Raw genomic sequence first — 56,912 nt, 5'->3', positions numbered from 1 at the left:
GATGGATGCGCTGTTCCAGGTAGGCCACAGCGACGACCCGCTGAAATCCTTCCTTGACGAATTGCACCATTATCGCCCGCTTCCGCACCGACGCTTCATCGAGGATCTGGCCGCGCAATCGACATTGCGGGATTTCGTGAGCACCTCTGGCTCATCATCGCTCAAGGACGCCTTCAACGCCTGCCTCGAGCAGTCGGCGCGCTTCCGCACGCGCCACCTTGAATATGCGGCGAGCTACATCAACAAGCAGATGGGCTCGAACGCCGGAAACGACCCCGATGTCGGCACCGGCGGCACGCCGTTCATGAAATATCTCAAGAAACACCGCGACGAGAATGCGGCGCAATTGATCTGACCGTGACCGGGCTGCGCCGTAATGGTGCAGCCCGTTTCGCATGCCGATTAAAGTGATCTTGAACCAGGTGAAATCGTCTGGCGCTACAGTGTTGCAAGATCGGGCAAGGCGTCCTTGTCGAGCAAGGTCGACTTATCCTCGATTGGATATTTGAGGCCGGTGGCGCAATTGAACAGAACCACCTCGTCGCCGGTTTCAACCCATCCCTCGCTCAGTGCCTTGCGATAGGCCGCAAGTGTGGCTCCGCCTTCCGGGCACAGCAGCAAGCCATCGCGCGCCGCGCTGTCAGCCGTGGCCGCGATGATGGCATCCTCGTCCACCGCAACGGCCTTGCCGCCACTTTCGTGCACCGCGCGCAGGATCAGAAAGTCGCCTACCGCCTTGGGCACACGAATGCCCGCCGCCACAGTATGCGCATTTTCCCACCGTTCGGCATGTTCCTCACCCGCTTCAAACGCCTTTACGATAGGCGCGCATCCACTCGCCTGCACGGCAAACATCTTGGGGCGGTCAGGCCCGATCCAGCCCAATTGTTCGAGTTCATCGAACGCTTTCCACATGCCGATCAGGCCGGTTCCGCCACCGGTGGGATAGAAAATCGCCTTGGGCAGGCGCCAGCCCAGCTGCGCCGCCAGCTCCAGCCCCATCGTTTTCTTGCCTTCTATCCGATAGGGTTCTTTCAGGGTCGAGAAATCGAACCACAGCCCTTCGCTTGCGCCTTTGCCTACAATCGCGCCGCACTCATCGATAAGTCCGTTGACGCGATATACCCGCGCGCCTTGCGCGGCGATCTCGCACACATTCACATCCGGCGTGTCCGAAGGGCAGAACACCACCGTTTCAATGCCCGCGCGCGTGGCATAGGCCGCCAGCGCCGCGCCGGCATTGCCGTTGGTGGGCATGGCAATACGGGTCACGCCCAGTTCCTTTGCCATTGCCACTGCCATCACCAGCCCGCGCGCCTTGAAGCTCCCGGTGGGGAGGCGCCCCTCATCCTTGACCAGCACGTTGGCACCGCCCGATTGCGGGATCGCGATCAGTGGCGTTTCGATTTCGCCCAGGCTGACGATACTGGCGGTATGGCGGACTGGCAGCAACTCGCGCCAGCGCCACAGATCGATGGGCCTTGCGCAAAGCCGGTCACGCGGCAAAGCCTTGCCCGCAGCTTCAAGGTCATAGCGCACCAGCAGCGGACGCCCGGCTGCGGAAAGCCCGTGCAGCCGGTCCGCATCATATCGCTGGCCAGTGTAGGAACATTCCAGATGGGTCACGAACGTCTGGCGTTCGCCCAACAGATTGCCGTTCAGCGGCATGGCACCCTTCAGGGCTTTTTCGCCACGCCCACCATGGCGGGGCGCAGCAGCCTGTCCTTGATCATAAATCCCGATTGCATTTCCTGCACGATAGTTCCGGCTTCGTGCTCATCAGTGGGGATCTCCATCATCGCCTGATGCTGGTTGGGATCAAGCGGCAGCCCGACCGAAGCAATCCGGGTGATGCCGTGCTGGCCGAACACCTTGGCCAGTTCGCGCTGGGTTGCCTCGATCCCGGTGACCAGCGCCTTCATCTTGTCATCTTCGCGCAGGGATTGCGGGATCGCTGCTATCGCTCGCTCGAGATTGTCTGAAACGCTCAGCACGTCGCGGGCAAAACCGGTCGCCGCATAGGCGCGTGCGTCCTGGATATCCTTTTCCATCCGGCGCCGGACATTCTGCGTCTCTGCCTTCGCGTAGAGCACTTCCTGCTTGGCCACCTCCAGATCCTCGCGCAGGCGATCGAGCGCCTTGTCGAGGCTGCTGGTTTCTTCCTGGGCGGTTTCAGCATCCGACTTGTCGAGGAACTCCTCGGGTACGCCTGCCAATTCTTTCTCTACCGCATCGTCCTGCGATTTATCGTTATCGATCATGTCGTAATGTTCCAAAGCTATCCGATAAGCTTGCCCAATGAGCGGGCGGTCAAATCCACCATGGGGATCACGCGCGCGTAATTCAACCGCGTCGGCCCGATCACCCCCAGCACACCCACCACTCTGCCCTCGCGATCGCGATAGGGTGAGGCGATCACTGACGATCCCGAAAGTGCGAACAAGCGATTCTCGCTGCCGATGAAAATCCGTGTTGCCTCGGCCTCACGCGCGGTTTCCAGCAATTCGGCGACCGATTGTTTGCTTTCAAGATCCTCGATCAGGCTGCGGACGCGCTCGATATCACCGAGCGCAGCCTCGTCCAGAAGGTTGGCCTGGCCGCGCACGATAAGCACCGGGCGTTGCGAGGCATCCTTGCTCCAGATCGCCAATCCGCGTTCAACCAGCTCGCGGCTGGCGTCATCGAGTTGCGTTCTGCCTGCGGCAATCTCGCGCGAAATCGCCCGCGCAGCTTCTGCCAGCGTGCGCCCCGCAAGCCGCGCGGTAATGTAATTGCTTGCCTGCTCTAGCGTTCCGGGGGTTAGCGCCCCACCCAATTCAAGCACGCGATTTTCGATCGAGCCATCTTCGCTCACCAATACTGCAAGCGCCCTTCCTTGCCCCAGATTGACCAGGCTGAACTGCGCCAGGCGCTGTTCGCGCGTGGGCACCATCACCATGCCTGCGGCACCGGAAAGATCGCTCAGCATTGCGCTGGTCTGCTCAAGCGCCTGTTCGATCGGGCCGCCCTCTGACAATCGCCCTTCGATAGCCGCGCGCTCTTCAGGGGTCGGCTCGGCCACGCGCATAATGCCATCGACGAAAAGCCTGAGGCCGCTTTCGGTCGGCATCCGCCCGGCGCTGGTATGCGGAGCCGCAAGCAGGCCCGCAGTCTCGAGATCTGCCAGCACCGCGCGGATCGAGGCCGGTGACAGGTTCAGCATGCCCTCGCTTGCCAGGGTTTTCGAACCAACCGGCTGCCCGCTTTCAAGATAGCCTTCCACCACCACGCGAAAAATCTCGCGCGCCCGTTCGGTCAGTTCGGAAATGGATGGTGAAGACATTCTACCCTTCTAGCGGTTCGATCCACAGCCTCAAGCCTTGCAGCCCGCTGCCCACACCGCGTAACGCGGTGCGAACGACTCACCAAAGGAATTACCATGAGACCATCCGGCCGCGCACCCGACGAGATGCGCGCTATCACCATCGAAACCGGCTTCACCAAGCATGCTGAAGGCTCGTGCCTGATCAGCTTTGGCGATACGCGGGTGCTGTGCACCGCCAGTGTCGAACGCAACGTTCCGCCATGGCTGCGCGGCAAGGGCGAAGGCTGGGTAACAGGTGAATATTCCATGCTACCGCGCGCCACCCATACCCGCGGCCAGCGCGAGGCGGCCAAGGGCAAGCAATCAGGCCGCACGCAGGAAATTCAGCGCCTGATCGGGCGCAGCTTGCGCGCCGTGGTTGACCTCAAGAAGCTCGGCGAGCGTCAGATCACGCTCGATTGCGATGTTATCCAGGCTGACGGCGGTACGCGCACCGCCTCCATTTCGGGCGCATGGATCGCGCTGCGCATGGCAGTGAATGGGCTGATGGCATCGGGTGATCTAAAGCAGGATCCGATCACCGGCCAGGTCGCGGCAATCAGCTGCGGTATCTATAACGGCACGCCCGTGCTTGACCTTGACTATATCGAGGATTCTTCCGCCGACGCGGACGCCAATTTCGTGCTGATTACCGGCGGGCAGATTGCCGAAGTGCAGGCAACGGCAGAAGGTGCGACCTATGACGAGGAAGGCCTGCTGCGCTTGCTGCGCCTCGCGCGGATGGGCTGCGACCGGATATTCACTGAACAGATGGGCGCGGTGAAATGACCCGCAGGCTGGGCGGCGGCTCGCTGGTGATCGCCACCCATAATGAGGGCAAGCTGCGCGAGATTTCCGCCCTGCTGGCGCCCTATGGGCTCAAATGCATTTCGGCGGGCTCGCTCGGTCTGGCCGAACCCGCGGAGACGGGGGCGAGTTTCGCACAGAACGCGCTGATCAAGGCGCGTGCGGCGGCCGAGGCATCGGGGCTAGCAGCCTTGGCGGATGACAGCGGACTGTCGGTCGATGCGCTGGGCGGGCGCCCCGGCGTCTACACCGCCGACTGGGCGGAGCGGCAATGGTTCGAAGGCGATCCCGGCCGCGACTGGTACATGGCCATGGGCAAGGTCGAGGGCATGCTGCAGCAGCTTGGCCCCGATGTTGATCGTAGCGCCGCGTTCCACTGTGTGCTGGCAATCGCCTGGCCCGATGGCGAGCAAGCGGTTTACGAAGGGCAGTGTGCGGGTACGCTGACCTGGCCGCCGCGCGGCACTCTGGGATTCGGCTATGATCCGGTGTTCGTGCCGCAGGGCCGCGAAGATTCCTTCGCCGAGATCGACCCGGATGAGAAACATCGTATCAGCCACCGCGCCGATGCCTTCGCAAAGCTGGTGGCGGACCAGTTTGGCGCCTGATCAGCGCGCGGCGAGGCGCCTGATTTCAACCCCGTGGGTATTGCCTGCGGGCCAATACCGGCAGACCAGGAAATCGTCGCGCTCATTGCGGGCCACTGCGCAGCCGACTTCGCGCGTGCCGGGCCACACAACCTGCGTGTAATGCCCGACATCGCGCCAGTTCCCGGTGGTGGCGATGTTGGGGAATGTGCCGGGACGGAATGCACGCTTTTCCTCGATGAATGCCTCAACCATGAAGCGCGCGGGATAGGCGCCCGCGCTGCCCATCCACAAGTTCTCGCCCGCTCCGCCGCGCTCGTCATTGGGGGCATGGCGCATGCGGCCTTCGCTGGCGAGAACTTGCGCCCATTGTTGCGCCTCGCGCGCCAGCTTCGGGTTCCAGGCGAGCGGCGGCACGCCAAACTGCACGCGCTCTGAATTATGGCTGTCGAGCAGCTCTGCAGCAAAGCGGTTGGCGGGCCGTTCCCCCCCGCCATTTGCCGCGGCGGCCCCCGCAATGGCCAGTGCTGCAAGTGTCGCAATCGTCTTGTGCATAGGCACAGCTTGACTTGCAGCGCTTAACAGAGCGTGAAATAGGCGCATCGTGGCACGCGCTCTCTATATCCATTGGCCCTTCTGCCTGAAGAAATGTCCATATTGCGACTTCAACAGCCATGTCCGCGACGGAGTTGACATGGATCTGTGGCAACGAGCCCTGCTCGCAGATATGCGACACGAAGCGGAAATTGCGGGCGGTGAGAAGCTGCAATCGATCTTTTTCGGGGGCGGAACACCCTCGCTGATGCCGCCGGCACTGGTCGTTGCATTGCTAGAAGAAGCCGAGCGTTTATGGGGCTTTGATCCCGCAATCGAAATCACGTTGGAGGCCAATCCCAGCTCGGTGGAGGCGGATAATTTCGCTGCGCTTGCTGCTGCGGGAGTAAATCGTGTTTCGCTTGGTATTCAGTCACTTGAGGATGATACCTTACAGTTTTTGGGACGTTTGCATGGCGTCAGGGAAGCACTGGAAGCCGTCGCGACGGCACAGCGCCATTTCGCCCGCGTCAACATCGATCTGATCTATGCCCGGCCTGGCCAGACCGGCGAACAATGGTCCGCCGAATTGCAGCGCGCGCTGGCGCTCGGCACTGATCACATGTCGCTCTACCAGCTCACGATCGAGCCCAACACGCGCTTCGCTACCGATGTAAGACTCAATAAATTCAATCCCTTGGGAGACGATCCAGCAGCCGATCTCTATGCATTGACGCAGGAACTGACCACGGCGGCAGGCCTGCCCGCCTATGAGATCAGCAACCACGCAAGGCCGGGTCAGCAAAGCCGCCACAACCTCGCCTATTGGCGTTATCAGGACTATTGCGGCATCGGCCCCGGTGCTCACGGACGGCGACAGAACGCGGCCACAGAGCGACACAAGAAGCCAGAGAACTTCCTCGCCGCGATCGAACGGCACGGCCATGGCATCAGTCACGAGCGCGCACTGGGCAAGGCCGAACAGGCCTCCGAAGCACTGCTGGTTGGCCTGCGGCTTACCGAAGGAATCGATCTGGCCGAACTGGCGGCACGTTTCGGAATCGACCGTGCCTTGCTGGTCGATGAGAAGCGCTTGGCGCTACACCGGGATCTAGGGCTGGTGCAACAAACCGGTGAGCGGATCGCGCTGACCCCGGCAGGAATGCCGCTGCTCGATGCGCTGCTGGGCGAGATCGTGGCTGACGGGCTGGTCAGCGCATGAGCGGCGCAGCAGAAATGCTGGAGATGTGGCGCGCCGAACTCACCAACAGCCGCCGCCGCAGCCCGCATACGGTGCGCGCCTATCTCGGTTGTGCCGATCGCCTGCTCAAGGCACGCGAGCTTGGCGATTGGCATTCTGTCGCCCGGCTCGAAGCGCATGATCTGCGCCGCCATCTTGCCTCACGCCGAGCCGAGGGGATCGGCAATGCCAGCGCCGCGCGCGAGCTGTCCGCGCTCAAGGCCTTCATCGCCTATGCGCGCCAGCAGGCCGGCGATCCCGATCCCGCTGCACCGCGGCTGCGCGGGCCGCGCATCAAGAAGGGCCTGCCCCGCCCCGTCACCCCCGATGAGGCGAGCAATCTGGCGGACCTTGTTGGGGAGAGCGCAGCGGCCGATTGGATCGGCGCGCGCGACCGCGCGGTGCTGCTGCTGCTCTATGGTTCGGGCCTGCGGATCGCCGAGGCGCTGTCGCTGAAAGGGCGGGATGTGCCGCTGGGCGAAGTGCTGCAAGTCACCGGCAAGGGCGGCAAGCAGCGGATGGTGCCGGTGCTGCCGATCACCCGAGCGGCGGTTGCGGATTATTGCGCCCAATGCCCCTGGCCGCTTGGCGCCGGAGAGCCCCTGTTTCGCGGTGCCAAGGGCGGCGCGCTCAGCCCCGGCATGGTTCAAAAGGCGACCGCGCAGGCGCGCCGTGCACTGGGATTGCCGGATACCGCGACCCCTCACGCGCTGCGGCACAGTTTCGCGACGCATCTGCTGGGCGCGGGTGCGGATTTGCGGTCCTTGCAGGAGCTGCTTGGCCATGCCTCGCTTGGATCAACGCAGATCTACACCAAGGTCGATGCGGCAGTGATGCTGGAAAACTACCGCGACGCTCATCCGAGAGCGAAGAAGAGATGATGTCTGTTTATGGGTGGAAAGCAGATATAGGGTGAACACGCTAAGGACCATTGATCCCAATCGCTCTTTCAGAGTGATTCAGATTAATTGGATGGGTGCGGATTTCAGCGCGCAAATTCCAAGGCCTAGCGCCGCGCGATTGCATCCAAGATCTCGGCTAAGGGATCTGTTTGCGGCATGGCTGTGCCCATGGCTGTGAAATCCATGATCACATCGCTTGATTTCTCATATCGCGGCCAACTCGGTAGGCCCGTGCCATTTGGGTTCCCGGACTTGGCAAAGTTCACAAGATAGGCGCTGATGGTCCGACCCATGGCATTGTCACGCGGGGTGGTTGCGGGGCCGTACTTGATCGCTTGGGTATCGAAGAAGAAGGGAATATCGGTGGCGTGCCAGGCACCCTGCCCCGGCAGCGATTCCGGCACATAGGAGAAGCGATAGGCATAGACCGGCACGCCCTGCGCGGCGAGCATGGCACTGAACGAGCGCGCGCCAGCCACCATCTCGCCGGTCTTGCCGCCGATATCGTCTGCGGTGGCGCCGACCATCACTGGCACATGCGCGAAAGCGCCTTCGGCAAAGGCCTGGCCGGTATCAACCAATATCCGGCCATCGGGAAACCCCGGAGCCAGCCTGCCTGCTTCGTACTGGTGAAACATCGTATCGATGTTGAGCCCATCGGTGATCGCATCAGCGTCCAGCGCGCGCAGCTTGGCCAGCGCCTCGGGATCGTCGGCGGCGATACCCCGATAAGCAGCGAAGGCCAGGCCGGCCCGCTCTGTATCGCGCCGGGTAACGGGAGGCGCGCTTCCGTCTCCACCCGACATGATCACCGCACGGGCGAACAGATCGCGGGCCATTGGCGAGGTCATCAGCACCTGAACCGCGAAGCCGCCAGCGGATTCGCCAACGATAGTCACGTTGCCGGGATCGCCCCCGAAGGCGGCGACATTGCCCTGCACCCATTTGAGTGCAGCGATCTGGTCGAGCAGCGCGTAATTGCCCAGTAGGCCACTGTCTGCATCGATCTCAGTCAGTTGTGGGTGGGCGAATGTGCCGAAACGCCCGAGCCGGTAATTGGCGCTGACGACCAACACGCCCTTCTTCGCCAGTTCGGCACCGCTGTAGGTCGGCGGCGAGGTGCCGCCGTTGACGAAACCCCCGCCGTAAATCCAGAAAATCACGGGCAAAGGGCCATCGGCCGGTGCAGGCTTCCAGACATTGAGGTAGAGGCAGTCTTCGGCAGGCGTGTTGCCGAGAGGGGCAGCATCGCTGGGAAATGGCAGTTGCATGCAGTCATGACCGTATTCGGTTGTTTGACGAACCCCCTCCCATTGGACTGCTGGCTGTGGCGCGCGCCACCGCAAATCGCCCACAGGCGGTGCGGCGAATGGGATGCCCTTCCAACTGATGACCTCTCCTTCGACCATGCCGTCGATGGCGCCGGATTGAATCGACACCTCTGTTTGCGCTGTTGCTTCTCCGCAAGCAAAGAGTGCCAGCGCGACAGTTGCGATGGTGGTGAGGATGGATCGCTTCACAATTACCTCCGAGTTCTGTGGCAAGACGAAACCGCGCAAATGGAGATGTACATTGCCCGATGGGGTCAGGCAAAAACAGAGGAGCGACTGCAATTCCAAGGAAGTGACCGCCACGTGACTGGTTTAGCCGATCTGTCGTTGCTCTGACGGCATACGCGATCGTCCGCAATGTGGTCGTTAGCCGACCCAAACCTTTTCCCCCAACCGCGCCTCGATCGCGTCCCAGATCATCCCCGGCGTGTCGGTGCCGTTAAAGCGGTCGATCGCCATGATCCCGGTGGGCGAAGTGACGTTGATTTCAGTGAGGTATTTCCCGCCGATCACATCGATCCCCACGAACACCAGGCCAAGCCGTTTCAGTTCAGGCCCCATGGCATCGCAAATTTCCTGCTCGGTGGCGGTTAGATCGGTCGCCTCAGCACTGCCGCCCATCGCCAAATTGGAGCGGAATTCGCCCTTGCCCGGCCTGCGATTAATCGCGCCCGCGACCACGCCATCAACCAGCACGATGCGCTTGTCGCCCTGCGCCACTTCGGGCAGGAAGGGCTGGAGCATGTGCGGCTCGGGCCAGGTCTGGTTGAAAACCTCGAACAGGGCAGAGAGGTTTTCGCCATTCTCCGGAATGCGGAAGATCGCCTTGCCGCCATTGCCATGGATCGGCTTCATCACCACCGCGCCATGCTGCTCCATGAAGGCGCGCGCTTCGTCCACATTGCGCGTCACCAGAGTGGGCGGCATGAAGCGGCGGTAATTCAGCACCATCACCTTTTCAGGTGCGTTGCGCACGCTGACCGGATCATTGACCACCAGCGTTTCGTGCTTGATGCGCTCGAGCAGGTGGGTGGCGGTGATATAACCCATGTGGAATGGCGGATCCTGCCGCATCAACACCACGTCAATATCGCGCCCCAGATCAAGCCGAACCGGATCGCCCTTGGTGACATGGTCCCCCTGTACCCGCTGCACCTTCACCGGAAAGCAGTTCGCGTGCAGCCGGTCATCGGCGTCGAGGGTGAGCGAATCGACATGATATTCGAACACCGTGTGCCCACGCTTTTGGGCTGCCTCGATCAATGCGAAGGAGGAATCGCCAGCAATATTGACGGTCTCGATGGGGTCCATCTGGACGGCTATTCTCAGGGACAAGCTTTGATTCTCCGTTCGTCATTGCGACCCCGGACTTGATCCGGGGGAAGCAATCCAGGGCCTCGTGCTCAATGTTTCTGGATTGCCGCGTCGCTACGCTCCTCGCAATGACGAGGCAAGTAAGTGATCAGGGCATCCAGGCGTTGACGATGTGGCGTGGCAGGGCGCCCGGCGCAAGCAGGATGACATCGATTCTGATGTCTTCCCCATCGGGCGCATAGTCGCAGGCGACGCATTCGACCGCGGCGGCAACCCGGCGCAGGCGATATTCATCGATTGCGTAATCGAGATCGGTGGCGCGCTGGCGCCATTTCACTTCAACGAAAGCAACTACGCCGCCGCGCTTTACCACCAGGTCAATCTCGCCGCGCGGAGTCTTGACCCGCTGCGCCAGAACCTGCCAGCCCTTGAGCTTGAGCCAGGCGGCGGCGCGCCATTCTCCCTTTCGGCCGGCATGTTCGGCAAGCTGGCGCTTCATCCGGCCTTGAGCTCCATTGCCCGGGTATAGAGCGCTTTGCGATCCAGCCCTGTGGCCCTGGCTACCTGTGCCGCAGCCTGCGAGGGTTTGAGCGTCGCCAATGCTTCGCGCAGCAGGTCGTCCGGGTCGATTTCTTCTGTTGCCTCGTCCGGCGGGCCAACCAGCAACACAATCTCACCTTTGGGCGGATTAGTGGAATAATGTTCGGCGAGGTCGGCGGCGCTGCCAGTCCGGCATTCTTCGTAGAGCTTGGTCAGCTCGCGCGCGACCGCGACTCCGCGTGTGGGCCAAATCCCGGCAATCGCGTGAAGCGTCTTTACCAGGCGCGGACCGCTTTCATAGAATATCAACGTCGCATGTATCTGGGCCAATCCCTCCAACGCTTCGGCGCGTGCCTTTTCCTTTGCAGGCAGGAAACCGGCAAACAGGAAGCGGTCATTGGGCAGGCCTGACAGGGTCAAACCGGCAATTGCAGCGCAAGCACCCGGCAAGGTCGTGACCGGCACCCCCGCCTCTCGCGCGGCCCTGACCAGGCGATAGCCCGGATCGGAGATCAGCGGTGTTCCGGCATCGCTGACCAGCGCAACTGCTTCGATACGGGCACGTTCGACCAGCGCGGCACAGTTTGCTTCGCTCGCGTGATCGTCATAACGGATCAATGGCTTTGAAAATCCCAGATGCTTCAGCAGTTTGCCCGTGACTCTGGTGTCTTCACAGGCGACAACGTCGCAACGGCGCAATATATCGACCGCACGGAGCGTTATATCGCCTAAATTGCCAATCGGCGTGGCAACGATATAGAGGCCATGAGCAAGCGGTGCAGACAGGTCTGATTCAGGACGATTGTTGTTCACGCATTGCTCTTTGGAACAGCGGATATGGGGTCGGCAAGCATGAAGCGGAATTTGTTCAATCGGCGCAACCTTGTGGTGGGCGGCACAGCGCTGTTGTTGGCCGGCTGCCAGGTGATCCCGAAATCCGGCCCCGCGCCCACCGCGCCCACGCCAACGCCTACGCCGGAACCCAGCGCCACCGCCCTGCCGACAGACGAGACCCGGCACCGCATCGCCATCCTCGTCCCGCTTACGGGCCAGAACGGCGCAGTGGGCCAGTCTATCGCCAATGCCGCGAACATGGCTGTGCTCGACACCAGCGCGGACAATCTGCGCATCACCACTTACGACACATCGAGCGATCCGCGTGGTGCCGCAGCGAAGGCGGTGGCGGATGGCAACCGGCTGATTCTGGGGCCGATGCTGGCCGACAATGTGCCCGCGGTGCTGGCAGAGGCGCGCCGGGCGGGCATTCCGCTGATTTCCTTCAGCAACAACACCAGCGTGGCTTTGGGCGACGTGTTCGTGATGGGGCATATCCCCGAACAGTCGATTGCGCGCTCGGTCGCCTATGCCCGTTCGAAGGGCGCAAGCAATTTTGCGGCGCTGCTGCCCAGCGGCGATTATGGTGATCGCGCGGCCAGCGCGCTTGGCAATGCACTTCGCGAATATGGCGGGCTTTTGACGCAGACTGAACGCTATGGTCGCACCAGCAGCGCAGTGATCGGCGCGGCCGGCAAACTGCGTGAGAAGGGCGGCTATGACACCGTGCTGATTGCCGATGGCGTGCAGCTCGCCGCGCAAGGGGCCAATGCGCTGCGCGAAGACGGCGCGGGGCGCTCGCCGCGCATCCTTGGCACGGAGCTGTGGAGCGGCGAAAACGCGGTCACCCGCACCAATGCGCTGCACGGGGCGCTGTTTTCGGCAGTTTCGAGCCAGCGCTTTGCCCGTTTCCGCGACAGTTACCAGAACCGCTTCGGTGGTGCGCCATACCGCATTTCGACGCTCGGATACGATGCGGTGCTGCTGACCTTGCGGATCGCGCGTGACTGGCGCGTGGGCCGCCCCTTCCCCACCCGCAGCCTAACCGCAAGGGATGGTTTCCTCGGCCTTGACGGGGCATTCCGCTTTGGCACCAACGGGGTGGTCGAGCGGGCAATGGAAGTTCGCCAGGTCGCGGCCGACGATGTAAAGGTGGTCGATCCGGCACCTGCGCGCTTCAGCGACTGAGCCCGACCACAGATTCGTCATTGCGAGCCGCCGTGAGGCGGCGCGGCAATCCATGGTCAGACGCTGGATTGCTTCGTCGGCCTTGGCCCCCTCGCAATGACGAGGATAAGATTCTTCCCGAGCTTGTAAGCCCGGCTCAACCAGAGATACTGGCAAGTCATGTCCAACGATCTGTTCGAAAACACACCCGCGTCGAGCGGCGATTATGACTCATCCTCGATCGAGGTGCTGGAAGGGCTTGAGCCTGTCCGCCGCCGCCCTGGCATGTATATCGGCGGGACCGACGACCGCGCGCTGCACCACCTCGCCGCCGAGGTGCTCGACAATTCGATGGACGAAGCCGTGGCCGGCCATGCGAGCCGCATCGAGGTGCGGCTCGAGGAAGGCAATCGCCTCTCGATCAGCGACAATGGCCGCGGTATCCCGGTAGACGAGCACCCCAAGTTTCCCGGCAAGTCCACGCTCGAGGTGATCCTCTCGACGCTCCATTCGGGCGGCAAATTTTCCGGCAAGGCCTATGCCACCAGCGGGGGCCTGCACGGCGTGGGCGTGAGTGTCGTCAATGCGCTCTCAAGCCACACCCGTGTTGAAGTTGCGCGCGACCGGCAACTTTACGCGCAGGAATTCGCGCGCGGGCAGACGCTCGGCCCGCTGCAGCAGCTCGGCCCCACGCCCAACCGGCGCGGCACCACCGTCTCATTCACCCCTGACACCGAGATCTTCGGCGATCGCCAGTTCAAGCCCGCGCGGCTGTTCAAGCTGGCACGCTCGAAGGCTTACCTGTTCGCCGGGGTCGAAATCCGCTGGAAATGCGCGCCTTCGCTCGCCAGTGACGACGTGCCCGAAGAGGCCACGTTCAAGTTCCCTGGCGGGCTCGCGGATCACCTTGCCGAACAGATCGGGACGCGCGAATGCGTTACTGCCCAGCCCTTCACCGGCAGCCAGGACTTTCCGGAGGACAGGGGCCGCGTCGAATGGGCGGTGGGCTGGCCGCTGTGGTCGGATGGATCGACCAGCTGGTATTGCAACACCGTGCCCACCCCCGATGGCGGCACGCACGAGCAGGGATTGCGCGCGGCGCTGACCAAATCCTTGCGTGCATTCGGCGAGCTCACTGGCCAGAAGAAGGCCAAGGACATTTCGGCTGACGACGTGATGACCGGGGCCGAGGTGATGCTCTCCGTCTTCATCCGCGACCCGCAATTCCAGAGCCAGACCAAGGACCGGCTGACCTCGCCCGAGGCCACGCGCCTGGTCGAGAATGCGATGCGCGACCATTTCGACCATTTCCTCACCGCCAATATGGAGCGCGGACGCGCGCTGCTTGGCAGCGTGATGGAGCGCATGGACGAGCGGCTCAAGCGCAAGCAGGAGCGCGAGATCAAGCGCAAGACCGCGACCAACGCCAAGAAGCTGCGCTTGCCGGGCAAGCTCACCGATTGCAGCGGCGAAGGCGATCGCGAGACGGAACTGTTCATCGTCGAAGGCGATTCGGCCGGTGGCAGCGCCAAGCAGGCGCGCGACCGCAAGAGCCAGGCGATCCTGCCGATCCGCGGCAAGATTCTCAACGTCGCCAGCGCCACGGCGGACAAGATCCGCGCCAATCAGGAAATCGCCGATCTCTCGCTCGCGCTCGGCTGCGGCACGCGCAAGGATTGCGACCCTGAAAACCTGCGTTATGACCGCATCATCATCATGACCGATGCCGATGTTGACGGGGCGCATATCGCCACGCTGCTGATGACCTTCTTCTTCCAGGAAATGGCCGAAGTGGTGCGCGGCGGTTATCTCTACCTGGCCCAACCGCCGCTCTACAAGCTGACCAGCGGCAAAGAGACCCGCTACGCCCGCGACGATGCGCACCGCGCGGAACTGGAAGAAAGCGTGTTCAAGGGCAAGAAGGTGGAGGTCAGCCGGTTCAAGGGCCTCGGCGAAATGAACCCGCAGCAATTGCGCGAAACCACCATGAGCCCGGAAACCCGCGGCCTGATCCGCATCACCCTGCCGCAGGAATTCGAGCAGCGGGCAACGGTCGCAAGGCTGGTGGACGAGTTGATGGGTCGCAACCCGGAACACCGCTTCAACTTCATCCAGAACCACGCGGGCGACGTGGATCGTGATCTAATCGATGCCTAGAAAGACTTTGCATCGATAGCAGAGGCTTCGAACAGGTTCATCGCCGGCGGAGAAATTGCCAGCTCCGATATTTGCCTGACGAACTGGCCCGATGCGGGCACAGCGAAATGCGCCCTGAGGGCGTTCATGTCAGCCCATTCTTCATGGAAGACGAGCCGATTGACATCCTCTGCATCGACCATGCAATTATGGGCGAGACACCCGCTTTCTTGCCGTGATCGCCGTGAATGTGCGCAGCCAAGCTCGATCGCTTGTTCGCGTGTTGCAGGAACCATCTGCACGCTTCCGGTTACCATGATCATTCAACCGCCTCCGTATGAATATGCAAATGCCCTTCCAACGTCCGGTGCACCGGGCATTTGTCGGCAATTTCCATCAGCTTCTCGCGCTGTTCGCCGGATAGCTCGTCACCCAGCAGCTCGATCTTGCGATAGAGCGCCTGAATCTGCACGCCCTCACCCTCTTTCTGGCAATGGTCACAATCCACGGCGTGGTCGCGCTGATGCGTGAGATGCACGCGCGCCCCTGCGAAGGGCCATTGTTTGCGATCGGCATACATCTTCATCGTCATCGCGGTGCAGGTGCCGAGCGCGGCCAGCAATAAGTCATATGGCGTTGGCCCGCTGTCATCGCCGCCATAGCTGGCCGGCTCGTCCGCCACGAAACGATGGCTCACCGTATGCACTTCGGTGCCGAATTTGCCGTTCCCGGTCTGCACCACCACGCCTTCATCCGGCATGGCGGGCGCGCCCTTGTTCGGCAGGTATCGCGCCGCCCAGGCCGCGATCATCCGCGCGGCAAAGCGCGCATCTTCCTCGTCCAGCAGCAGGTGATCCGCCCCTGCCAGGCTGACAAAGCTCTTGGGATGTTTGGCCGCATCGAACAACTTGCCGGCATGTTCGATACCCACGATCTCGTCTGTCGGCGAATGCATGATCATCAGCGGCACGCGCAATTTTTTCATCTCTCCGGCAAGATCGACCTCGCGGGTTCTTTCAAGGAATTCGCGCCCGAGCAGAAACTTGCGCCCGCCGATCGAAACTTCGCCTTCGCCATCCTTTTCAATCTGCTCCAGGTCACCCTTGATGTTGTGCAGCACATGCGGAACGTCGGAAGGCGCGCCAATGGTGGCAACGGCGGCCACATTCTCGCGCCCCAGCTCGGCCGCAGCCGCCAGCACCGCGGCGCCGCCCAGGCTGTGGCCCACCAACAGGATCTGACATTCAAACCGCTCGATCAGATACTGCGCGGATGCAACCAGATCCTCCACATCACTGGCGAATCCGGCGCGGCCAAACTCGCCCTGGCTCGCGCCCAGGCCGGTAAAATCGAACCGCAGCGATGCGATCCCTTCACGCGCCAGTGCGCGAGTTACCGCGGTGGCCGCCTTCGATTGCTTGGTGCAGGTGAAGCAATGCGCGAACAGTGCCGCCCCGCGCACCAGCCCGGTGGGCAGTTCCAGCGCGCCGGATAGCTCGTGCCCCTGGGAAGTGACGATCTTCAGGCTTTCGGTCGGCATTGGCAATCTCCTTTGGCGCGGGTGTAGTGGCTAATTCGGGTTGTTGCGGCAAAAGTTTCAATCAAACCGGCAATAGCACCGCAGCTCGCCTCGCCAATTCGATAGCTTGCATAGCGACACCCTTGCACCAAACCGCTGGGTAACTTAACGCGCACGGAAAGTTTCAAGGGAAAACCGATGACCGAACAGACCACCACCCAGTCCGATGTAGGGCGCTTTGAAGGCACCAGCTCCTATATTGCGACCAACGATCTCAAGGTCGCCGTGAACGCCGCAGTAACCCTGCGGCGCCCGCTGCTGGTGAAAGGGGAGCCGGGCACCGGCAAGACCGTGCTGGCGCATGAAATCGCCAAGGCCACGGGCGCGCCGCTGATCGAATGGAACGTGAAATCAACCACCAAGGCGCAGCAGGGCCTGTATGAATATGACGCCGTGGCGCGCCTGCGCGATGGCCAGCTGGGCGATGAGCGCGTCCATGACATCTCGAACTACATCAGGAAGGGCAAGCTTTGGGAAGCCTTCACCTCGCCCGAGCTGCCGGTGCTCCTGATCGACGAGATCGACAAGGCCGATATCGAGTTTCCCAACGATCTACTCCAGGAACTCGACCGGATGAGCTTCGACGTTTACGAAACGCATGAGCGGATCGAAGCGAAAGAACGCCCGATCGTGGTGATCACCTCGAACAATGAAAAGGAACTGCCCGACGCTTTCCTGCGCCGCTGTTTCTTCCATTACATCAAGTTCCCAGATCGCGAGACGATGGCCGAGATCATCGATGTGCATTACCCCGGGATCCAGAAAAAGCTGGTCAGCAAGGCGATGGATATTTTCTACGAGCTGCGCGAGGTGCCCGGCCTGAAGAAGAAGCCCTCCACCAGCGAGCTGCTTGACTGGCTCAAGCTGCTGCTCAACGAAGACATGCCGATGGAAGTTCTGCAGGACAGCAACCCCAATTCGGCGATCCCGCCGCTGCACGGTGCGCTGCTCAAGAACGAGCAGGATGTGATGATGTTCGAACGGCTTGCCTTCATGGCGCGCCGCAACCCGGGCTAAGTCCGGGAATCAGTTAAAAGGAATAGGCGAGCTCGAAATCGCCCCAGCGCTTCCCGTTGATAATCAGCGGAATGTAGACATTGCGCACGACCTTATAGCGCTCGCCATCACCTTCCTGCCGGTAAACCGCCATCATATAGGGGGCGGAAGAATTCTTCGCCTTCTGGTCGATCGGATCGAAGATGATGCGCCCGTTACGGCAGAATGCCGTATCGTGCGCCAGATTGCCGGTTGGCGCTTGCGACCATTCGGAAAGGTGCGTGGGCAGGAAGCCCTTCTTGTCGGTGCAGGCTGCGGCCATCACGCGGGCGTTGGTCTGCTTGGCGCGGTCGAGGAAGGGGCGCCAGTGCGCGTCTGCCCAATCGCACAACCTGGTGCGATAGCGCTTGGGATTGCTACCTTCGATCAGCTGATAATTGCTATCGAACAGCACGGCTTCGCTAAGTTCGCCGTTCTCGATCGCCTGGCTGGTAATGTCGGCCAGTTCGTGCGCAAAACCCTGTGCGGCCTCGACCATCGCACTGTCTTCAGGCGATAGCCCTGCCTGCACGATGCGGTCGAACATCTCGCTGGCAGTCATTTCCAGCTCTTCCATGCGCGTGTGCGCGCGTTGCAACTTGGTCTCGTTGTCGAGTGCCGCATTGTCGAAACTGTCGAGCACATCCTGCACCCGCACCACATGATCGCTGATCGTGGAGGTCGAACGTGCGATCTGGTCATTCTGCTTGTCGACCTCTTCCACCAATTCGCCCACGCCAACGATCGTGCGTTCAATTTGGGCGACGGAAGCCTTGGCCTCACCGCTGGCTTTTGAGCCGGTTTCGATCCGTTCGATCACCTGTGACGCTTCGCTGCCAAGTGCGTCGATCGTCGAAGTGATTTCTTCGGTTGCCTTGCGGGTGTCATTGGCCAGGCTTTTCACCTCGCCCGCCACCACTGCAAAGGTGCGCCCGGCATCGCCCGCGCGCATCGCCTCTATGGTGGCGTTGAGCGCCAGGATATTGGTCGTTTCGGCGATCTGCTCGATATCTTTCGAGCTGCGCCGCACCTGTTCCATCGCGGCGGCAAAGCTGGTGACATGCTGCGACAGCGCTTCAACCAGTTCGAGCAGCGAATTGATCTGGCCAAGCGAAGAATGAATCAGTGTGGTGCCTTCGCCCAGGCGTTCGATCGCGCGTTCGGACAGTAGCCGGGCTTCGTCGCTGGCTTCCGCCACCTTAGCCTGATCGGCCTCAAGCGCGGTAACGGTTCCGCGCAGCGCCGTGTGCTCTTCGCGCAGCGCCTCGGATGAACGGATGACCGCCTCGACAATGCCGGCCACATCGGTGCAGCCAACCGTAACATCCCCGCAGATTTCGGGTATTCTGTCGAGCGCTGTTGCGCCGTTGGTATCGATCGCGATCGGCTTCATCAGATGCGTCCTCGGTTATGGCTTCAGCCAGCGCAGTAACCTTACGTGGTTAGCAACCGGTTAATTTGGATAGGGGGAGTTGAGTAAGGCTGGCGCGTTGCAAATCGCAACGCTAAGGCAAGCGCATGTTCTTCAATTTCGTCGACGAATTGCGCGCCGCGGGAATTCCCGCCAGCTTCAAGGAGCACCTCACCCTGTTGGAGGCGCTCGACAAGGATGTGATCGAGCAGACGCCCGAGGCATTCTATTACCTCAGCCGTGCCACCTTCGTGAAGGACGAGGGGCTGATCGACCGTTTCGACCAGGTCTTCAACCGCGTCTTCAAGGGCATCCTCAGCGATTATGGCCAGAACCCGGTCGACATTCCCGAAGACTGGCTGAAGGCGGTGGCCGAGAAATTCCTCTCCGAAGAGGAGATGGAGAAGATCAAGGCGCTGGGCAGCTGGGACGAGATCATGGAGACGCTGAAGAAGCGGCTCGAGGAACAGGAAAAGCGCCACCAGGGCGGCAACAAGTGGATCGGCACCGGCGGCACCAGCCCGTTCGGCAATTCGGGCTACAACCCCGAAGGCGTGCGGATCGGCGGCGAAAGCAAGCACAAGCGTGCGATCAAGGTGTGGGAAAAGCGCGAGTTCAAGAACCTCGACAACACGAAGGAGCTGGGCACCCGCAACATCAAGATGGCGCTGCGCCGCCTGCGCCGTTTCGCGCGCGAGGGCGCGGCGGACGAGCTTGACCTTGACGCCACGATCGACGGTACCGCCAAGCAGGGCTGGCTTGACATCCACATGCGCCCGGAACGGCACAATGCCGTGAAGCTGCTGCTGTTTCTTGACGTGGGCGGTTCGATGGACCCCTTCATCAAGCTGTGCGAGGAATTGTTCAGCGCGGCCAATGCGGAATTCAAGAACCTCGAGTTCTTCTATTTCCACAACTGCCTTTACGAGGGCGTGTGGAAGGACAACAAGCGCCGCTGGCAGGAACGCACCAAGACCTGGGACGTGCTTCACAAATATGGGCATGACTACAAGGTGATCTTCGTCGGCGATGCGGCGATGAGCCCTTACGAGATCACTCACCCCGGCGGCAGTGTCGAGCATATGAACGAGGAAGCCGGCGCAGTGTGGATGAAGCGGGTGGCCGACACCTATCCCGCGACCGTGTGGCTCAACCCGGTGCCCGAAAAGCAATGGGGTTATTCGCAGAGCACCAAGATGCTCAAGCAGCTGGTAAATGACCGGATGTATCCGCTGACGCTCGACGGACTGGACGATACCATGCGCGAGCTAAGCCGGAAACAGGGGCATTGAGGCGAAAAGGCCGCTAACGACCCCATTGCGGCAATTACCCAAGCCCGCTCAGGCTGAGCGGATGTGGCGAAATCGGGGCCGACGCCGAGGTCCGCGCCCCACCCAAACGCGGACATCAAACCCTAGTAGAGCAAAAGATCCCTTACATCGGCGATCCAGGCCGCTTCATCGGCTGAGGCCAGTGCATCGAGGTCGCCTGGGCGTGCCGCTGGGTCATCAACCCATTCGCGCAAGGCTGGCCCGCCGTTGATTACATCGATCGCAAGGCGTTCCAGCTCGTATTCATAGGGAAAATCACGCCACAGATCATATTCCGGGTAGAGCCGCCGGATCGCCTTGAATGCCAGCGCCTGCAACCGCCACGGCTTGAAGGTTGAATGGGTGTAGAACCTGCCTTCTGCGTGGATCATCAATGCATTGCACAGCTTTCCTGCGTGTTTGTGGAAAGTCGGCTCGAACCAGCATTCGCGTAAGGCACAGCCAGCCATCCAGTCAGGCGCGAGCGCGTGCATTTCCGCCAGCACCGCCTTGGCATCGACATCGGGCGCGCCGAACAGCACTTCCAATGGCCGCGTCGTCCCCCTGCCCTCGCTCAGCGTGGTGCCTTCCAGCATCACGGTGCCGGCATAGCATCTCGCCATGTTGACGTTTGCGGCATTGGGCGACGGATTGATCCAGATCCGGTCCTGCGGCCAGCCATACCCCCCCATGCCGCCATCGGGCCCGGCTTCAGGGAGCCAATAATGCATCTCGACTACGCGGTAATCCACGTCGAGGCTGAACTGGCGGATGAACCAGTGCCCCATTTCGCCCATGGTGAGGCCGTGGCGCATCGGCATTGGCGCGGCGCCAACAAAACTTTCCTGCCCCGGCACCAGCAGCGTGCCCTCAACCGGGCGCCCGGCCGGGTTGGGACGGTCAAGCACCCACACGCTCTTGCCGTGCTTTGCGGCCTCTTCGAGCAAGTAGAGCAGAGTGGTGACGAAGGTGTAGATGCGGCAGCCAAGGTCTTGCAGGTCAAACAGGAATACGTCGGCAGTGCCCATCATCTGCCCGGTGGGGCGGCGCACCTCCCCATAGAGCGAAAAGATCGGGATGCCGTAATGCGGATCGAGTTCGTCCGCAGTCTCCACCATATTGTCCTGCTTGTCGCCTTTCAGCCCGTGCTGGGGGCCGAATGCGCTGGTCACGTTCACGCCCGCCGCGATCAGCGCATCAAGGCTATGCGTCAGGTCGGCCGTGACCGAGGCGGGATGCGCCACCAGTGCCACCCGTTTTCCATCAAGTTCGCGCAGTAGTTCCGGCTCTGCCAGCAGCCGATCAATCCCGAATTTCATGGGTTTCGAGGTGCCGGAAGGCTCGCCGCAAAGCAAGCCGGATCGTGGAAATCCGGCGCATCGCATTGTGGATGCGCAAGCGCCCAATAGCTTTTGTTGCCACCCGCTTCCTCTATCACCGCGCTCAGGCCCATGGCGCAGTGCATCCCGAGGAGCTGCGAACGCGCGATGAAAGCATCGAAAATGGCGAATTTCGAGCCGGGCCGCATCACGCAATCTGGCGCGCGCGCGATTTCAAGCGGCTCCATTCTGTCGCGGTATCGGGTAAAACCATAGGCGTTCCATTGGCGCGAGGGCGAGAGGTTCCACTCATGATAGGACTCGCCTCCCTCAGGGCGCAGGAACAGTTCGAAACAGGTCGTTTGCCACAGCCCGTCCGCCCTGCCTTTGCCCGTGATCGGGGGCAGGACCAGCGTGCCCGCCTCCTCTATCCGCCATCGCAGGTGCAGCCAGTTCGGGTCATCCAGCCCCACCCGCGCCTCTACCGCGCTCACCGAAGAGGGCGGAAATGCCGGGTGGGGAATCAGGCGATATGCTTGCATTGTCCCTCCCCCATGCTAACCGCGCTTTCCCAAGGCAAGAGAGCACGATGTCGGAACACAAGTCCACCCTGCTGCGCCTGCTCGGCGAGCGCGGCTATATCCACCAGATGACCGATGCGGCCGGGCTGGACAAGCTTGCCCAAAACCAGATCGTGCCCGGCTATATCGGCTTCGATGCCACCGCGCCCAGCCTGCATGTCGGATCGTTGGTGCAGATCATGATGCTGCGCCGCCTGCAGCAAGCCGGCCACAAGCCGATCGTCCTGATGGGCGGCGGCACCACCAAGGTGGGCGACCCTTCGGGTAAGGACGAAAGCCGCAAACTGCTCACGCCCGAAGCCATCCAGGCGAATATCGCGTCGATCCGCACGGTATTCGAACGGCTGCTGACTTTCGGTGACGGTCCGACCGACGCGGTGATGGTCGATAACGATGATTGGTTGAACAAGCTCGGCTATATCGAATTGCTGCGCACGGTTGGACCTCACTTCACTATCAACCGCATGCTCACGTTTGATTCGGTCAAGCTGCGGCTCGAACGCGAACAGCCGCTGACCTTTCTCGAATTCAACTACATGATCCTGCAGGCCTATGATTTCCGCGAACTGGCACTGCTGCACGATTGCCGGCTGCAAATGGGTGGCAGCGACCAGTGGGGCAATATCGTCAACGGGATCGAGCTGACCCGCCGGATGGAGGGCAGGGAAGTTTTCGGGCTTACCACGCCGCTGCTGACCACGGCTGACGGGGCCAAGATGGGCAAGACTGCGGCAGGCGCGGTTTGGCTCAACGAAGATCAGTTGCCCAGCTACGACTTCTGGCAATACTGGCGCAATTGCGATGACCGCGATGTTGGCCGCTTCCTGCGGCTGTTCACGGATCTGCCGCTGGACGAGGTGGCGCGGCTGGAAGCGCTCGAAGGTGCGGAAATCAACCAGGCCAAGGTAGTGCTGGCGAACGAAGTGACCAGGCTGGTGCGGGGCGAGGAAGCAGCACTGGCTGCGGAAGCTACCGCGCATGAAACCTTTGCCGGCGGCGGTGCTGGCGAAGATCTCCCAACCTTAGCCGTGGGCATTGAAGGCATGCGCATCGGTGCCTTGCTGACTGCGATCGGGTTCACCGCGTCGAATGGCGAAGCCAAGCGCAAGCTGGCTGAAGGTGCGGTGAAGCTTGATGACCAGGTCATAAGCGACCCTGGCTTGCTGATCGAAATTGCTGAAGGCGAACAGCGCAAGCTCAGCCTGGGCAAAAAGAAACACGGCATCATTACGCGTTAACCGCCGTAAGCCTCTGAAAAAGCGGTTAATCGAACCCGGATCAGGGCTCAAACGGGCCGTCCGTCCCGTTTTGGCGCAGCACATCTTTACCAAATGTCAGCCTTTCTCCAGCATCTAGCGATAGAAGAACAATGCTTGGAGGCTTGTAACCGTGAACGCCGGAGCCAATCTCAGTGTGACCGACCTGCGCCGCGCCGCGCGGCACCCCGTCGATTTCCCGGTCATTGCCGAACATCGCCGCTTGGGTGACCTGAAGCTGCATGTCGCCAATCTTTCTGCGCACGGCTTCATGGTCGACGATGCCGAAGGGCTCCAACGCGGCGACCGGGTTATTATCCGCCTGCCGGTGGTGGGCCGGATCGAAGCTTATGTGATCTGGTGTCATGACGAGCGCGCCGGGTTCCAGTTCGAAAGGATCATCCGCCTTGACGATTTCATGGCAGTGATCGACCAGTTGCAGCCCAATCCACGCTTGCGCCGCCTGCGCTGACTGAGGCGGCGCTCCCCAAAAAACTTACTACAAAGCTGGATAGCTTTTGATGGCTTGGCAGCGGGCCTGCCCCCTGCCATTGCACGGTGGTGAGCGATACCCCACTGACACCGTCCAGCCCGCCAGAAGCGACGCACCCCTTTCGCGTAGCCAATTTCCGCGCCTATTGGGTCAGCCGCCTCAGCATGACGCTGGCGCAATATGCCATGCTGCTGATCATCGGATGGCAAACCTACAATATCGCGCGCGATGGCGGGATGAGCGTCGCCGCAGCATCGGGGCAACTGGCGCTGATTGGCCTGCTGCAATTTGCGCCGCTGTTCGTGTTGACGCCATTCGTGGGCCTGGCCGCAGACAAGTTCGATCGCAGGAGCCTCGGCCGGCTAACGGTTGTTCTGCAACTCGTCTGCTCTGCCGCTCTTGCCTGGGCAACCTGGCACAACGCCATCACCTTGCCGATCCTGTTCACTGTGGCGGTTTTGCTGGGTGTTGCACGCGCCTTTTCCGGGCCGGCATTATCAGCGCTGGCCCCCAACCTCGTTCCCCGGAAAATACTGCCCAACGCCATCGCACTATCCAGCATTTCGTGGCAGGTGGGCATGATCGTGGGGCCGTTCATCGGCGGGTATACCTTTTCGGTGCTGCCCTCCCTCCCCTATATCGCGGCGAGCGTACTGTTCGGCGTTGCGATCGTTGCCTTGAGCCTGATTGGCAAAGTGCCACAGCCGCCGCTGCGCAAAGGGCAACATCCGATCGGCCAGATGCTCGACGGCATTCGCTATGTCCGCCACAACAAGATGGTGCTGGGCGCGATCACGCTTGACCTGTTCGCAGTATTCCTGGCCGGGGCAACTGCGCTGTTTCCGGTGTATGCGCGGGACATCCTGGAGGTTGGAGAGACGGGCCTGGCCCAGCTTGCCATGGCGCCTGCTGCGGGCGCTGCGCTCACTGCCGCCTGGTTCAGTTTCAGACCGCTTGAAAACAACGTTGGCCCCAAGATGCTGTGGGCGGTATTCGTGTTCGGGCTCGCCACGATCGTATTCGGCCTTTCCACTTCGATGCCGCTTAGCCTGGCGATGCTGTTCATTGTCGGCGCGGCTGACATGTTCAGCGTGTATATCCGCCAATCGCTGATCCAGCTTCACACCCCGGATGACAAGCGCGGGCGGGTATCCTCGGTCAGCTTGCTCACGATCAGCGCTTCGAATGAGTTCGGCGATTTTTTCTCCGGCAGCCTGGCATTCCTGTTCGGCCCCGTGGCGGCGGTGGTCACCGGCGGCACTGGCGCGATCATCACTGTGGCGCTGTGGAGCAGGCTGTTTCCTGTGCTAAGAACCACCAGGACATTTGATCCGCCCGATGAAATCGTGCTCAAACACGCAGAAAGCAAAACCCAGGAGGCCTGACATGAAAGCCGCAAACATCCTCGAGACCATCGGTCGCACTCCGCATATCCGCCTGTCACGCATGTTCCCAGATCACGAAGTCTGGATCAAATCGGAACGCGCCAATCCTGGTGGCTCGATCAAGGACCGCATCGGCCTTGCCATGATCGAGGATGCAGAAAAGACCGGGGCATTGAAGCCCGGCGGCACAATCATAGAGCCTACCAGCGGCAACACCGGCATCGGCCTGGCGATGGTCGCCGCGGTCAAAGGTTACAAGCTGGTTCTGGTAATGCCGGAATCGATGTCGCTTGAACGGAGGCGGTTGATGCTCGCCTATGGCGCATCGTTCGACCTCACGCCCAAGGAAAAAGGCATGAAGGGAGCGATCGAGCGCGCCAGCGAGCTGGTCGCACAGACCCCCAATTCGTGGATGCCAAGCCAGTTCGACAATGAGGCGAACTGGAAGGTCCATGCCAACACTACGGCAAAGGAAATCATCGCCGACTTCGCCGACACACCGCCTGCAGTCCTGATCACCGGCGTTGGTACCGGCGGACACCTGACGGGATGCGCCGAGGTGCTGAAGCGCGAATGGCCCGAGATGAAGGCCTATGCGGTCGAGCCGACGCTCAGCCCGGTAATCAGCGGCGGCCAGCCCGGCCCCCACCCGATCCAGGGGATCGGTGCCGGTTTTATTCCGGGCAACCTTCATACTCAGTCGATCGACGGTGCAATCCAGGTCGAGCCGGAAGATGCCAAGGAAATGGCGCGCCGCGCTGCGCGTGAAGAAGGCATGCTGGTGGGTATCTCATCGGGCGCCACCCTGGCCGCGATCGCTCAGAAGCTGGCGGATTTCGATACCGGGACCCGCGTGATCGGTTTCAATTACGATACCGGTGAACGCTATCTGTCGGTCCCCGATTTCCTGCCGGTGGAATGAAGCGTCTAATCGCCGAAAGCGATATCGAGTTGGCGAGTACGCGAAAGCTTCGCCCGGAATCGCCCATCCTGCTCCGCTCGCAGGTCGTAGATGCCGTAAGGTGTCACGAACCCGGCGCGCGACAGGCCGCCTTCCTTATCGATCCCGATAATTTGTATCCGTCCGTTTACCGGTTGCGGGCCTTGGCCGAAATAATCGCGGAACACTCCAGTCAACTCAAGCGTGCCCTGACATATCCCGTCCTTCTTGTGAAACTGCACCAACCCCGCAACGCTGTTGTCTCCCAGTGTGCCTGAAAAACGCCGGACGCTGACCGGGCAATCGGCTTCTACCAAGCCTTCAGGTTTGCGGCGGAACGGCGCAGCGAGCATCTGGCTGGTCGATTCGATCGAAGACGTCCACCGAGCGTTGGACAGTATCGTGGCGGCGGTGCCCTCTTCGCGCCAAAGGACCAGGGAAGATCGCGCTCCAATCGTCACGCCATTATGGAACACGATCGGTTCGTTATCGATTGAATTGGCGGCGCGCCAGCCGAAGCCAACGGTGTAGTCGGCATCAGCCGCCACCTCGCCGGAATTCAGGACGGTCGGCTCGACCATGCTGTCAAAGGTTTCCCGTGAGACAATCCTGTTCTCCAGCATCGCACCGCCGAAACGCGCAAGTCCAGCGGCGCTCGCCATCAAGCCGCCCCCACCCCAAGTGTAACTGAAGTCATGTGGCGCCGCTCGGGCGGGGACCGCGTCGACAAATTCATATGCCACGCTCGCCGTCGGATCGCCTGAGTCGGTCGCATCGGCACCGACGTCGAGCCCGGGTGCAATGGCCTTCTCCACCAGGGCGGGAAAGCTCTCGCCAGTCAGTTCCTCAGCAATCGCCCCTAGCAGCGTGTAGCCCCATGAAGAATAGCTGTAACCCTCTCCAGGTGGGGCCAACAGTGGGCGTTTTGCGAATATCTCCACTGCATCACGCCCGTTGGCATAATGTATTCCACCGCGCTCGCTGTCTGCTGCCTGATAATGCGGTAGCCCCGATGTATGAGCGGCCAGTTGCCGCGGGGTGATTGGCAGCCAAGCATTGTCGAGCCACGGCAAGGTTTCAGCAATCGGCGTATCGAGATCGATTCGGCCTTCCTCTGCCAGTTTCGCCAACGCGGTGGCTGCAAACAGCTTCGAAACCGAGGCAAGGCGGAAGCGCGTGTCAATCTCGACAGGCAGCGACCTTTCGCGGTCACGCATCCCTGTCGATCCAATCCAGACGGTGCCGCCCTCCTGCCAGACTGCAGCCCCGAACCCGGGCACGCCGGAGACTTCATGCAATGCGTCGAGCATGGCCTGAGAAGTAGCTGCAGCATGTCCGTCAGAGGCGGCTAGAGGAGGTGGCGAAGCCACCAGCAAAACGGATATGGTCACAGCGAATGATCGGGATTTTAGCATGATGCGGTACACTCTTCAGCATGAATCTGGCATTGGCGTCTAACGCACTGATGCCGCGATCCAAGCCTTCAGTTGTACCGGTTTGTAGTGCCCCGTATCATCACGCCGCCGTCTGGAACGCCTCCGCATCCAGCGCCATCATCGCTTCCGCGCCCGCTTCGAGTTTGCGGCGCAGCGCACCGGCATCGGGCAGGTAGCGTTCGGCATAATAGCGAGCCGAAACCAGCTTCGCCTCGTAAAAGCCCTTGTCCGATGGCTCGCTGGCAAGCTTCTCGAGCGCCACCTTGGCCATGCGCAGCCACATCAGCCCCAGTGTCACGATACCCATGATGTGCATATAATGGTGCGCACCCGCGCCCAGATTGTTGGGATTGGCCATGGCATTCTGCATGAACCACATGGTTGCGGCCTTCTGTTGCCCCAGCGCCTTGTCTAGCGCTTCGGCAATATCCTTGAGCCCATCCACTTCCTTGGCAGCGGCAATGTCTGCATCGCACATGGCGAAGAATACCTGGATCGCCGCGCCGCCATTCTGCGCCAGCTTGCGACCGCACAGATCCATCGCCTGCACGCCATTGGTGCCTTCATAGATCATGGCGATACGGGCATCGCGCACGAACTGGCTCATGCCCCATTCCTCGATATAACCGTGCCCGCCAAAAACCTGCTGCATATTGGTGGCGATTTCATAGCCCTTGTCGGTGCCATAGCCCTTGATCACCGGGGTGAGCAGACTGATCATGTCCATCGCCGTCTTGCGATCGCCCTCATCGGGCGCCTTGTGGCTAAGGTCTTCCTGCAACGCTCCCCACAGGCACAGCGCGCGCATGCCTTCGTTGAACACCTTGGCATCCATCAGCATGCGGCGAACGTCGGGATGGACGAAGATCGGATCGGCCTTGGCCTCGGGATCGGCCGGGCCGGTCAGTGCGCGGCCCTGGCGCCGGTCAAGCGCATAGGCGACCGCATTCTGGTATGCGACTTCGGCCTGTGACAGCCCCTGCATGCCGACGCCCAGGCGCGCTTCGTTCATCATGATGAACATCGCCGCCAGGCCTTTGTTCTCCTCGCCGACAAGCCAGCCTTTGGCCTCGTCATAATTGAGCACGCAGGTCGAATTGCCGTGGATGCCCATCTTGTGTTCGATCGAGCCGCAGCTCACGCCATTGCGATCGCCCAGCGAACCGTCGTCATTGACCAGGAATTTGGGCACCACAAACAGCGAGATACCCTTGGTACTGTCGGGCGCGCCCGGTGTCTTGGCCAGCACCAGATGGATGATGTTGTCCGCCAGGTCGTGCTCTCCGGCGGAAATGAAGATCTTGGTGCCGGTGATCAGATAACTGCCATCGGCCTGCGGCTCCGCCTTGGTGCGGATCAGGCCCAGATCGGTGCCACAATGCGGTTCGGTCAGGTTCATGGTGCCGGTCCACTCGCATGAGACCATGCGCGGTACATATTTCTCGATCTGCTCAGGGCTACCCTTGGCCAGCAACGCCGCGATCGCGCCATTGGTGAGCCCGGGATACATACCGAAGGCCATGTTGGCAGAGCTCATCATTTCCTTGAGCGCAAAGCCGATCACCTGCGGCAAGCCCTGTCCGCCCAGCTCCTCCGGCTGGGTCAATGTTCCCCAGCCGGCTTCGCGATACTGGTCAAATGCCTGCTTGAAACCGGTTGGGGTGGTTACCGAACCATCTTCATGACGGACACAACCTTCACGGTCGCCGATCTGGTTGAGCGGAGCGATCACTTCAGAAGTGAATTTGCCCGATTCCTCCAGGATCGAATTGACCATATCTTCGCTGGCATGCTCGAAACCGGGCAGATTGCCATGGCTTCCAAGATCAAGCATCTCATTGATAATGAATCGGAAATCGCGGTTTGGGGCGGTGTAGCTGGGCATCTGTGTGTCCTTGGTATTGATTTGGATTTTTGCTGGGTCAGCGATCAGAAATCGAAGTCAAGATTCTCGATCAGTTTGATGAACTCTGTCAGTTCCTTGATCGAGGAATCGATGTCGGCGCGTTGCCCCTTCAACTTGGCCACATGCGACTTGCACTTTTCCACCGTGACGCGGCGTTGTTCGACCCGGCCATCGCCGAGATCGTATAGATCGATCATCTCGCGAATTTCATTGAGGCTGAAGCCGACGTTTTTCGCTCGCATGATCCAGGCAAGTCGGGCCCGGTCGCGCTTTGAATAGACGCGGGTCAATCCCACGCGGGCGGGAGAGATAAGGCCTTCGTCCTCGTAAAAGCGCAGCGCGCGGGCGGTGCAATCGAACTCCGAGGTCAAGTCGGAGATCGAATATTGCTCGCGCTCCAACTTGTCAGGGCGCTCGAGATGAGCTCCCGCGTGCTTTGTATCGCCATTGGAGGGAGGTTGGTTTGCTTGTGCTGTAGCCATGCAAAAGGATATAACTTCCCTTTACGTTAGCGTCAAGAATTGACCCTAACGAGAGCGCCGTTCTCAAGCCGGCGATAAAAGCAAGAGCGCGCGCCCGTGTGGCATGCCGGGCCTGCAGGCTCGGCCCGGATCACGATCGCATCCTGATCGCAATCGACCAGCAATTCCGCCACCTTCAAGACGTTTCCTGAAGTTTCACCCTTCTTCCACAAACGTTGCCGCGATCGCGACCAGAAATGGGCGACGCCGCTGGCGATGGTGGCATCCAGCGCCTCGCGATTCATATACGCAACCATTAGAACGTCCTTCGATCCGGCATCCGTCACCACCGCGCTTAGCAATCCTTGCGAATCAAACTTTGGCATGAAGGTGGAAGTCTCATCGCGCGGAACTTGTTTCTGGGTTTTATTGATCACTCAAAATCCCTTCTGTGGACGGGTATTTAGCAGCCTTCGCTTGTTGCACGATAACCACAGATGGCTCGCAAAATCCACGCGCAATCCAATTCTGGCTATGAAGTTGAGCCGCCCAGTGAGAGTTAACGCCCGCGAGCACTTGCTCGCCCGCCGAATACAGGTGCGACATAAGCGCCAGGTTCAGGGGGCAATCCGGGATGCGGCTCTCCAGCAAGGATGAGCGCTTCCGGCGAAACGATGAGGGATAGAGCCCGGGTGGCCGCAAAGGGGGAGGCCACCTTAGCTTCATTGAAGCGGGTTCGTATTTTTTCGTCACGTGGCGCCCGGGGTCTTCCAGACCTCGGGCGTTATGTTTTCGCAGGACTTCGACGCTGCTCCACAATCGCACTGATCCCGGCGGTGTTTCCGTGCAGGGCCTCGTCCAGAACCCGTGCAAAACAGCACATCGTGACTTCTGCCGCGCCAGCCTTTTTCAGCGCGGTGATGCAGGCATCGCTGGTCGCTCCGCTGGTCAGGACGTCATCAACCAGGATTACGGATCGCCCTTGAAGTTTCGCCGCACGCGGGCGGTTGATGCGAATAGCTCCGCCTAAAGCCCGCTGCCGCGCCTGCTTTCGCATTCCGCCCAGCATGGGCGTGGCCTTAGCGCGCACCAACGCATCCACCAACAGTTCCCCTTTGCCACTGCGCGCCAATTCCCGTGCCAGCAATGCGGCCTGGTTGAAGCCTCTGCGCCAAAGCCGCCAGCGATGCAGAGGCACCGGAATAATCAACGGGGGTGATGCTTCAGAATCGGGCAATTTCGCCGCCATCAGCCTGGCCAGTTGCGGCGCAAGCGCGATTTTGCGCCCGTGCTTGAAAGCAAGGATGAGGCGGCGCGAGGTATCGTTATAGAGCGTTGCAGCAGCAATCCCGGCGTGGCTTGGCGGCGTGGCGATGCACACAGCACATTGGCTGTTTTCAAGACCGCTGCCGGGCGCAAATGGCCTGCTGCAACTGATGCACGCCGGTTCGCCCGGAATAACGAGCTGACCCCAACACGCGCCGCACAGCCCCGCCTGGGCTGCTGTCGCTTCGCCGCACAGCGGGCAACGCGGGGGAAAAACGAGGTCGACGAGCGGCGCGAAAACACGCGAAAACGAAGCGGAAATCCATTTGGCGCGACCCATTGCAGCATGCTGCACCTCTTGCGCATCACTGGCAAGCACGGCAGGGCGCCACAGATGACCGAAGCCCGCGTTCCACGGATCTTTTCGAACCGCCGCAGGAACGCCCGCGCCATGCGGGCGGCGTCGCTGTCACGGTGGAACGAAACTGCAAGCTGGCTGGCAGACGAAATGCAGCGCGACATCATCGAACGGCTCGATTTCATGCGCCTTGAGCCATCGCGCGCGCTGATAGTCGGCCACCGGACCGGAGAAATCGCCCGTCACCTTGGACAACTTGGCAGCAGAGTCACCTCCCTTCCCGCCATCGATGAGGAGCAGCCGATTGACGGGGGACCCTTCGATCTGATCCTCACTTTCGGGCGGCTCGATACGGTCAACGATTTACCCGGTGCGCTGCTCCATATCCGCAATGCGTTGACGCCCGAGGGGCTCCTGATTGCGCAGTTCGTGGGCGCGGGGAGCCTTACTGCGCTGCGCCGGATCATGCTCGCCGCCGATGGCGAGCGCCCTTCGGCCCGCATCCATCCGCAGATCGACGACCGCGCCGCCACTTCGCTGATGCAGCGCGCAGGCTTCGCCAAGCTGGTCATCGACACCCACAAGCTCAGCGTGCGCTATCGCAGCCTTGATCGCCTTGTCGCCGACCTGCGCGAGCAGGCGCTGACCAATGTGCTGGCCGATGCGCCCCCGCCGCTGGGCAAGGCGGCTTTCGCCCGGGCGAAATCTGCATTCGAGGCACTCAAGGACGAAGACGGCCGCGTGGCCGAAACCTTCCAGATCCTGACGCTTACGGGCTGGCGCTAAGCCTGCAACGCCAGCTATTTGAGTGCGGCCTGGGCCGCCGCAAGCCGTGCAATCGGCACCCGATATGGCGAGGCCGAGACATAATCGAGCCCGACCTGCTCGCAGAACGCTATGCTCGCCGGGTCGCCGCCATGCTCGCCGCAGATGCCCAGCTTGATGTCGGGCCGGGTCGCCCTGCCCCGCTCCGCCGCCATTTCGACCAGCTGGCCGACGCCATCAATATCGAGGCTGACAAATGGATCGCGCGGGAAAATGCCCTTTTCAACATACTGCGCAAGGAACCGTGCTGAATCGTCGCGCGAAAGGCCCAGAGTGGTCTGCGTCAGATCGTTGGTGCCGAAACTGAAGAAGGCGCCTTCCTTCGCGATATCGCCCGCCATCAAGGCGGCGCGCGGCAATTCAATCATGGTGCCAACAAGGTAATCGACCGGGCAGCCGGTCTCCTCAAACACTTGCCGTGCGGTCCTGTCGATTAACGCCTTGAGAAGTTCGAGCTCGCGCCTGGTTGCGACCAGCGGGATCATGATTTCCGGCACCGGCGTATCGGCTCCGCTCCTGGCGATTTCGCAAGCCGCCTCGAAAATCGCGCGCGCCTGCATCTCGTAGATTTCGGGGAAAGTGATTCCCAACCGGCAGCCGCGATGGCCCAGCATGGGATTGAATTCGTGCAATTCCGCCGCCCGGCGCTTCAGGTGATCGACCCCCAGCCCGGTAGCATCGGCCAGATCGGCAAAATCCGCATCCTCATGCGGCAGGAATTCGTGCAGCGGCGGATCGAGCAGCCGGATCGTGCACGGCAAACCCGCCATCACTGCAAATATCTCGCGGAAATCCGCGCGCTGTTCGGGCAGAAGTTCGGCCAGTGCGGCACGGCGGGTCTTCTCGTTCTCGGCCAGGATCATCTGGCGCACCGCGCGTATCCTGTCGGCATCGAAGAACATGTGTTCGGTACGGCACAGCCCGATGCCCTCGGCCCCGAACTGGCGCGCCATGCGGCAATCGGCCGGGGTTTCGGCATTGGTGCGCACGCGCATGCGCCGGTGCCGGTCTGCCCATACCATCAGCGTGCCGAAATCGCCCGCCAGTTCCGGCTCTACGGTACGCACTTCGCCCGCCATCACCTGCCCATTGCTGCCATCGATGGTGATGACATCGCCCTCTTTCAGTTCGCGATTGCCGATCCGCAGGGTCTTGCTGGCTCGGTCAATCGAGACAGCGGACGCGCCCGACACGCAAGGGCGCCCCATCCCGCGCGCCACCACGGCGGCGTGGCTCGTCATCCCGCCGCGCGCGGTCAATATGCCCTGCGCCGCGTGCATGCCGTGAATATCCTCAGGGCTGGTTTCGACGCGGACAAGGATCACCTTGTCGCCGCGCGAAGCGAACTGTTCCGCCGTATCGGCATCGAGCACGATCTTGCCCGATGCCGCGCCCGGCGAAGCGGGCAAGCCGCTGGTCAGCACATCGCGCGGCGCATCGGGATCGAGCGTGGGGTGGAGCAACTGGTCGAGCGCCATCGGATCGACGCGCAGGATCGCGGTCTTTTCGTCGATCAATCCCTCACCTGCCATGTCGACAGCCATCTTCAGCGCTGCCTTGGCGGTGCGCTTGCCGCTGCGGGTCTGCAGCATCCACAACTGGCCGCGCTCCACGGTGAATTCGATGTCCTGCATGTCCTTGTAGTGGCGTTCGAGCAGGTCGAACACACGGGCCAGCTCGGCATAGGCATCGGGCATCGCCTCTTCCATGCTCAGCGGCTTGGCGCCTGCCGCCTCGCGCGCCGCCTTGGTCAGGTATTGCGGCGTGCGGATGCCCGCCACCACATCCTCGCCCTGCGCATTGATCAGATATTCGCCGTAATAGGCGCGCACGCCCGTCGAAGGATCGCGGGTGAAGGCAACGCCGGTGGCGCTGGTTTCGCCCATATTGCCAAACACCATCGCCTGGACATTCACGGCGGTGCCCCAGTCGCCGGGGATATCGTTGAGGCGGCGATAGACCTTGGCACGGTCAGAATCCCAGCTGTCAAACACGGCGCGGATCGCGCCCCACAGCTGCTCGGTCACATCCTGCGGGAACGGATGCCCCAGCTCCTTTTCAGCCAGTGCCTTGTATTCGGCGACCAGTGCCTTCCACTCGCTCGCCTCCATCTCGGTATCGGCGTAATACCCCTTGTCTTCCTTGGCCACTTCAAGCGCTTCCTCGAACAACCCGTGATCGAGGCCCAGCACCACGTCAGCATACATCTGGATGAAGCGGCGATAGCTGTCCCAGGCAAAGCGTTCATCGCCCGATGCGCTGGCCAATCCTTCAACCGTGGCGTCATTGAGGCCGAGATTGAGCACTGTGTCCATCATGCCGGGCATTGAAACCCGCGCGCCCGATCGCACCGAAACCAGCAGCGGATCGGCAGCATCGCCAAATTTCTTGCCCACGGTCGCTTCGATATGCTTCAGCGCATCTGCCACTTGTGTGCGCAATTCTTCGGAAAAATCCGCACCTTCCTGAAGGTACTTCACACATTCCTCGGTGGTGATGGTGAAGCCGGGAGGAACCGGCAGTCCGATGCTGGCCATTTCGGCAAGGTTTGCGCCCTTGCCGCCGGTGACGGTCTTGTCCCTCTGGCGCGGGTCGGAGTGATCCGCTGAGCCGCCGAATGTATAGACCGTCTTGTTCATTCTAATTCCTGTTTGTCTGAACCGATGGAACACATGGAACAGTGTCTTGACGTTAATTCCTCAACCTTCGATGCGGCTGAAGTCCGCCACCTGGTGCACCGCACCGCGCAGGCGGGCTAGCAGGTCGAGGCGGGCTGCGCGCACATGCTTTTCTTCGGCGTTCACAATCACCTCTTCAAAGAACCGGTCGATCGGCGCGCGCAAGCTGGCCAGGGCCGACATGGCGGCGGCGAAATCCTCGGCTTCGATCGCAGCCACAGCCTTCGGCTCGGCAGCGTCAAGCGCATCGATCAGCGCCTTTTCCGCTTCCTCGGGCGTGTAGGAAAGCTGCGAGCCCTGCTCCGCATAGATTTCGCGCATCTCGGGATCGTCGACATTCTCCATCGGGTCTTCATCGCCGGTATGTTCCGGCTCTACGCGCCAATTCTCTTTCTTCAGGATATTGGCAGCGCGCTTGTAACCTGCGAGCAGATTGGCGCCATCTTCGGTTTCCATGAAGGATTGTAGCGCGTGGACGCGGGCGAGCAGGCGAACAAGGTCATCCTCGCCGCCAAGCGCAAACACAGCGTCGATCAAATCGTGGCGGACACCGGCCTCGCGCTGCTGGACCTTGAGGCGGTCAACGAGAAATTCCAGAACGCCACTCGTAGTTTCGGATACGCTGGCACTCGTAAGGTTCGAAAAGACAGCGTCAGCGTCAATAGGTGGGAAGGCATCGTCTCGAAGCGCGTGTGGAAATTCGTTCTGAAATGCCTTCCATCGTGCATGAGGTCCACGCGCCTGTTCGGCTGCGGCAACTTGATCGATTGTGCCCTCAATGGTGAGCTTGTCACCCTCATAGACCGAGCCGAGATTATGGACTACCCAATCTAGAAGGCGCGACCAACTTGCTCGAACTCCAGACTTTAGGACAATTGCGATGATCCCAAGGGCGGCTCGTCGAAGCGCGAAAGGGTCCTTTGAGCCTGTTGGCCTCTCACGAATGGCGAAGAACGCAGCAAGGGAGTCCAGCTTGTCGGCCAGCGACACCGCAACCGTCACCGGAGCGGTCGGAACGTCGTCACCCTGCCCCACGGGCTTGTAGTGATCCCGGATCGCGTCAGTCACCTCATCGGGCAGCCCCTCGGCGCGGGCGTAATAGCCGCCCATCAGGCCCTGCAATTCGGGGAATTCGCCCACCATCTCGGTGACGAGATCGGCCTTGCACAAAAGCGCGGCCTGTTCGGCGAGATCGGCCAAGGAAGCCCCTTCCCTTGAGGGAAGGGGTTGGGGATGGGTGTCAGGCGCCTGAGGAGTGGGAACCCCCACCCCCGGCCCCTCCCCACCGGGGAGGGGAGAATTCGTAACAATCCCCTCCTCGCAAAGCCAGCGCGCCAGCTTGGCCACGCGCTTGGCCTTGTCGGCGACGGTGCCCAGCTTCTCGTGGAAAGTGATCCGTTCCAGCTTCTTCGCATGTTCAGCGAGCGGCGTCTTTTGATCCTGCTCCCAGAAGAAGCGCGCATCGGAAAGCCGCGCGGCCAGCACCTTGCGGTTGCCGTCAACCACTACTGCCGGGTCTTCCGCATCAATATTGGCGGTGCAGATGAAGGCGTTGGCGAGCGGAGCAGCCGAGGGTGCCCCTCCACCATCCTGCGGATGGTCCCCCTCCCCGTTTCGGGGAGGATTGCACACGAAATACTTCTGGTTCACCCGCGCGGTGAGCTGGATCACTTCAGGCGGCACATCGAGGAAAGCCTCGTCAAAGCGCCCGAGCAGCGGCACCGGCCATTCGGTGAGCCCCGCGTTCTCGATCACCAGCCCCTCATCCTTGACCAGCACCATCCCTGCATCCGCCGCGAGTTTTGCCGCACCCTCGCGGATCAGCGCGGCGCGTTCCTCATGGTCGACGATCACATGGCAGGCGCGCAGTTTCTCCTGATAGTCGTCCACACCGCCAATGGTAATCTCGCCGGGACAATGGAAACGGTGGCCCTTGGTGGCATAGCCGCTGGCGATCCCGTCAATCTCGCAATCGACCAGCTCCTCGCCCAATATCGCGACGATGCCCGAGAGCGGGTGCACCCAGCGCAAACTTTCGGTGCTGATCGAGGCAGCGCCCCAGCGCATCGACTTGGGCCAGGCAAAATCGCGGATGATGGTGGGTATCGCTTCGGCGAGCAGGTCTTTCGTCGCCCTGCCCGGCTTTTCGATCACGGCGAACCAGGTGCTGCGGCCCTTTACTTCGCGCAGCTCCAGTTGATCGCGGGTGACACCGTTCTTGCGGCAGAAACCCTCGATTGCGGCATCAGGCGCGCCTTCGGGCGGGCCCTTGGCTTCCTCGCTCACCGCTTCGGTGGCTTCAGGCAGGTCGCGCGCGATCAGCGCGAGCCGCCGCGGCGTCGACCACACGGTGACGTCGGCAACCGTAACCCCGGCACTCTCCATTTCGCGACGGAACAGCTTTTCCAGCTCCGCCCGCGCACCGGCCTGCATCCGGGCGGGAATCTCTTCGCTGCGCAATTCGAGGAGGAAGTCAGGCATTGGCCCAACCCCCGTCATTGCGAGGAGCCGAAGGCGACGCGGCAATCCAACGCACAGGTCCATGGATTGCTTCGCTACGCTCGCAATGACGTGCGCCAGATTCGAAGGCTACCGAACTCATGCCGACCACTCCGGATATTTCTCGGCCCAGATCGGCGCTTCCTTGGCCATGTGCGCCTCGCAGCTGCCCCGCGCCAGATCGCGCACGCGGCCCATGTAGCTGGCGCGTTCCTGCACGCTGATCACGCCGCGCGCCTGCAACAGATTGAAGATGTGGCTGGCCTCGATCGCCTGCTCATAGGCGGCAATGGGCAAATCGTTGGCGAGGCAGTTACGGCATTCCGCCTCCGCCTTGCCAAACAGATCGAACAGGGCATCGGTATCGGCCACCTCGAAGTTCCACTTCGACATCTGGCGTTCGTTTTCGAGGAACACATCGCCATAGGTAACGCCCTGCGTGTTGAAGGCGAGATCGTACACATTGTCGACGCCCTGGATATACATCGCGAGGCGTTCGAGCCCGTAGGTCAGCTCGCCCGCCACCGGCTTGCAATCGAACCCGCCCATCTGCTGGAAATAGGTGAACTGGGTCACCTCCATCCCGTCGCACCAGACCTCCCAGCCCAGCCCCCAGGCGCCCAGCGTAGGCGATTCCCAATCGTCCTCGACGAAGCGGATATCGTGTTTCAGCGGATCGATGCCGATTACTTCGAGGCTCTTTAGATAGAGCTCCTGCAAATCGGGCGGGCTTGGTTTCAGGATCACCTGATATTGGTAGTAATGCTGAAGCCGGTTGGGGTTTTCGCCATAGCGCCCGTCGGTCGGGCGGCGGCAGGGCTGGACAAAGGCGGCGTTCCAGGGCTGCGGTCCCAGTGCGCGCAGCGTTGTGGCGGTGTGAAAAGTACCCGCGCCCATGCGCATGTCATAGGGCTGCAGGATGACACAGCCTTGCGCGCTCCAGTAATCGTGGAGCGCAAGGATCATGTCCTGGAAAGACGCCTGCGGATTGCGTGTGGCCGGTTGAGCACTCATGGGCAGCGCCCATGGCTCATGCCCTGCCCACCGTCAATGCCGCATCGCAGCATCCGCGGCGATGGAAATCGTCCGTTTCCAACAAAAGGAAACGCCGCATCAATCCTTTTCATTGAGTGTTCAGTCATCCTGCGGCTATCACCTATCGCACCAACCGACTGCAACAGGAATATCAATCAATGACGGCAATCATCCGCAGGATCGCTTTAGCCATGGGGGCAGCCACCACGCTGCTGACCGCACCGGCTCTCGCGCAAGAAGAAGCGAGCGCGGCGGCGGCATCAGGTGCGGTGCCCGTGGCCGAAAGCCCGTTTGCGGGCCCGGCCCTGTGGAAGGTGGCGGATGAAGATACCACGATCTACCTGTTCGGCACCGTCCATGCGCTACCCAGCAATGTCGAATGGTATTCCAGCGCGATCGAGAATGCACTGGCATCGGCCGACAGCGTCGTAACCGAGATCAAGATTACCCCTGACATGGCCGCCCAGATGCAGCAATTGGTGATGACCAAGGGCGTGCTTCCTGAGGGGGCCACGCTGCGCAGCTTGCTGAACGAGAAGCAAAATGCGTCCTACGAGGCGGCAATGGGGCAGCTTGGCATTCCGGCGGCGGCGTTCGATCGGTTCGAACCGTGGTATGCCGGCATGATGATGACAATGCTGCCCTTGCTGCAACAGGGCTATTCCCCCGATGCCGGTGTGGAAAAGGTCATTCTGGCCAAAGCGGGCGAAAAGGAACAGCAGGCGCTGGAAACGATCGAATTCCAGATCGGCATCTTCGATGAACTGCCACAGGCATCGCAGGTCAAATTCCTGATCGAAGCAGCCGACGGGATCGATGAAATCAAGCCGATGCTCGACAGGATGGTGGCCGAATGGATTAAGGGTGATGCCGAAGCGCTGGCGGCCCTTATGAATGAAGGCCTGACCGATCCCGACATTGCCGAAGCGCTGCTCTATTCGCGCAACCGCAGCTGGGCGCAATGGATTGACGAGCGGCTCGACACGCCCGGTTCGGTATTTGTAGCGGTGGGCGCAGGTCACCTTGCCGGCAAGCAAAGCGTGCAGGATGCGCTCAAGGCTCGCGATGTCGAGGTAGTGAGGATCCAGTGATCTGGCGAGCGGCCTTTGCTGCGCTGGCGGCGCTGGTTCTGGCGGGTTGCCAACAGGACAATGCGCCGATTGATGATGGATCGCAGGCATCGCCCCTGCTCTATCGGGTTTCCGTCGGTTCGGGCGAACCGCAGGCATGGCTGTTCGGTACGATCCACTCGCTGCCAAGCCGTACCCAATGGCGCACCCCGGAACTCGAAACAGCAATTGCCGATGCCGGCATGTTGATGGTGGAAATCGCAGCGCTGGAAAACGAGCCCGGGATTCGCGCGATCTATTCGCGACTAGCCACTACGCCAGGGCAACCCGACGTGGGACTCAAGGTTCCACAAAGCCACCGCCCCGGACTGTTCAGCATGATTCACGAATCCGGCTTCACCCCGGGCGAACTGTCCGGCACGGAAACCTGGGCAGTGGCGCTGCTGCTGGCGCAATTGGGCGATACGGGCGAATCCGCCAATGGCGCTGATCGCGCAATCATCCGCGAGTTTCTGGGCAGGGAAATCGCCGAATTCGAAGGCGCCGAAAAGCAGCTGGGCATATTCGACAGCCTTCCCGAAAGCGAGCAGCGTGATCTCCTGACTGGAGTGATCGACGATTTCGACCGGCACCGGAAGGACCCCGGCGAATTACGGCGTGCCTGGCTGGCCGGGGATGAAGCGGCGCTGGTCAAGGCTACGGAAAGCGGCATTCTGGCCGATCCGGAGCTGCGCGCGGCACTATTGACTGATCGCAACCGCGACTGGATCGGGCAATTACTTCCCGAAATCGAGCGCGGCCGTAAACCGATGGTGGCAGTGGGCGCAGCGCATCTGGTGGGGCCTGACGGGCTGGCCGCCATGTTGCGCCAGCGCGGCTACAAGGTAACCCGCGCTCAATAGCGAGAGAGCTTGCCATCCGGCGCCAAGCACCCTAAAGGGCCGCCCTTCGGCGTCATGGTCATCCCTGGAGGCGTGGCGCGCGAAGTGAACCAAGCAAGCAATTCGAAAGGTAAGTGACATGAGCGATGCTCTGACCCTGCCGGCCGAAGCGCGCGAACGGGCTGGCAAGGGAGCCTCCCGTGCATTGCGTCGCGATGGCCGTGTACCCGCTGTGATTTATGGCGGAAAAGAAGAACCCGTGATGATCCACGTCGAGGCGAAGGAACTGGCCCGCCAGCTGGGCACTGGCCACTTCATGAACTCGATCGTCGAGATCGACCTTGGCGGCAAGCGAATCCGCACCCTGCCCAAGGACGTGGCGCTCCATCCGGTCACCGATCGCCCCGAACATGCCGATTTCCTGCGCATGACCAAAGGCGGCAAGATCGAAGTTTCGGTTCCGGTCGTGTTCGCCAATGAAGAAGCATCGCCCGGCCTCAAGAAGGGCGGCGTGCTCAATGTTGTGCGTCACGAGATCGAGCTGATCTGCGAAAACGACAAGATCCCCGGTGAGATCGTGATCGACGTCACCGGCAAGGAAGTGGGCGATTCGATCCACATCAGCGAAGTCAACCTGCCCGAAGGCAGCGAGAGCGCGATCACCGATCGTGACTTCACCATCGCTACGCTGGTCGCTCCGTCCGCGCTCAAGAAGGCCGAAGGTGCCGAATCTGACGCTGAGGAAGAAGTTGCGGCTGACGAAGTCGAAGCCACTGAACAGGGCGGCGACGAAGCAGATGAAGCTGAAGGCGAAGCCGAGTAAGCCACGCTTCGCAAAAGCGCGAAATCACCAAGGCGCCGGGGTTCGAAAGAGCCCTGGCGTTTTGCTTTTGGGAAAGCGACCTTAGTCGCGCGTCCAGCCTTTGGACGCCATGCAGTCTGTCATAGCATCATGGCGCGCCCCTTCACCATCTATGCCGGCAGTGGAGCTTTCGCAGGCGGCTTTTGCCTCACCAAAGGGAACGGCACCCTGCCCCGTCCAGCCCGGCTCGGTGGTTGCACATGCCGTCAGGGCAAGCAGCGCCATAGAGGCGAAAACGATATTGAACTTCATTGGCGATCATCCCGAAAATATTGCCAGGCCCAGTTACATTCCGGATGAAGCCACAACAATCGGAATTCGCAAGCGTAGTTTGCATTTTGCGAGCTTATGCTAGGGCGCGCAGATGCAGATTTGGGTTGGCCTTGGAAATCCCGGACCGGGTTATGCGATGCACCGGCACAATGTCGGTTTCATGGCCGTGGATGTCATCGCCGACATGCATGGATTCAGCCCGGTGCAGAAGAAGTTTCAAGGATGGGTGCAGGAAGGCCGGATTGGCACGCACAAGATCCTGATCCTGAAGCCCGCGACCTTCATGAACGAAAGCGGGCGCTGCGTGGGTGAAGCGCTGCGCTTCTACAAGCTCGGTACCGATGCCCTCACTGTGTTCCATGACGAGCTCGACCTCGCCCCGTTCAAGGTCAAGGTGAAGCAGGGCGGCGGCACGGCGGGGCATAATGGTTTGCGCTCGATCGACCAGCATCTCGGAGCCGATTTCCGCCGCGTGCGGATCGGGATTGGGCATCCCGGCCACAAGGACCGCGTCACCGGCCATGTGCTGGGCAATTATGCCAAGAGCGAGCTGGACGAGCTTGCCCATATGCTTGGCGCCATCGCGGCGGAGGCTGAATGGCTTGCCAGCGGCGACGATGCCCGCTTTATGAGCGACTTGGCGTTGCGTTTGCAGGGATAGACCTGCCATCTTGTGCGTTGTGGCTTCCAAGGAGCTTTTTGCCATGCCTCAAATCGATCGTCGTTCCCTGCTTGCCGGGGCCGCAGCAACCGGCGCCTTTGCCGCCACCGCTTCCTTTGCACAGCCCGATCAGGTTGCTGCCGACGCCAACTTGTCAGGCAAGTCGATCCTGATCACCGGATGCTCATCGGGTTTCGGGCGACTTGGCGCGGAACATTATGCCCGCCTTGGCGCGCGCGTGTTCGCTACAATGCGGGGCCTCCCCCGCCCCGAGGCGGACGAATTGCGCCAGCTGGCGGAAAAGGAGCAGCTCGACCTGCATGTTATCGAGATTGACGTGACTTCCGACGAGCAGGTCGGGGCCGGCGTGGCCGAGGCCGAGCGGATCAATGGCGGCCCGATTGATGTCCTGATCAACAACGCCGGAGTCGGCTATGCCGGGCCGATCGAGCTGCAGGACATGATCGCAACGCAGCTGATCTTCGACACCAACGTCTATGGCCCGCACCGCATGGCGCGCGCGGTGCTGCCCGGAATGCGTGCAGCGAAAAGCGGGCTGGTGTTCAACATCTCCTCGCAACTGGGGCGGGTAATCGTGCCTTCCTCAGGCCACTATTCGCCCACCAAGTTTGCGCTCGAGGCCATGAGCGAGGCGATGGCCTATGAACTCGTGCCGCACGGCGTCGAGGTATGCGTGATCCAGCCCGGCGGCTATCCCACCAAGGTGTGGGTCAATCGCAACCAGCTTGCGAGCGAACTCAAGGACCGGCTGACGCCCGAACAGGCCGACGCCTATCCCGCGCTGGTTGACCGCATGGGCAAGGAAGACGGCACACGCCGCACCGCCGACCCGATGGACGTTCCCCATGCCATAGCAGAGATCATCGCCATGCCCGCGGGCACCCGCCCGCTGCGCCGCGCTGTGCATCCCGGCGCCAAGCCGCAGGAAGCAATCAACAAGGTGAGTGCGGAAACGCAGGTCGCCATGCTGGGCAATTCGCCCTTCGGTCCGTGGGTGAAGGCGGTGCACAACGTCTGAAGCTCTGGCCATTGCCGCCTTCGCCCGCTAAGGCGCGCTCCAACATTCTATTCCGGAGTTTTCGATGGGTTTCCGTTGCGGGATCGTGGGCCTGCCCAATGTTGGCAAGTCCACCCTATTCAATGCATTGACCGAGACGCAGGCCGCGCAGGCCGCGAACTATCCTTTCTGCACGATCGAGCCCAACGTTGGCCAGGTTTCCGTGCCTGACGAGCGGCTGGACAAGATCGCCGCGATTGCGGGTTCGGCCAAGGTGATCCCAACCCAGCTGGCCTTTGTCGACATCGCGGGCCTGGTGAAAGGCGCGAGCAAGGGCGAAGGCCTGGGCAACCAGTTCCTGGGCAATATCCGCGAGGTCGATGCCATCGTGCATGTGCTGCGCTGCTTCGAGGATGACGACATTCAGCATGTCGCCAACAAGGTCGATCCGCTGGCCGATGCCGAAGTGGTCGAGACCGAACTGATGCTGGCTGACCTTGAAAGCCTCGAAAAGCGTGTGCCCGCCGCAGCCAAGCGCGCCACCGGCGGCGACAAGGAAGCCAAGCTGATGGCTTCGGTGCTCGGGCAGGCGCTCGACCTGCTGCGCGAGGGCAAGCCCGCGCGGCTGACCGAACCCAAGGATGATGAAGAAGCGCGCATCTTCCGCCAGGCGCAGCTGCTCACCGCCAAACCCGTGCTCTATGTCTGCAACGTGGCAGAGGAAGACGCGGCAGAAGGCAATGCGATGTCTGCCACGGTGTTCGACAAGGCCAGGGCCGAAGGTGCACAGGCCGTGGTCGTTTCCGCCGCCATCGAGGCCGAACTGGTCACGATGGATGAAGGAGACCGCGCCGAATATCTCGCCGAGCTGGGCCTGAGCGAAAGCGGCCTCGCCCGCGTGATCCGCGCCGGATATGAACTGCTGGGCCTCAAGACCTTCTTCACCTGCGGCCCCAAGGAGGCGCGCGCGTGGACCTTTCCGGCGGGTGCCAAGGCGCCGCAAGCGGCGGGCGAAATCCACAGTGATTTCGAGAAGGGCTTCATCCGCGCAGAGACCATCGCCTATGACGACTATGTCGCGCTGGGCGGAGAATCCGGTGCCAAGGAAGCCGGCAAGCTGCGCCAGGAAGGCAAGGAATACGTCGTGCAGGACGGTGATGTGCTGCACTTCAAGTTCAATGTTTGATCCGGGGAGTTAGGGCAATGCAGATATGGGCAAGGTTCGCTGCGCTGTGGATGGCGGGCTTGCTCGCGGCGTGCGCCCCGCAATTGGCGCAGGCCCCTGCCCCGGCCTCAAGCGCGGCGAACCACGCGGACCAACGCGCGCCGGTCACCATCCTTGTCTCGATCGACGGTTTCCATCCCGATTATCTCGAGCGCGGCCTCACCCCGGCGCTTGATACCCTCGCCGCATCAGGGGCCAGCGCGGCGATGCGCCCCTCCTTCCCCACCAAGACCTTTCCCAATCACTGGACGCTGGTGACGGGGCTCGTGCCCGACAAGCACGGCATCACCGCCAACAAGATGGAGGATGCGCGGCGACCAGGCGAAGTCTTCACTATGGCCACGGTCGACCCGTGGTGGTGGAGCGAGGCCAAACCCCTGTGGGTAGAGGCCGAGCAGGCCGGTGTGCGCAGCGCCGCAATGTTCTGGCCCGGATCGGCTGTGCCATGGGGCGGCACCATGCGCGGTTGGGGCCCGGTGGATGACGGAATAATGGCGCAGGACTGGCAGGCGTTCAGCATGCAGGTCAGCAATACCCAGCGGGTCAACAGCGTGCTCGATTGGCTGCGCCGCCCCGCCAATATCCGCCCGCGCTTCGTGACGCTCTATTTCGACACGATCGACACCGCCGCGCACGATGGCGGGCCGGAGAGCGAAGAGGTTCACGCCGCGCTGCGCGATGTCGATAGCCATATCGCCATGCTGATCGCCGGGCTGGGCGATCTGGAGCAACCGGCCAATCTGGTGATTGTATCCGATCACGGCATGGCACCGACCAGCAGCGAGCGAGTGATCGCGATCGAGGAAATTGTCGACCCCTCGCTCTATCGCATGGTCGAAAGCGGTGCCTATGCAACCTTCGAAGCCACCGATGGCAATACTGCGGCGCTCGAAAAGTTGCTGCTTGCGCCGCATGATCGCATGAGCTGCTGGCGCAAGGAAGAAATTCCCGCGCGGTTCAGCTATGGCACGCACAGCCGCGTCCCGCCCTATTTCTGCCTGCCGGAAACCGGATGGACCATAACCGCCTCGCGCCCTGCAGGCGAATGGAGCGGCGGGAACCATGGCTATGACCATGAGGCGCCGGAAATGCGCGCCCTGTTCATCGCCAATGGCCCTGCCTTCCGCAGCGGCGTAAAGCTTGAGACTTTCGACAATACGGCAGTGGCTCCTCTATTACGCCAGTTGCTGAATTTGCCCGGTTCTGCTCCATCACAGCCTGCGCTGGCGCCTTTGCGCCCTGCACTTGCCATGGATGAATGACACAGCGGAACGCCGGACATGATCTATTTCGAAGACCTGCAAATCGGCGCAAGGCAAAGCTTTGGCCACTATGAGGTGACGCGCGAGGAAGTGCTCGAATTCGCGCGTAAATATGATCCACAACCCTTTCACCTCGATGATGAGGCTGCGGCGAAGACCCATTTCGGGCGGCTTTCGGCCAGCGGTTGGCATACCTGCGCCATGACCATGACGATGATGGTCGAGAATATGAAGAGCACGAAACAGGCCGGGCTCGGCTCGCCGGGTGTCGACAACCTCCAGTGGAAAAAACCCGTCTACCCCGGTGACAGCTTGCGCGTCGAAAGCGAATTGATCGAAAAGCGCCGCAGCAAGTCGCGCCCTGAAATGGGCATCTTCAAGAGCCGCGCGCAGGTATTCAACCAGAACGATGAGATCGTGCTGGAAATGACCTCTAACGGGTTGATCGCTGTGCGGGAGCCCGGGGCGCCGATTGAAGGCTGAAAGTCCGACCTTGGGTGGTAAGCTGCCAGCAACCCTAATGCACACTTTTAGAAATGCCATGTCAGGTATACTTGACATTGAGATTGATTCGATCTAAGTCAGGTCTACCTTACATTCACAGATCTATTTAAAGAGGTAAACATGATTTTCTATCGAGCTCCGCAAGGTTCGCAAGACATGTCCATCGCGAGGGTGCGTCTTGTTTCGGCAGCCAGTCTTATAGCTTACCCTGTCGGTGCGCTGGTTCTGGCATTGGGTCCTGACGCTCTTGCTACAGTCTTGGCTGGGTATGGGCTCATATTCGTAGCCCTCTTCGGTTTCGCGTTGCTTATCGGATCCTCTGTTCAACGCATCGTTGGTGACGAGGTGAAGCTTCTGGATGAGTATGAGCTCCGCTTACGTGGCCGTGCTTTGAGCGCCTCCTATGCAACATTCACCGCCTCCGCCTTGCTGCTTGTCCTTTATGCCTCGATTGCGAGCGACATTGGCCTTTGGCTGCCCAATACCTTTGATGGGTACAACGGAGTATTCTGGGGTGTCTTCCTTTATGCGTCGGTGCTTCCCACCGCTTTGCTTAGCTGGATGGTCGAGCCAACTTTTGGCGGCGAGCGGGAGGAAGTAAACTGAACAATCGGGTGAGAGAGCTGCGTACAGAGCGCAGTTGGAGCCAAGCCGACCTAGGTGAGCGCCTGTCTGTCTCGCGCCAAGCAATCAATGCCATCGAGACGGGTAAGCACGATCCATCCCTCTCGCTGGCATTTCGGATAGCAAAACTGTTTGAGCTCCCGGTGGAAGTGATATTCGAGCAGAAATAGCAGAGATATTGCGCAAAGCGAGAAGTCACTTAACAATGTAACCGAGGCAGCAAAGTCGTCGTTAGCGGAAAGCCCGCTTCTAATGCCGCCCGAACAGTTTCTCGACGTCTTCCATGCTGAGTTTCACCCACGTCGGGCGGCCGTGATTGCATTGGCCTGAGCGCGGGGTCCGCTCCATCTCGCGCAGCAGCGCGTTCATCTCCTCCACGCGCAGGACCCGCCCCGCCCTCACCGATCCGTGGCAGGCCATGGTGGCGAGCACATGTTCGAGCTTTTCCTCCAGCAGCAACGCCTGCCCGTGCTTGGCGATATCGTCGGCCAGGTCGGTCAGCAGCGCCTGCGGATCGCCCTTGCGCAGGGCATGCGGCATTGCGCGCACCAGCATGGCCGCGGGGCCGAAACGCTCGATCACCAGCCCGAACTTGGCAAAGCCATCGGCCGCTTCCTCCAATCGGTCACAATCGACCTCGTCCAGCTCGACCACGTCGGGCACCAGCAGCGCCTGCGATCGCGCGACCGCATCCCCTGCCCCCGCCGCGCGCAGCCGCTCCAGCACGAGCCGTTCGTGCGCGGCGTGCTGATCGACCAGCACCAGCCCGTCTGCCGCCTCGGCGACGATATAGGTGCCCGCGACCTGCCCGCGCGCAATCCCAAGCGGGAAGTCATTTGCGGCGTCCGCCTGTTCTTCGACCTCTGTAGCCCTGCCCTGCGGCGCATAGTCATCGCGCGCCATGATTTCACCTTCATAGGCGCGCCAGGCCTGCCCCGCTTCGCTGACGCGCGGCTTTTGCGCCGACCAATCGCGCCCCTCGAATATACTTCGCAGCGCTGAAGCGGGTTCCTGGACAGGCTCCTGCTGCCAGCGCTCCATCGCACCGCGATCCGGGCCCTGCGCGCTGCGCCGGTCCCCCGTGCTGAGCGCCTGCCGCAGGCCGCTGACGATAAATCCGCGCACGCCCGCCGCATCGCGGAAGCGCACCTCGGTCTTGGCCGGATGCACATTCACATCGACATCTTCGGGCGGCAGGTCGAGAAACAGGGCCAGCACCGCGTGCCGATCACGCGCCAGCATATCGGCATAGGCGCCGCGCACCGCGCCCACCAACAGCCGGTCCTTCACCGGGCGCCCGTTGACGAACAGATACTGGTGATCGGCAACCCCGCGATTGTAGGTTGGCAGCCCCGCGATGCCGGTAAGCCGCATAATGCCGCTTGGCCCGTCACGCTCGGCAGTGATCGCCACACTGTTGTCTTTCAGCTCGCGCGCGATGATCCCTGCAACCCGATCCGCCAGGGCTTCACCCGCCTGTAGCCCCAGAATACGCCGGTCACCATGGGCGAGCGAAAATGCCACATCGGGCCGCGCCATTGCCAGGCGGCGCACCACATCAAGGCAGGCGGCATATTCGCTGCGCGCCGTGCGCAGGAACTTGCGGCGTGCGGGCACCTTGGCAAACAGCTGTTCCATCCTGACCCGCGTACCCGGCGGCAGCGCGGCTGGTCCTTCGTCAATCAATTGGCCATGGTCTACCACTCGCCTCCAGCCATTGTCAGCCCCGCGCACACGGCTCTCGATGCTCAATCGCGCAACGCTGGCAATCGAAGGCAGCGCTTCGCCGCGAAAGCCCAGGGTGTTTACCTGCTCGATTGCCTCATCGGGCAGTTTGGAGGTGGCGTGCCGTTCCAGCGCCAGTGCGATCTCACCTGCAGACATGCCGCAACCGTCATCGACCACTTCGATCTTGCCGAGCCCGCCCTCGACCAGCCTGACATCGATCCGCCGGGCGCCAGCATCGATGGCGTTTTCAACCAGCTCCTTGAGCGCAGCGGCGGGCCGCTCAACCACTTCGCCCGCCGCGATGCGGTTGACCAGGCTTTCAGGAAGGCGGCGAATTTCGGGCATTGTCCGCACGCTAGCGGCCAAGCGCCACAAATTCGAGGCCAGCAGTGGAAAATACGCCTTGCTGTAAACAATTATTTTGGCCTTTTGCGTAGCTATGGACTAGAGCTTGTCCATCCCGTCAATTGCGGATCGCAGGGCTTGCGCTGGCTCGACCACCGACGCGATCATATCCATGGAACACCAACTAGAATGAGTTTCTTTTCCAACCTGCTGAAATTCCGTTCACACAACATGGCCATTGACCTGGGGACGGCCAATACGCTGGTCTATGTCCAGGATCAGGGCATCATCCTGAATGAACCCTCGGTGGTCGCGATCGAGACCATCAATGGCGACAAGCGGGTCAAGGCGGTGGGCGTTGACGCAAAGATGATGATGGGCAAAACGCCCGACACGATCCAGGCGATCCGCCCGCTGCGCGACGGGGTGATTGCCGACATCCAGATCGCCGAAGAGATGATCAAGCACTTCATCCGCAAGGTTCATGGCAAGCGCAGCCTGTTCCGCTATCCCGAAATCGTGATCTGCGTGCCTTCGGGCGCGACTTCGGTTGAAAAGCGCGCGATCCGTGATGCTGCATCGAATGCGGGTGCTTCCGAAGTCTACCTGATCCTGGAACCGATGGCTGCGGCAATCGGGGCTGATATGCCGGTGACCGAACCGGTTGGCTCGATGGTGGTCGATATCGGCGGTGGCACCACCGAAGTCGCAGTGCTTTCGCTGCGCGGGCTTGCCTACACCACCTCGGTGCGAACCGGCGGTGACAAGATGGACGAAGCAATCGTTTCTTACATCCGCCGCCATCACAATCTGCTGATCGGAGACGCGACGGCAGAGCGGGTCAAGAAAGATTACGGGATTGCCGTTGCGCCCGAAGACGGGATTGGTGAAACCTTCTCGATCAAGGGCCGTGACCTTGTGAACGGCGTGCCCAAGGAGATTATGATCAACCAGGCGCATATCGCCGAAGCATTGTCCGAGCCAATCGGGGCGATCGTGGAAGGCGTGCGTATCGCCCTGGAAAATACGGCGCCCGAACTGGCCGCCGATATTGTGGACCAGGGTATCGTCCTGACCGGTGGAGGGGCGCTTATCAAGCGGCTCGACGAACATCTGCGCGAGGAAACCGGCCTTCCGGTGAGCGTTGCGGAGGATCCGCTGTCATGCGTGGCAATCGGCACCGGGCGCGCGATGGAAGATCCGATCTATCGCGGCGTCTTGATGCAGGAATAAGGAGCGGACCGCATGGCGCCGCCTTCGTCCCGGCGTTCCGGCCATTCTCGCAGGGCGCAGTATTCGCTTTTCACCAGCTATTTGGTTGCCGCAATCGGTGCCCTGATCGGGGCAGTGTTGCTGGGCATTTCGCTGTGGCAGCCGTCAGCCTTCAGTGGGCTTCGCGGCGTGGCAAGCGATGCGGTCGAGCCGGCGGGCCAGGCAACGTCTGCTGTACGCAGCGGGTCTGGCAGCATTATCGGCACGATCACCGCATATTTCCGTGCGGGCAGCCAAAATGTGGCGCTGCGCCAGGAGTTGGAACTGGCCCGCATCCGCTTGGCCGAAGCGGAGGCAACAGAGCAGGAGAACCTGCGCCTGAAGGGGTTGCTCGGGCTCAGCGAGACGGAAACGGCACCGGTCGCGGTGACCACGATCACAGGCTCTACTGCAGCCAGTGCCCGCCGCTTTGCCTATATAGGAGCGGGGCGGCGCCAGGGGGTCAAGGTTGGAATGCCGGTGCGTTCCGCGCGGGGGGTTATGGGGCGCGTTCTCGAAACTGGCAGCAGCACATCGCGCGTCATGCTGCTGACTGATAGCGAGAGCGTGTTGCCCGTGCGCCGTGCAAGCGATGACCTGGTTGCGTTTGCCGAAGGGCGCGGCGACGGATTGCTGCGCATTCGCCTGATCAATCTGGGGATCAATCCGCTCGAGCCTGGTGACGTGTTTGTGACTAGCGGAGCGGGCGGATATTATCGCCCCGGCGCGGCAGTGGCAATTCTTACTGAAACCCGCCCCGATGGCGGCTTGGCGCGGTTGGTCGCGGATCCCGCCGCAAGCGAGTATGTCAGCATCGAGCCGATCTGGCAGCCCGAACAGGTCGAAGCCTCGCGGCAATCGGCCGATGAGGCGCTTAGCGAGCCGGTGACGGACCAGTGATACAGAACAACCTCAAATACACGTCACGGCCCAACCCTTATCGCAAGCGGATCAACCGCGAGCCTTCGCCTCTGCTGGCAAATACAGTGCCCTACGCCACGATCATGCTCGGCTCGCTTGTGCCGATCTTGTTCATCAGCACCACCGGCGCGCTGGTTCCACCGTTCGGGTTCATGATGCTGGTGGGTTGGCGGTTGATGCGACCCGGATTGCTGCCCAGCTGGGCGGGCCTGCCATTGGGCGCCTTTGACGATCTGTACAGCGGCCAGCCCTTCGGCAGCGGAATTCTGCTATGGTCGCTAGCTATGCTTATCATCGAATGGGTTGAAGCACGTTTTCCCTGGCGCGGATTCTGGCAGGATTGGGGAGCCGCAGCAATCGCACTGGGGGTCTTTATCCCGGTTGCACTGGCGTTTTCCGGCACGTGGCTCACTGGCCCGCTGCTGGTGGCGAGCCTGCCTCAACTTGCCATCTCACTGGTTCTGTTTCCGGTAACCGCAGGCCTGATTGGCTGGTTTGACCGGCTGCGGCTCCTACGTATCCGTGAGGTTGCGTGATGGGGCGGCTTGGGGCGCGCAATTCCGTTACCGCCAATCAGCTCAAGAACAGGTTTGACCGGCGCAGCTTTGTTGTAGGCACGATGATGGGCGGGATTGGTGTGCTGCTCGCCGCGCGCATGTCTTACCTGGCGATTGCCGAGAACGAGAAGTATCGCACCGAATCCGAAAGCAATCGGGTCAATCTGACGCTGATCCCCCCGCGCCGCGGCTGGATACTTGATCGCAACGGCGCGCCGCTCGCTTCGAACCGGGCTGATTTCCGCGTTGACGTGATCCCCGAACGGCTGCGCAATCCCGATCGTACCGTCGATCAGTTGGGCCAGCTGTTATCGCTCAGGCCGGATCGGATCGCGGATATCAAGGCCAAGATCAAGGACTCGCGCGGGTTCCAGCCCATCGAAGTCGCGAGCGGGCTTGACTACGAACAATTCGCAACGGTCAGCGTGCGCCTGCCCGATCTCCAGGGCGTGGTGCCGCAGCGCGGTTTCTCGCGGTTCTATCCCACCGGCCCCAGCGTGGGCCACCTGATCGGCTATGTCGGCCCCGCCTCGGCCGAGGAATATGAGCTGGACCGCAATCCGTTGCTGATCACGCCCGGCTACAAGATCGGCAAGGACGGGCTGGAAAAGCAATTCGAGCAAACCCTGCGCGGCGTCCCCGGCGCGAGGCGGGTCGAAGTGACCGCATCCGGGCGGATCGTGCGCGATCTCGAATCCCGTGAGGATGTCCAGGGCGAAGCGGTGCGCCTCACCATTGACGGCCCGCTGCAGGATTACGCCGCGCGCCGCATTGGCCTGGAATCCGGATCGGTGGTGGTAATGGACTGCCGCAGTGGTGACCTGTTGTGCATGGCATCCATGCCCAGCTTCGATCCCAACAGTTTTTCTGACGGGATTGGCAGCATCGAATATGCCATGCTGCGCGATGACGATCGCGTGCCGCTGCGCAACAAGGTGCTCAAAGGACTGTATCCCCCCGGTTCGACGGTGAAACCAATGGTCTCGATGGCGCTGATGGGCCAGGGGATCGATCCCGAGGAAACGGTGTTCTGTGGCGGCGGCTTGCGGGTTGGCAATCGAGTGTTCGGCTGCTGGAACCGGCGCGGCCACGGCCATGTCAATATGGCCAAGGGCATCTACCAGAGCTGCGACGTTTATTTCTACGCCATGGCGCAGCGTGTGGGGATGGATCCGATTGCGGCGATGGCGCGCAAATGCGGCATGGGGCAGGAATTCCCCTTGCCCGTAACCAGCCAGTTCTATGGCACAGTCCCCGATCCGGCCTGGAAACAAAAGAAATACAACCGTGAATGGCAGGCGTTCGACACTGTCAATGCCACCATCGGCCAGGGCTATATGCTGGCTAGCCCGCTGCAACTGGCGGTGATGGCCGCACGCCTTGCTACGGGCCGCCACGTGATGCCCCGGCTTTCCCTCGACACAAAGCCGCAAGGCTTCAACGAAATCGATTTCCCGTTGGAGCAGGTGCAATTTGTGCGCCAGGCGATGAGCGACGTCGTTAACGGACCGGGCACCGCCGGTCGGGCGCGCCTGCCAATTCCCGATGTGCTGCTGGCAGGCAAAACCGGCACAGCGCAGGTGGTGTCGCTAAGCAAGTCTGACGGCAAGAGCGGTCCATGGAAATATCGCGACCACGGGTTGTTCATCTTCTTCGCCCCGTTCGACAACCCGCGCTATGCCGGGGCAGTGGTGATTGAACATGGCGGAGGATCGGGCGCGGCCTATCCCATCGCGCGCGACGTAATGACCTTTATGTTTGATCCGGCTGAAGGGCTGGCGCGGCTCAAGGCGTTTGAAGAACAATGGGGCGGAAATGCTCAGGAACGGCTCGCAGCCAAATACGCGGCCTATGCTGCTGAGCGCGGCGAATTTGTCAGCCCCGCACCGCGGCGCGATGAAGAAATATTCGATCGGGTGGAAGCCGAAGCGCGCGCTGCCGCCACCCAGGCGGAAGAGATTGCCAACGAGGCTGTGACACCGCGGCCTGAAGCGAACCCCGCCGCCACGCCGGTTCCTTCTCAAACTCCCTTACCATCGCCCTCGCCAGCTCCCCCGCCATCTCCTCCGTCATCTCCTTCTTCAGTCGGGCAGGTGTCCACGGGAGCGGGCGAATGAACTCCCTCATCCCCCAACCCATTGCGCGCCAGCCCTGGGCCATGCTGATCCCGCTTATCCTGCTTGTCGGTTTCGGAGCGGCGGTGCTTTATTCCGCGGCGGGCGGCTCGATGCAGCCCTTTGCCGCCTCGCACCTGCTGCGCTTCGGAATATTCCTGGTGATGGCTTCGATCATCACCATGGTGCCAGTCGAATTGGTCAAGTTTCTGACCTACCCTGGCTATTTGATCGTGCTGCTGCTGCTGATGGCGGTCGAAATCGTTGGTGCGATTGGCGGTGGCAGCCAGCGCTGGCTCGATCTCGGCCCGATCGTGCTCCAGCCATCCGAACTGATGAAGCCGATGATCGTGCTGGTGCTGGCGCGCTTCTTTGCCACCATGCCCGCCGGGATGATCGGCAGTTGGCAGGCACTGGCAATACCGGCAGTGCTGATCGGCATGCCGATGGGGCTTGTGCTGATGCAGCCTGATCTGGGGACTGCACTTGCAATTGCTTTCGGGGGGGCGGTGGTGATGTTGCTGGCGGGCTTGCCGATGCGCTGGTTCGTGATCGGCGCAGGAGTGGCGGCGGTGGCCGCGCCGCTGGCGTTCATCTTCGGCCTGCAGGAGTACCAGCAGCGGCGCGTGACAACTTTTCTAGATCCGGAAAGCGACCCACTGGGGGCGGGATATCACATTACGCAATCCAAGATCGCGATCGGCTCGGGCGGGATTACCGGCAAGGGCTTCAACAACGGCTCACAAAGCCACCTGCAATATCTGCCCGAACCCCACACCGATTTTGTTTTCTCGACCATGGCCGAGGAATGGGGCGTGGTTGGCGGCGTGTTTGTGTTGGTGGTCTTTGCGCTGATCATGCGATGGGGCTGGAAGGTTGCCATTCGGGCACAAGACCGCTTCGGGCGGCTGCTGGCCGGCGGGATGACCGCCACCATTTTCTTCTATGTGGCGATTAATCTGATGATGGTGATGGGCCTGGCGCCTGTGGTGGGGATTCCGCTTCCCTTCATGAGCCACGGCGGTTCTTCCATGCTCACGAACATGCTCTGCATAGGTACGCTGATGATGGTCAACCGCTGGAATCGGGAAACGCCCCGGCGCGGGCTGGGTTGATTGCCGACACCTTGCGAACTGCCCCTTCCCTTTATTGATATGAGCGCTATATGAGCGCCTCTCCTGATTCGGACAGCGGCCTTGGGCCTTCCGGAACGGGTCGATCTCAAAGGTCGGGTGTGGACGCATAGCTCAGTTGGTAGAGCAGCTGACTCTTAATCAGCGGGTCCTAGGTTCGAGCCCTAGTGCGTCCACCATTTTTCAATGACTTAGATATGATTTGTGGCTTTCGCCGTCCGACGGGGCACCAATGGGGTACCAGATTTAAGCGGGATTCTGCCGTGTGAACTCAAGACTTTAATGGCTCCAATGCGCCCCAAGATCCGACCTTCATACGACAAGCGAGAATGCCCGAAAGCAGCCAAGTCCTACAGTTCACCTTACGATGTAATGTTCGTCTCAGTCCAAGGAAAGAGGTCGCGAAAGCTCAGGTAAAACGCCTCCGATAGTCGAGCGAAAGCAATTTCGCAGTGCTCGCCCCCTCGGGCGTTTGGTTCACTTATTGTTTTGCGGTCAGGGTTACCAGTCCGGTCCAGGCAGATTGTTGCTGATCGCTAGCGACAGTACCAACATTAAACGCCAGATTTGCGGCGTCGCCGAGACCTATATCGAATGCGTAGCCGGCGTCGATCCGGAAGCGCTTCAGCCCCGCTGCGTTCTCAAAATCCACGTCGAGATAAGCATAACTTCCGCCGATCGTCCGACGCCATAGGCGACCCCCTACTTGGATTCCACAATCAATGCCCGACCCAAAGAAATTGCTTTCGCAGAGGCCGCCAGCGGTCAGATTGAGACCGTTGCCAGGCGTTGTTAGATCGAGCGGCCCAAATGCTGAGTACGTCAACGGAACGCTGATCCGGGTTGCATTCACGCTTCCGAGATCGAACGTCAGTCCATCAGCACTTTCGGCATCGAGCGAAGCTTTAAAGCGCGCGCCGCCAAGACTCTCTGTGGCATGCGACAGCACAGCATCGATCGTTAAAGGGCGATCGCCCAGCGAAAGTTCGCCGCGCATCATCCCGCCGAGGATGAAACGCTCGCCGGAATATTTGCCATCGATCGCGAGCCCGTCTTCGCTAAGATTGAAGTCGTACCAGCTCTGGCCGTAACCGACGAAAGCACCCGCCATCAGGTCATCATCGAACCGGATGCGGCCATAAAGCTGACCGGTTAGACCGAAATCGGAAATGGTGCTGTCGGTAAATCCATCGATTAAGTCTGAAGCGGTTGATCCGATGATGTTTAGCCCGATTTGGGTATCGTCGGAAAGATTCCTCTCCAGTCGAACCGAAGCAAATCCGCGCACCCTGCTATTGCCCGAAAGGCGCGTAAACGTCGCGCCGCCATCGAGCAGCAGTCGCAGGTTCTTCCCGCATGATGTTAGAACCTGCTGGAACCGGACATTGGCGTCTTGCGAGGTTTCGTTAGCGTTGGCAGCGCCCGATACTCTGTTGCCCTCACGATCTTTCGAGCAATCGAAATCGCCGATCATCAACTCTTCATTGTAGCTAAGCAGATCGCTCAGTCCGACTAGCGCGTGCGTGCGCAAGCCTTCTCGCAAAGCGTTGCTGATCGCGTCTACGCGATCCTGCAATTCTTCCGTATCGAGCACAGTGACGTCGACAAAAATTCGAGATGTATTGCCAGCTTCGTCGGTCGCTTCGATCGCCAGGACATAGATGTTGTCGCTGTTTATGTCGGTAGGCGCTTCGAAATCGGGCGCGGTCTGAAACACCAACGCACCGTCATCGCCGATCGAGAATTCGTTCCGATCGTCGCCGTCGACGATTGCCCATGCCACAGTCTCATCGCTTCCGAATACGGCAACGTCCGTGGTGCCTTCGACGACCTCAAAGGCGGCTTCATCTGGAACCAAGGGCGCACCATCTACCATGATAACCGGAGCGGCATCATCGAGGTCTGCGACTGTGACCGTGATGGTCTGGGTCGAGATATTGCCATCGGCATCCTCGGCCTCAATGGTGAGGACGTA

At 61.2% G+C, this 56,912-nt stretch carries 53 protein-coding genes and 1 tRNA gene (1 of these 54 running past the window's edge); 30 read left to right on the top strand and 24 right to left on the bottom strand.

Annotated elements, in window-relative coordinates; genetic code table 11:
* Positions 1-355: the final stretch of a PrnB family protein gene (locus tag ACX3VQ_RS00270; RefSeq protein ID WP_462578965.1), read on the top strand. It extends 809 nt beyond the left edge of the window; only the last 355 of its 1,164 coding nucleotides appear in the window; the start codon falls outside the window, past its left edge; the stop codon is at positions 353-355.
* An 83-nt stretch (positions 356-438) separates the two neighbouring features.
* Here the strand turns inward: ACX3VQ_RS00270 and ACX3VQ_RS00265 are convergent, their stop codons facing one another.
* The 3 genes from ACX3VQ_RS00265 to hrcA are packed head-to-tail and all read right to left on the bottom strand — an operon-like array spanning position 439 to position 3,322.
* Positions 439-1,668, bottom strand: coding sequence for a threonine synthase (locus ACX3VQ_RS00265; RefSeq protein ID WP_462578964.1), 1,230 nt, complete (start codon positions 1,666-1,668; stop codon positions 439-441).
* Between the two features lie 8 nt (positions 1,669-1,676).
* Positions 1,677-2,261: a nucleotide exchange factor GrpE gene (gene grpE / locus ACX3VQ_RS00260; protein WP_462578963.1), complete on the bottom strand. Its 585-nt coding sequence runs from the start codon at positions 2,259-2,261 to the stop codon at positions 1,677-1,679.
* 17 nt (positions 2,262-2,278) lie between these two features.
* A complete protein-coding gene (hrcA, locus tag ACX3VQ_RS00255; protein ID WP_462572186.1) occupies positions 2,279-3,322 on the bottom strand; it encodes a heat-inducible transcriptional repressor HrcA in 1,044 nt (347 codons plus the stop codon).
* A gap of 96 nt (positions 3,323-3,418) precedes the next feature.
* Here hrcA and rph point away from each other — a divergent pair, with 96 nt between their 5' ends.
* Complete coding sequence (gene rph, locus ACX3VQ_RS00250; protein ID WP_462578962.1) at positions 3,419-4,132, top strand: ribonuclease PH; 714 nt, start codon at positions 3,419-3,421, stop codon at positions 4,130-4,132.
* The gene (rdgB, locus tag ACX3VQ_RS00245) at positions 4,129-4,758 is read left to right on the top strand and encodes an RdgB/HAM1 family non-canonical purine NTP pyrophosphatase (protein ID WP_462578961.1); all 630 of its coding nucleotides are present in this window, start codon (positions 4,129-4,131) and stop codon (positions 4,756-4,758) included. Before rph ends, rdgB begins: the two co-directional genes overlap by 4 nt.
* Here rdgB and ACX3VQ_RS00240 read toward each other — a convergent pair whose 3' ends face one another.
* Positions 4,759-5,292: a CAP family protein gene (locus ACX3VQ_RS00240; RefSeq protein WP_462578960.1), complete on the bottom strand. Its 534-nt coding sequence runs from the start codon at positions 5,290-5,292 to the stop codon at positions 4,759-4,761. It abuts the gene before it with no gap.
* Between the two features lie 49 nt (positions 5,293-5,341).
* Here ACX3VQ_RS00240 and hemW point away from each other — a divergent pair, with 49 nt between their 5' ends.
* Positions 5,342-6,493, top strand: a complete 1,152-nt coding sequence (gene hemW, locus ACX3VQ_RS00235; protein WP_462578959.1) for a radical SAM family heme chaperone HemW — start codon at positions 5,342-5,344, stop codon at positions 6,491-6,493.
* Positions 6,490-7,392 carry a tyrosine recombinase XerC gene (locus tag ACX3VQ_RS00230; protein WP_462578958.1) on the top strand — a complete coding sequence of 301 codons (903 nt, stop codon included), beginning with the start codon at positions 6,490-6,492 and terminating at the stop codon, positions 7,390-7,392. The genes hemW and ACX3VQ_RS00230 overlap by 4 nt, the downstream gene beginning before the upstream one ends.
* Positions 7,393-7,517: 125 nt before the next feature.
* Here the strand turns inward: ACX3VQ_RS00230 and ACX3VQ_RS00225 are convergent, their stop codons facing one another.
* The 4 genes from ACX3VQ_RS00225 to rsmI all read right to left on the bottom strand — a co-directional run bounded on the left by ACX3VQ_RS00225 (position 7,518) and on the right by rsmI (position 11,411).
* On the bottom strand, positions 7,518-8,852 hold the full coding sequence (locus ACX3VQ_RS00225) for a carboxylesterase/lipase family protein (protein WP_462580646.1): 1,335 nt from the start codon (positions 8,850-8,852) through the stop codon (positions 7,518-7,520).
* A gap of 258 nt (positions 8,853-9,110) precedes the next feature.
* Positions 9,111-10,079, bottom strand: a complete 969-nt coding sequence (gene gshB / locus ACX3VQ_RS00220) for a glutathione synthase (protein WP_462578957.1) — start codon at positions 10,077-10,079, stop codon at positions 9,111-9,113.
* A gap of 127 nt (positions 10,080-10,206) precedes the next feature.
* A complete protein-coding gene (locus ACX3VQ_RS00215) occupies positions 10,207-10,557 on the bottom strand; it encodes a YraN family protein (protein ID WP_462578956.1) in 351 nt (116 codons plus the stop codon).
* Positions 10,554-11,411 (bottom strand): 16S rRNA (cytidine(1402)-2'-O)-methyltransferase, encoded by an 858-nt coding sequence (gene rsmI / locus ACX3VQ_RS00210; protein WP_462578955.1) that lies wholly within the window; start codon positions 11,409-11,411, stop codon positions 10,554-10,556. The genes ACX3VQ_RS00215 and rsmI overlap by 4 nt, the downstream gene beginning before the upstream one ends.
* A gap of 39 nt (positions 11,412-11,450) precedes the next feature.
* Between rsmI and ACX3VQ_RS00205 the strand changes: the two genes are divergently transcribed.
* Positions 11,451-12,620 carry a penicillin-binding protein activator gene (locus ACX3VQ_RS00205; protein WP_462578954.1) on the top strand — a complete coding sequence of 390 codons (1,170 nt, stop codon included), beginning with the start codon at positions 11,451-11,453 and terminating at the stop codon, positions 12,618-12,620.
* Between the two features lie 159 nt (positions 12,621-12,779).
* Positions 12,780-14,756 carry a DNA topoisomerase IV subunit B gene (gene parE, locus ACX3VQ_RS00200; protein WP_462572197.1) on the top strand — a complete coding sequence of 659 codons (1,977 nt, stop codon included), beginning with the start codon at positions 12,780-12,782 and terminating at the stop codon, positions 14,754-14,756.
* Here parE and ACX3VQ_RS00195 read toward each other — a convergent pair.
* Positions 14,753-15,058: a putative quinol monooxygenase gene (locus ACX3VQ_RS00195; RefSeq protein WP_462578953.1), complete on the bottom strand. Its 306-nt coding sequence runs from the start codon at positions 15,056-15,058 to the stop codon at positions 14,753-14,755. The genes parE and ACX3VQ_RS00195 overlap by 4 nt on opposite strands.
* Positions 15,055-16,275, bottom strand: coding sequence for a bifunctional alpha/beta hydrolase/OsmC family protein (locus ACX3VQ_RS00190; protein ID WP_462578952.1), 1,221 nt, complete (start codon positions 16,273-16,275; stop codon positions 15,055-15,057). Before ACX3VQ_RS00190 ends, ACX3VQ_RS00195 begins: the two co-directional genes overlap by 4 nt.
* Before the next feature lie 177 nt (positions 16,276-16,452).
* On the opposite strand from ACX3VQ_RS00190, the gene ACX3VQ_RS00185 reads away from it, so the two are divergent.
* Positions 16,453-17,331, top strand: coding sequence for an AAA family ATPase (locus ACX3VQ_RS00185; protein ID WP_462578951.1), 879 nt, complete (start codon positions 16,453-16,455; stop codon positions 17,329-17,331).
* A 13-nt stretch (positions 17,332-17,344) separates the two neighbouring features.
* Here the strand turns inward: ACX3VQ_RS00185 and ACX3VQ_RS00180 are convergent, their stop codons facing one another.
* Positions 17,345-18,742 (bottom strand): methyl-accepting chemotaxis protein, encoded by a 1,398-nt coding sequence (locus ACX3VQ_RS00180; protein WP_462578950.1) that lies wholly within the window; start codon positions 18,740-18,742, stop codon positions 17,345-17,347.
* A 125-nt stretch (positions 18,743-18,867) separates the two neighbouring features.
* Here ACX3VQ_RS00180 and ACX3VQ_RS00175 point away from each other — a divergent pair, with 125 nt between their 5' ends.
* The gene (locus ACX3VQ_RS00175) at positions 18,868-20,052 is read left to right on the top strand and encodes a vWA domain-containing protein (protein ID WP_462578949.1); all 1,185 of its coding nucleotides are present in this window, start codon (positions 18,868-18,870) and stop codon (positions 20,050-20,052) included.
* A 122-nt stretch (positions 20,053-20,174) separates the two neighbouring features.
* Here the strand turns inward: ACX3VQ_RS00175 and ACX3VQ_RS00170 are convergent, their stop codons facing one another.
* Positions 20,175-21,389 (bottom strand): exo-beta-N-acetylmuramidase NamZ family protein, encoded by a 1,215-nt coding sequence (locus ACX3VQ_RS00170; protein ID WP_462578948.1) that lies wholly within the window; start codon positions 21,387-21,389, stop codon positions 20,175-20,177.
* Positions 21,386-21,931, bottom strand: a complete 546-nt coding sequence (locus tag ACX3VQ_RS00165) for a DOMON-like domain-containing protein (protein ID WP_462578947.1) — start codon at positions 21,929-21,931, stop codon at positions 21,386-21,388. The genes ACX3VQ_RS00170 and ACX3VQ_RS00165 overlap by 4 nt, the downstream gene beginning before the upstream one ends.
* Before the next feature lie 47 nt (positions 21,932-21,978).
* Here ACX3VQ_RS00165 and tyrS point away from each other — a divergent pair, with 47 nt between their 5' ends.
* From tyrS to cysK, 4 genes are all read left to right on the top strand, one after another.
* The gene (gene tyrS, locus ACX3VQ_RS00160; protein ID WP_462578946.1) at positions 21,979-23,208 is read left to right on the top strand and encodes a tyrosine--tRNA ligase; all 1,230 of its coding nucleotides are present in this window, start codon (positions 21,979-21,981) and stop codon (positions 23,206-23,208) included.
* Between the two features lie 151 nt (positions 23,209-23,359).
* The gene (locus ACX3VQ_RS00155) at positions 23,360-23,698 is read left to right on the top strand and encodes a PilZ domain-containing protein (protein WP_462572213.1); all 339 of its coding nucleotides are present in this window, start codon (positions 23,360-23,362) and stop codon (positions 23,696-23,698) included.
* Positions 23,699-23,787: 89 nt separating this feature from the next.
* The gene (locus tag ACX3VQ_RS00150; protein ID WP_462578945.1) at positions 23,788-25,104 is read left to right on the top strand and encodes an MFS transporter; all 1,317 of its coding nucleotides are present in this window, start codon (positions 23,788-23,790) and stop codon (positions 25,102-25,104) included.
* A gap of 1 nt (position 25,105) precedes the next feature.
* Positions 25,106-26,026, top strand: coding sequence for a cysteine synthase A (gene cysK / locus ACX3VQ_RS00145; protein ID WP_462578944.1), 921 nt, complete (start codon positions 25,106-25,108; stop codon positions 26,024-26,026).
* Positions 26,027-26,031: 5 nt separating this feature from the next.
* On the opposite strand, the gene ACX3VQ_RS00140 is transcribed toward cysK, so the two are convergent.
* From ACX3VQ_RS00140 to ACX3VQ_RS00120, 5 genes are all read right to left on the bottom strand, one after another.
* Complete coding sequence (locus ACX3VQ_RS00140; RefSeq protein WP_462578943.1) at positions 26,032-27,354, bottom strand: serine hydrolase domain-containing protein; 1,323 nt, start codon at positions 27,352-27,354, stop codon at positions 26,032-26,034.
* A gap of 205 nt (positions 27,355-27,559) precedes the next feature.
* Positions 27,560-29,365 (bottom strand): acyl-CoA dehydrogenase C-terminal domain-containing protein, encoded by a 1,806-nt coding sequence (locus ACX3VQ_RS00135; protein WP_462578942.1) that lies wholly within the window; start codon positions 29,363-29,365, stop codon positions 27,560-27,562.
* Positions 29,366-29,409: 44 nt separating this feature from the next.
* Positions 29,410-29,868, bottom strand: a complete 459-nt coding sequence (locus ACX3VQ_RS00130; RefSeq protein WP_462578941.1) for a MerR family transcriptional regulator — start codon at positions 29,866-29,868, stop codon at positions 29,410-29,412.
* A 32-nt stretch (positions 29,869-29,900) separates the two neighbouring features.
* Positions 29,901-30,284, bottom strand: coding sequence for a phosphoribosyl-AMP cyclohydrolase (gene hisI, locus ACX3VQ_RS00125; protein ID WP_462572220.1), 384 nt, complete (start codon positions 30,282-30,284; stop codon positions 29,901-29,903).
* Positions 30,285-30,631: 347 nt separating this feature from the next.
* Complete coding sequence (locus ACX3VQ_RS00120; protein ID WP_462578940.1) at positions 30,632-31,453, bottom strand: ComF family protein; 822 nt, start codon at positions 31,451-31,453, stop codon at positions 30,632-30,634.
* 54 nt (positions 31,454-31,507) lie between these two features.
* Between ACX3VQ_RS00120 and ACX3VQ_RS00115 the strand changes: the two genes are divergently transcribed.
* Entirely contained in the window at positions 31,508-32,257 is a 750-nt protein-coding gene (locus ACX3VQ_RS00115) for a methyltransferase domain-containing protein (RefSeq protein WP_462578939.1), read from the top strand.
* A 14-nt stretch (positions 32,258-32,271) separates the two neighbouring features.
* Here ACX3VQ_RS00115 and ppdK read toward each other — a convergent pair whose 3' ends face one another.
* The 3 genes from ppdK to ACX3VQ_RS00100 all read right to left on the bottom strand — a co-directional run bounded on the left by ppdK (position 32,272) and on the right by ACX3VQ_RS00100 (position 38,487).
* On the bottom strand, positions 32,272-34,935 hold the full coding sequence (gene ppdK, locus ACX3VQ_RS00110) for a pyruvate, phosphate dikinase (protein ID WP_462578938.1): 2,664 nt from the start codon (positions 34,933-34,935) through the stop codon (positions 32,272-32,274).
* A gap of 60 nt (positions 34,936-34,995) precedes the next feature.
* Entirely contained in the window at positions 34,996-37,455 is a 2,460-nt protein-coding gene (gene glyS, locus ACX3VQ_RS00105; protein WP_462578937.1) for a glycine--tRNA ligase subunit beta, read from the bottom strand.
* A gap of 117 nt (positions 37,456-37,572) precedes the next feature.
* Positions 37,573-38,487: a glycine--tRNA ligase subunit alpha gene (locus ACX3VQ_RS00100; RefSeq protein ID WP_462572225.1), complete on the bottom strand. Its 915-nt coding sequence runs from the start codon at positions 38,485-38,487 to the stop codon at positions 37,573-37,575.
* Positions 38,488-38,666: 179 nt separating this feature from the next.
* Here ACX3VQ_RS00100 and ACX3VQ_RS00095 point away from each other — a divergent pair, with 179 nt between their 5' ends.
* The 3 genes from ACX3VQ_RS00095 to ACX3VQ_RS00085 all read left to right on the top strand — a co-directional run bounded on the left by ACX3VQ_RS00095 (position 38,667) and on the right by ACX3VQ_RS00085 (position 41,282).
* A complete protein-coding gene (locus tag ACX3VQ_RS00095) occupies positions 38,667-39,599 on the top strand; it encodes a TraB/GumN family protein (RefSeq protein ID WP_462578936.1) in 933 nt (310 codons plus the stop codon).
* Positions 39,596-40,480 (top strand): TraB/GumN family protein, encoded by an 885-nt coding sequence (locus ACX3VQ_RS00090; RefSeq protein ID WP_462578935.1) that lies wholly within the window; start codon positions 39,596-39,598, stop codon positions 40,478-40,480. The genes ACX3VQ_RS00095 and ACX3VQ_RS00090 overlap by 4 nt, the downstream gene beginning before the upstream one ends.
* A gap of 118 nt (positions 40,481-40,598) precedes the next feature.
* Positions 40,599-41,282: a 50S ribosomal protein L25/general stress protein Ctc gene (locus ACX3VQ_RS00085; RefSeq protein ID WP_462572228.1), complete on the top strand. Its 684-nt coding sequence runs from the start codon at positions 40,599-40,601 to the stop codon at positions 41,280-41,282.
* An 81-nt stretch (positions 41,283-41,363) separates the two neighbouring features.
* On the opposite strand, the gene ACX3VQ_RS00080 is transcribed toward ACX3VQ_RS00085, so the two are convergent.
* Positions 41,364-41,573, bottom strand: coding sequence for a hypothetical protein (locus ACX3VQ_RS00080; protein ID WP_462572230.1), 210 nt, complete (start codon positions 41,571-41,573; stop codon positions 41,364-41,366).
* A gap of 112 nt (positions 41,574-41,685) precedes the next feature.
* On the opposite strand from ACX3VQ_RS00080, the gene pth reads away from it, so the two are divergent.
* From pth to ACX3VQ_RS00045, 7 genes are all read left to right on the top strand, one after another.
* Positions 41,686-42,255: an aminoacyl-tRNA hydrolase gene (pth, locus tag ACX3VQ_RS00075; protein ID WP_462578934.1), complete on the top strand. Its 570-nt coding sequence runs from the start codon at positions 41,686-41,688 to the stop codon at positions 42,253-42,255.
* A gap of 43 nt (positions 42,256-42,298) precedes the next feature.
* A complete protein-coding gene (locus ACX3VQ_RS00070) occupies positions 42,299-43,294 on the top strand; it encodes an SDR family oxidoreductase (RefSeq protein WP_462578933.1) in 996 nt (331 codons plus the stop codon).
* Positions 43,295-43,358: 64 nt separating this feature from the next.
* Positions 43,359-44,459, top strand: a complete 1,101-nt coding sequence (ychF, locus tag ACX3VQ_RS00065; protein ID WP_462578932.1) for a redox-regulated ATPase YchF — start codon at positions 43,359-43,361, stop codon at positions 44,457-44,459.
* A 17-nt stretch (positions 44,460-44,476) separates the two neighbouring features.
* Positions 44,477-45,760, top strand: a complete 1,284-nt coding sequence (locus ACX3VQ_RS00060; protein ID WP_462578931.1) for an alkaline phosphatase family protein — start codon at positions 44,477-44,479, stop codon at positions 45,758-45,760.
* A gap of 18 nt (positions 45,761-45,778) precedes the next feature.
* On the top strand, positions 45,779-46,243 hold the full coding sequence (locus tag ACX3VQ_RS00055) for a MaoC family dehydratase (protein ID WP_462578930.1): 465 nt from the start codon (positions 45,779-45,781) through the stop codon (positions 46,241-46,243).
* A gap of 141 nt (positions 46,244-46,384) precedes the next feature.
* Positions 46,385-46,870 carry a hypothetical protein gene (locus tag ACX3VQ_RS00050; RefSeq protein WP_462578928.1) on the top strand — a complete coding sequence of 162 codons (486 nt, stop codon included), beginning with the start codon at positions 46,385-46,387 and terminating at the stop codon, positions 46,868-46,870.
* A complete protein-coding gene (locus ACX3VQ_RS00045; RefSeq protein ID WP_462580645.1) occupies positions 46,867-47,058 on the top strand; it encodes a helix-turn-helix transcriptional regulator in 192 nt (63 codons plus the stop codon). The genes ACX3VQ_RS00050 and ACX3VQ_RS00045 overlap by 4 nt, the downstream gene beginning before the upstream one ends.
* Before the next feature lie 79 nt (positions 47,059-47,137).
* Here the strand turns inward: ACX3VQ_RS00045 and mutL are convergent, their stop codons facing one another.
* On the bottom strand, positions 47,138-48,961 hold the full coding sequence (gene mutL / locus ACX3VQ_RS00040; RefSeq protein WP_462578927.1) for a DNA mismatch repair endonuclease MutL: 1,824 nt from the start codon (positions 48,959-48,961) through the stop codon (positions 47,138-47,140).
* Between the two features lie 189 nt (positions 48,962-49,150).
* On the opposite strand from mutL, the gene ACX3VQ_RS00035 reads away from it, so the two are divergent.
* The 6 genes from ACX3VQ_RS00035 to ACX3VQ_RS00010 all read left to right on the top strand — a co-directional run bounded on the left by ACX3VQ_RS00035 (position 49,151) and on the right by ACX3VQ_RS00010 (position 55,116).
* Positions 49,151-50,194 carry a rod shape-determining protein gene (locus tag ACX3VQ_RS00035; RefSeq protein ID WP_462572240.1) on the top strand — a complete coding sequence of 348 codons (1,044 nt, stop codon included), beginning with the start codon at positions 49,151-49,153 and terminating at the stop codon, positions 50,192-50,194.
* A gap of 12 nt (positions 50,195-50,206) precedes the next feature.
* Positions 50,207-51,112: a rod shape-determining protein MreC gene (locus ACX3VQ_RS00030; protein WP_462578925.1), complete on the top strand. Its 906-nt coding sequence runs from the start codon at positions 50,207-50,209 to the stop codon at positions 51,110-51,112.
* Positions 51,109-51,669: a rod shape-determining protein MreD gene (locus ACX3VQ_RS00025; protein WP_462578924.1), complete on the top strand. Its 561-nt coding sequence runs from the start codon at positions 51,109-51,111 to the stop codon at positions 51,667-51,669. Before ACX3VQ_RS00030 ends, ACX3VQ_RS00025 begins: the two co-directional genes overlap by 4 nt.
* Positions 51,669-53,807, top strand: a complete 2,139-nt coding sequence (gene mrdA, locus ACX3VQ_RS00020) for a penicillin-binding protein 2 (RefSeq protein WP_462580644.1) — start codon at positions 51,669-51,671, stop codon at positions 53,805-53,807. Before ACX3VQ_RS00025 ends, mrdA begins: the two co-directional genes overlap by 1 nt.
* Positions 53,804-54,919: a rod shape-determining protein RodA gene (gene rodA, locus ACX3VQ_RS00015; protein WP_462578923.1), complete on the top strand. Its 1,116-nt coding sequence runs from the start codon at positions 53,804-53,806 to the stop codon at positions 54,917-54,919. The genes mrdA and rodA overlap by 4 nt, the downstream gene beginning before the upstream one ends.
* Positions 54,920-55,040: 121 nt before the next feature.
* Positions 55,041-55,116: transfer RNA gene (locus ACX3VQ_RS00010), tRNA-Lys, on the top strand.
* A gap of 302 nt (positions 55,117-55,418) precedes the next feature.
* Here ACX3VQ_RS00010 and ACX3VQ_RS00005 read toward each other — a convergent pair.
* Positions 55,419-56,912, bottom strand: a 1,494-nt coding sequence (locus ACX3VQ_RS00005) for a hypothetical protein (RefSeq protein ID WP_462578922.1), incomplete at its 5' end; no start/stop codon positions are given.

The sequence above is a fragment of the Altererythrobacter chaiwopuensis genome (assembly GCF_054957735.1).
This window is presented reverse-complemented; position numbering and strand designations above follow the sequence as displayed.

Bases quoted from the DNA above. Each gene is read 5' to 3' on its own strand.
- ACX3VQ_RS00265 (WP_462578964.1), bottom strand. From the start codon at position 1,668: ATGCCGCTGAACGGCAATCTGTTGGGCGAACGCCAGACGTTCGTGACC.
- grpE (WP_462578963.1), bottom strand. From the start codon at position 2,261: ATGATCGATAACGATAAATCGCAGGACGATGCGGTAGAGAAAGAATTG.
- hrcA (WP_462572186.1), bottom strand. From the start codon at position 3,322: ATGTCTTCACCATCCATTTCCGAACTGACCGAACGGGCGCGCGAGATT.
- rph (WP_462578962.1), top strand. From the start codon at position 3,419: ATGAGACCATCCGGCCGCGCACCCGACGAGATGCGCGCTATCACCATC.
- rdgB (WP_462578961.1), top strand. From the start codon at position 4,129: ATGACCCGCAGGCTGGGCGGCGGCTCGCTGGTGATCGCCACCCATAAT.
- ACX3VQ_RS00240 (WP_462578960.1), bottom strand. From the start codon at position 5,292: ATGCACAAGACGATTGCGACACTTGCAGCACTGGCCATTGCGGGGGCC.
- ACX3VQ_RS00230 (WP_462578958.1), top strand. From the start codon at position 6,490: ATGAGCGGCGCAGCAGAAATGCTGGAGATGTGGCGCGCCGAACTCACC.
- ACX3VQ_RS00215 (WP_462578956.1), bottom strand. From the start codon at position 10,557: ATGAAGCGCCAGCTTGCCGAACATGCCGGCCGAAAGGGAGAATGGCGC.
- ACX3VQ_RS00205 (WP_462578954.1), top strand. From the start codon at position 11,451: ATGAAGCGGAATTTGTTCAATCGGCGCAACCTTGTGGTGGGCGGCACA.
- parE (WP_462572197.1), top strand. From the start codon at position 12,780: ATGTCCAACGATCTGTTCGAAAACACACCCGCGTCGAGCGGCGATTAT.
- ACX3VQ_RS00195 (WP_462578953.1), bottom strand. From the start codon at position 15,058: ATGATCATGGTAACCGGAAGCGTGCAGATGGTTCCTGCAACACGCGAA.
- ACX3VQ_RS00190 (WP_462578952.1), bottom strand. From the start codon at position 16,275: ATGCCGACCGAAAGCCTGAAGATCGTCACTTCCCAGGGGCACGAGCTA.
- ACX3VQ_RS00185 (WP_462578951.1), top strand. From the start codon at position 16,453: ATGACCGAACAGACCACCACCCAGTCCGATGTAGGGCGCTTTGAAGGC.
- ACX3VQ_RS00180 (WP_462578950.1), bottom strand. From the start codon at position 18,742: ATGAAGCCGATCGCGATCGATACCAACGGCGCAACAGCGCTCGACAGA.
- ACX3VQ_RS00175 (WP_462578949.1), top strand. From the start codon at position 18,868: ATGTTCTTCAATTTCGTCGACGAATTGCGCGCCGCGGGAATTCCCGCC.
- ACX3VQ_RS00170 (WP_462578948.1), bottom strand. From the start codon at position 21,389: ATGAAATTCGGGATTGATCGGCTGCTGGCAGAGCCGGAACTACTGCGC.
- ACX3VQ_RS00165 (WP_462578947.1), bottom strand. From the start codon at position 21,931: ATGCAAGCATATCGCCTGATTCCCCACCCGGCATTTCCGCCCTCTTCG.
- tyrS (WP_462578946.1), top strand. From the start codon at position 21,979: ATGTCGGAACACAAGTCCACCCTGCTGCGCCTGCTCGGCGAGCGCGGC.
- cysK (WP_462578944.1), top strand. From the start codon at position 25,106: ATGAAAGCCGCAAACATCCTCGAGACCATCGGTCGCACTCCGCATATC.
- ACX3VQ_RS00140 (WP_462578943.1), bottom strand. From the start codon at position 27,354: ATGCTCGACGCATTGCATGAAGTCTCCGGCGTGCCCGGGTTCGGGGCT.
- ACX3VQ_RS00135 (WP_462578942.1), bottom strand. From the start codon at position 29,365: ATGCCCAGCTACACCGCCCCAAACCGCGATTTCCGATTCATTATCAAT.
- ACX3VQ_RS00130 (WP_462578941.1), bottom strand. From the start codon at position 29,868: ATGGCTACAGCACAAGCAAACCAACCTCCCTCCAATGGCGATACAAAG.
- ACX3VQ_RS00120 (WP_462578940.1), bottom strand. From the start codon at position 31,453: ATGGGTCGCGCCAAATGGATTTCCGCTTCGTTTTCGCGTGTTTTCGCG.
- ACX3VQ_RS00115 (WP_462578939.1), top strand. From the start codon at position 31,508: ATGACCGAAGCCCGCGTTCCACGGATCTTTTCGAACCGCCGCAGGAAC.
- ppdK (WP_462578938.1), bottom strand. From the start codon at position 34,935: ATGAACAAGACGGTCTATACATTCGGCGGCTCAGCGGATCACTCCGAC.
- glyS (WP_462578937.1), bottom strand. From the start codon at position 37,455: ATGCCTGACTTCCTCCTCGAATTGCGCAGCGAAGAGATTCCCGCCCGG.
- ACX3VQ_RS00100 (WP_462572225.1), bottom strand. From the start codon at position 38,487: ATGAGTGCTCAACCGGCCACACGCAATCCGCAGGCGTCTTTCCAGGAC.
- ACX3VQ_RS00095 (WP_462578936.1), top strand. From the start codon at position 38,667: ATGACGGCAATCATCCGCAGGATCGCTTTAGCCATGGGGGCAGCCACC.
- ACX3VQ_RS00085 (WP_462572228.1), top strand. From the start codon at position 40,599: ATGAGCGATGCTCTGACCCTGCCGGCCGAAGCGCGCGAACGGGCTGGC.
- ACX3VQ_RS00080 (WP_462572230.1), bottom strand. From the start codon at position 41,573: ATGAAGTTCAATATCGTTTTCGCCTCTATGGCGCTGCTTGCCCTGACG.
- pth (WP_462578934.1), top strand. From the start codon at position 41,686: ATGCAGATTTGGGTTGGCCTTGGAAATCCCGGACCGGGTTATGCGATG.
- ACX3VQ_RS00070 (WP_462578933.1), top strand. From the start codon at position 42,299: ATGCCTCAAATCGATCGTCGTTCCCTGCTTGCCGGGGCCGCAGCAACC.
- ychF (WP_462578932.1), top strand. From the start codon at position 43,359: ATGGGTTTCCGTTGCGGGATCGTGGGCCTGCCCAATGTTGGCAAGTCC.
- ACX3VQ_RS00060 (WP_462578931.1), top strand. From the start codon at position 44,477: ATGCAGATATGGGCAAGGTTCGCTGCGCTGTGGATGGCGGGCTTGCTC.
- ACX3VQ_RS00055 (WP_462578930.1), top strand. From the start codon at position 45,779: ATGATCTATTTCGAAGACCTGCAAATCGGCGCAAGGCAAAGCTTTGGC.
- ACX3VQ_RS00050 (WP_462578928.1), top strand. From the start codon at position 46,385: ATGATTTTCTATCGAGCTCCGCAAGGTTCGCAAGACATGTCCATCGCG.
- mutL (WP_462578927.1), bottom strand. From the start codon at position 48,961: ATGCCCGAAATTCGCCGCCTTCCTGAAAGCCTGGTCAACCGCATCGCG.
- ACX3VQ_RS00035 (WP_462572240.1), top strand. From the start codon at position 49,151: ATGAGTTTCTTTTCCAACCTGCTGAAATTCCGTTCACACAACATGGCC.
- ACX3VQ_RS00030 (WP_462578925.1), top strand. From the start codon at position 50,207: ATGGCGCCGCCTTCGTCCCGGCGTTCCGGCCATTCTCGCAGGGCGCAG.
- mrdA (WP_462580644.1), top strand. From the start codon at position 51,669: ATGGGGCGGCTTGGGGCGCGCAATTCCGTTACCGCCAATCAGCTCAAG.
- rodA (WP_462578923.1), top strand. From the start codon at position 53,804: ATGAACTCCCTCATCCCCCAACCCATTGCGCGCCAGCCCTGGGCCATG.